Consider the following 57,671-nt stretch of genomic DNA (forward strand, 5'->3'; position numbering starts at 1 on the left):
AGAAGTTTTAAATCTTGGTGAAGAATTAGGTATAAAAAATGGAGATGTTTCCGAAGAAAACGGTGTGCTAAAAATTAAAGGTGAAGCCAACACCCAATATGAAAAGAATTTGCTTTGGGACAAGATAAAGCAATTGGGCGGCGAAAACCCTTCTGATCTTAAGGCCAATATTACGGTAGGTGATTCTTCTGTGTATCACAGACATACGGTAAAGAGCGGTGAGTCTTTGAGCAAAATTGCAAAACAATATTACGGGGACCCAATGAAATACAAGCAGATTTTTGCTGCCAACACAGGTGTATTGACTAACCCGGATGTTATTCACCCTGATCAAGTTCTTGTTATCCCTAATATCTAAGAGGAACCGAAAACAAATAAAAAACGTGCCAGATTAATTTCTGGCACGTTTTTTTATACTTTCTCAATACAGCGATCGGCTATACTGAGTAGCCGTTCAAATTGTTCCTTGAGTCCCATATCACTATTATCGAACTCTATGGCATTATCCGCTTTACGCAATGGAGAAAATTCGCGGTGGGAATCTATAAAATCTCGCTTCTGCACATTTTCCAGCACATCTTCATAAGAGACTTCCTCCCCCCTATCCAACAACTCTTTATATCTGCGCGTAGCCCTTGCTTGTGGAGATGCAGTCATAAAAATCTTAAGCTCGGCATCGGGAAAAACCACGGTACCGATATCCCTGCCGTCCATAACAATTCCCTTTTCCTTGCCCATAGCCTTTTGCATTTCTACCAACATGTAACGTACTTGCTCAAGTTCAGCAATTCTACTCACATGTTTAGAAACCTGCATAGTGCGTATTTCTTTCTCCACGTTCTCATTGTTGAGATACATTTCGGCAAAACCAAGATCAGGATTGGGAACGAACTTTAACCTGATTTTTGGTAACAATTTCACCAAATCTTCAAGTCGTTCTTCCTTTCCACCAATAAATCCGTTACGCATAGCAAACAACGTTATGGCACGATACATTGCGCCCGTATCTACATATACATAACCTAATTCTTTGGCCAATTGCTTGGCCAAAGTACTTTTCCCGGTAGAAGAAAATCCGTCTATGGCAATTGTAATCTTAGACATTAGAGTTTTTTAGCGTTCTTAACTTTTTGGGCCGTAATAGCAATATCTACCACTTCGTGCATATCTGTAACGTAGTGGAATTTTAAGCCCTTAAGATACTCTTTTTTTATCTCTAAAATATCTCTTTCATTGTCTTTACAAAGAATTAACTCTTTGATTCTTGCTCTTTTAGCCGCTAAGATTTTTTCCTTTATACCACCAACAGGCAACACTTTTCCTCTTAGCGTTATTTCTCCTGTCATGGCCAAACTTTTCTTTACTTTTTTTTGCGTAAACAAAGAAACCAATGAGGTTAACATGGTTATACCAGCACTAGGACCATCTTTAGGAGTAGCGCCTTCCGGAACGTGAATGTGAACATTATACTTATCAAACACTTCTGAATTTATCCCAAATCTATCCGCATTGGATTTAATGTACTCCATAGCAATAGTGGCGGACTCTTTCATTACCTTTCCTAGATTTCCGGTAATATTTAAAGCTCCTTTACCCTTGGACAAGATTGATTCTATAAAAAGAATATCTCCACCAACACTTGTCCATGCAAGACCGGTTACAACCCCTGCTACATCATTATTTTCATACTTATCGCGCTCCAGACGTGCAGGACCCAAAACCTTTTCAATAATTTCATTGGTCACCTTTACATCGTACTCTTCTTCAATTGCAATATTTTTGGCCGCATAACGTACCATTTTAGCAATCTGTTTTTCCAAAGAACGAACTCCGGACTCACGCGTATATCCTTCTACTATTTTTTCTAATTGTGGTTTTCCAACGGAAAGGTCTTTTGGTTTAAGACCATGCTCCGTTAGTTGCTTTGGAAGCAAATGCCGTTTTGCAATTTCAACCTTCTCCTCAATGGTATACCCCGTTACGTTTATGATTTCCATACGGTCACGTAGCGCCGGCTGAATGGTTGACAAGTTATTTGCCGTTGCTATGAACATCACTTTAGAAAGGTCATAACCCATCTCTAAGAAATTATCATAAAACTCACCATTTTGCTCAGGATCCAGAACCTCCAACATTGCGGACGATGGATCACCTTGATGACTACTGGATAGCTTATCTATTTCATCTAAAATAAAAACGGGATTGGACGTTCCTGCCTTTTTCAAGCTTTGAACAATCCTACCTGGCATTGCCCCAATGTAGGTTTTACGATGCCCACGTATTTCGGCCTCATCTCTTAAACCTCCCAAAGATATTCTTACATATTCCCTTCCTAGGGCTTCCGCTACGGATTTACCCAACGAGGTTTTACCAACGCCCGGAGGTCCGTATAGACATAAAATAGGAGACTTCATATCGTTTCTAAGCTTTAGAACCGCTAAATATTCAATGATTCTTCGCTTTACGTCCTCTAGTCCGTAATGATCCCTATCCAATATTCTCTGAGCCCTTTTCAAATCGAACTTATCCTTTGAAAACTCGTTCCATGGTAAATCTAGAAATAGGTCCAAATAGTTTCTTTGGATGGAATACTCGGCCACTTGTGGATTCATACGCTGCATTTTTGACAATTCCTTATCAAAATGCTCCTTTACCTTTGCGTCCCACTTTTTCTTTTTGGCTTTCTTGCGCATTTCAACAATTTCATCGTCATGCGAAACTCCGCCCAACTCCTCTTGAATGGTCTTCATTTGTTGGTGCAAGAAATACTCACGCTGCTGTTGGTCCATGTCATTGCGTACTTTGGACTGTATATCATTCTTCAACTCCAATTTCTGAAGCTCAAGGTTCATATGTTTTAATGTGGCAAGTGCACGCTCCTGAAGATTGTTAATTTCTAACAATTCCTGTTTCTCCTTTACGCCAAGGTTAAGATTGGACGAAACAAAGTTGATTAAAAATGAATTGCTCTGAATGTTCTTAATTGCAAAAGAGGCTTCACTTGGTATGTTCGGGTTGTCTCTAATAATCTTTAGAGCCAAGTCCTTAATAGACTCTATAATGGCCAAAAATTCCGGCTCGGTCTGGTTAGGTCTTTGCTCGTTGGTATCCCTCACGGTAGCAGTCATATAAGGCTCTTCGGTAAGTATTTCAGCTACTTCAAAACGCTTTTTACCTTGTAGGATTACCGTAGTATTTCCATCGGGCATCTTCAACACCCTTAATATACGGGCTACCGTTCCCAGAACGTTTATATCTTTTACCGTAGGGTTTTCAGTATCCTTGTCTTTTTGAGATACCACACCTATTACCTTGGACCCATTGTTGGCGTCCTTGATCAAATTAATAGACGAATCCCTGCCGGCTGTAATAGGAATTACCACACCAGGAAACAAAACGGTATTGCGTAAAGGCAATATTGGTAGTGTTTCTGGCAAGGCTTCATTACTCATCTCTTCCTCGTCTTCTGCGGTCAAAAGGGGTATCAGCTCAGCATCTTCATCAATGGACTGTAGCGACATATTGTCAAAATTCGTGAATTTAGGATCTCCCATAGTATCAATTGCGGTCATTCTGTCATTTTAATGACAGAAACCCTTAGTTATCTGTTATCTTCATATTCCTCTAAGACACCGTAAACATTGCTAGAATGTAGAATAGTGCCTTTTCTATCGGTGCAATATTGACAATTCTTATGCCATACCCAAAGAAATGCCGTTCATTTATTTTTCCCTCCAAACTGTAACAATCCATATCTTAGGTCATCTTTAAGAAAACCTTTCACTTTTTGAGCCAAGAAAGAGAACATATTGACACTTTATTACAAATGTGTCTGGACGGAAAGCAAAGTGCCCAGCTCGAAGTTTACAATCGTTATTACAAAGCCATGTACAACACGGCCGTACGTATTGTAAAAAAGAGCGATGAAGCCGAAGATGTCATGCAAGAATCGTTTCTGAACGCGTTTACGAAACTGCATACGTTTAAAGGCGAGGTAACTTTTGGCTCTTGGTTAAAACGCATTGTAATAAACAATAGTATCTATCACTACCGAAAGCAACAGAAAAAAAACGAAGTTGCCATACAAGATGTATTGTACAAGGTTGAAGATAATGATATAGGTGTCGCAGACCCTCATGCGTTTACTGAAACGAAGGCTCAAAAAGTGATGGAGACCATGAAGTGTTTAAAGGACAACTACAGAATTTCTTTGACCTTACATCTTATTGAAGGTTACGATTATGAAGAAATCGGTGAAATTATGAATATGAGTTATGCCAATTGTAGAACTACTATTTCTAGGGCCAAGGAGAGCCTAAGAAATAAATTGATGGAAGTTTAAGATGAAAGAAGACAATATAGATAATCTATTCAAAAACCTAGAAGGTTCTTTTGACCATGAGGTACCCGCCCATGGGCACGAGCAACGGTTTTTAGAAAAATTGAACACCCAACAAGGCATTAAGACCTTAACCGGAAAGAACAAATCGTGGTGGAAACCTTTGTCCATTGCAGCCTCTATTGCAATTCTATGCACAATTGTCTTTAATGTGTATAAATCAAAGCCGTCTTTGGAACAGCAGGTTGCCCAGATATCACCGGAAGTACCACGTACTGAATTTTATTTTGCGAGCCTTATTGAACAACAGGTCAACACACTTAAAAGCGAAAGCACGCCCGAAACCAAAAAAATAATTGATGACACCATGATACAACTTAAGAAACTGGAAACCAATTACACCCAATTGGAGCAAGACTTGGTTAATGGAGGCAACAGCAAACTCATTTTAAGTGCAATGATTACAAACTTTCAAACGCGTATTGACCTATTACAGGACGTTCTCAATACAATTGAAACCATAAAAAATTTAAAAAATTACGATAATGCAAAAACTACAATATAAATCCATTGCCCTGTTTTTTCTGATGGTTCCCATGTTACTCATGGCAAACACCAGAGAACCAAAAGGCAAACACAGCAAAGAAAAAACCATAAAAAAGGAGTTTTACGTCAATGCCGATGCTCTTTTAAAAGTTAACAACAGCTATGGCAATGTGAACATTATTTCTTGGAACGAAAACCGCATTCTTATTGAAGTTCATATTAAGACCAACAGCAATAACGAAGAAAAAGCTCAGGAAAAATTAGATGGGATTTCTGTAGATTTTGAAGCCTCAAAAAGCATAGTTTCCGCTAGAACCAACATTGATAACAATAATAGTAGATGGGGGTGGAACTGGGGAAAAAGCAATAATGTAAACATGCAAATCAACTATACCATAAAGTTGCCGGTAAAGAACAATGTTGATCTGAACAATGATTATGGCAGTATTAGTATTGACCGAGTAGACGGGCATGCAAAAATAAACTGCGATTATGGCAGATTGGATATTGGAGAACTGCGCGGCAGGAACAATCAATTGAATTTTGATTACACTACAAAATCTACCATTTCCTTTATTAACAGCGGTAAAATTTCAGCTGATTATTCCGGTTTTCACATTGAAAAAGCAGGTGATTTGATTATTAGTGCAGACTACACCAACGGTTCCGTAGCCCAAATGAAAAACTTGCAATATAATAGTGATTATGGTAAAATTGAAATTGCCGAAGTCAACAACATACAAGGAACAGGAGATTATATTAATGTTCAATTGGGTACGGTTCACGGCAATGTAGATATCGTAGCGGATTACGGTTCCCTAAAAATAGCGAACATGGCCCAAGATGCTGGAAATATGCAACTAAGGACAGACTATACCGGGGTTAAAATAGGCTATGATCCTAATTACCATTTCAACTTTGAGATTAAAACATCTTATTCAGGTGTTAGTGGCAAGGATGATTTTGAAATTAATATAAGCGAAGAAAAAAATACAAGTAGGTTTTACAAAGGCTATTACGGTTCTAACAATAGTGGTAATTCCGTTTCTATTTCTAGCGACTACGGGGGCGTAACATTCTATAAAAATTAAATCATCATCATAATCAATTAAAACAAACAGTCATGAAAAATTGGATCGTATTAAGTTTAGCATTAGCAGCCGTTTCTTGTTCCGCACAATGGGGGAAAGGCATAAAAGGCAATGGAAATGTAGTGAGTATAGAGCGTAGCGTTGGCGATTACGATGCCATTGCGGTTTCCGGTTCTTTTGACGTAGACCTTGTAGAAGGCAATGAAGGAGAACTGGTGATTAGCGGAGAACAGAATTTATTGGATTACATCGTTACCGAAGTACAGGGTGAAAAATTGGTCATAAGAGTCAAAAAAGGCATAAGCATAAGGCCTTCTTTACACAAAGGCAGCATCAAAGTAAAAGTACCTGTAGAACGTATTGATGCGCTAAGTCTATCCGGTTCCGGGGATATTGTTGGACACACTACTTTAAAGACCTCTAGATTCAAAACATCTATGTCCGGTTCGGGTGATATTACTTTAGATGTTACAACGGATGCCCTTGTGGCCTCTATGTCCGGCTCCGGAGATATGAACCTAAGTGGTAATACCCATGATTTTGAAGCTACTATTTCGGGTTCTGGAGACATTAGGGCTTACGATTTAAATGCCGATAATGTAGAAGCCACAATCTCCGGTTCTGCGGATATAAAAGTTACGGTAAACGAAAAATTAAAAGCAAGGGTTTCCGGTTCCGGTGATATTAGCTATCGCGGGAACCCCAAAAAAATAGATACAAAAACATCGGGTTCGGGCGATGTTTCTAAAGGATAATACATCAAAAAGCGATCACTACAGTCATCTAACTAAGCCTCTTTTATAGAGGCTTTTTTATTTACCCGCGTCAAAAGAAACATCCCTATTAAGAAAAATAGTCCTAAAAATATAATTGAATACCTAATGCTTCCCGTAATCTGGGCAATGTAGCCATAGCTCAACATTCCTATCACAATTCCTATTTTTTCCGAAACATCGTAAAAACTAAAATAAGAAGTGGTGTCTACCGCATCTTCCGGTAAAAGCTTTGAATATGTTGATCTAGATAAGGATTGTATTCCCCCCATCACGAGGCCCACTGCCCCGGCGGTTATATAAAACTCCATAGGTGTGGTAATCGTATAGGCAAAAATGCAGATGAAAATCCAAATAAGGTTCAAAACAATTAAAACGTTGATGTTGCCAAAACGTGATGAACAACGCGACGTTACAAAAGCCCCTAAAACCGCAACAATCTGAATAAGCAAAATACTAACAATCAGCCCCGTAGTGGAATCCGTGGTACCCCAATCCAATTCTTCAATTCCAAAATAAGTAGCGATCAACATAATGGTCTGTACAGCCATACTGTACACGAAAAACGCACCCAAATATCGCTTTAACGGCACGTTGGTCTTTATTTTTGACCAAATAAGCTTCAATTCCTTAAAACCGTTAAACAGTATATCCTTTGTAAAAGTTTCCTTTTTATTCCCTTTGGGAAGATGATAATAGGTGTATTGACTAAAACCGATCCACCATAAGCCCGTTAGTACAAAAGAAAGCCGGGTAGGTGTTGATTCGTCTTCAAATCCGAACGAATCAAACTTTAAAATCATTGCCAAACAAATAATCAAAAGAACTACACTACCAATGTATCCCAAAGAATATCCTTTTGCGCTTATAGCATCTTGCTGTTCGGGAAAAGCGATATCCGGCAAATACGAATTGTAGAAAACCAAGCTAGACCAAAATCCTATTAAAGCAGTAAAATAGCACAACAGGCCAAACCAGAGGTAATCCATGCTAAACCAATAGAGCCCTATGCACGAGAGAGCCCCCAGATAGCAAAAGAACTTCATAAATATTTTCTTGTTGCCTACGTAATCCGCAATTCCACTTAAAAACGGACTTAAAAACGAGACCACCAAAAAGGCCGCTGCCGTTACGTAACTAATTAAAGTATCATTATTAAAATCTACTCCCAAGAAGCGTACTGTGTCATCTAGAACATTACCTTCCTTATCCTTGACCAGGGTTAAGGCTCCGTAAAAAATAGGAAATACCGCTGAAGAGATGACCAAATTATAAACTGAATTGGCCCAATCATAGAATGTCCAAGCATTTAGTAGTTTTTTACTTCCTTTTGGAAGGTTGGTTTTTGGCATAATGGTATAAAAAAACCGTTCTTTTTGAGAACGGTTTTAAATATACAATAATTGTAAGATTTACTGAAAACTAGTAACCCCAAACTTTTTGGCCTCAGTTTTTGCCGCTGGAGCCCATTCCGTAAGATTATTAATCCTAGTGTCATTGGAAGGGTGCGTACTCATAAACTCCGGCGGAGCTTGACCTCCACTATTGGCCTTCATACGTTTCCACAATTCGGCCGCTTCCGTTGGGTCGTAACCTGCAATAGCCATAATCTGAAGACCTATACGATCCGCTTCTGTCTCATGGCTTCTACTGAAAGGCAACATTACCCCTACTTGAGAACCAACACCATAGGCCTGGTTGAACATTTCCCGTTTCTGTGGATCTTGAATAGCCACATTTCCGGCTACCGCCCCTAATTGTTGTAACGTTCCGGCGCTCATACGTTGTGCGCCATGATCGGCCAATGCGTGCGCTACTTCATGCCCCATTACAACGGCTACACCTCTTTCACCCGCACAAATGGGCAAAATACCTGTATAGAAAACAATTTTCCCTCCTGGCATACACCAAGCGTTTACTGTTTTATCATCTACCAGATTGTACTCCCATTTATAATCTTTAAGATACCCGGAATACCCATTGGCGGTCAACCATCTCTCCGCTGCGGAAGATATACGTTGCCCCACTTTTGTTATCATTTTGGCATCCGCCGAATTTTCAACTACTTTGTTTTCCGTCAAAAATTGGTCATACTGAGCAAATGCAGTTGGAAAAAGCTGACTGTTCGGATAAAAATTCAACACTTTTTTCCCTGTAAACGGATTTGTTTTACAGGAAGCTACCCCTAAGAAAAGGGCGAGAACTAAAATTACTTTTTTCATAACAGTTATGTTTAGACCTGTAAAATACGAAAAAACTTAAATGGCAGTTATGCGCAATTGCGTAAAATCTTTGCTTACATGAACCGTATTATCCCCATTTGGCATAATAGTTTTTAAATCCACATCTTCGTTATCTATCTGTACTTTACCAATTTTAAAGGGAAGACCGTGCAAATTGATTTTAAACGTCTCGTAACTGGTAATAAAAGCCCCGTCTTTAAATTGTTGTATTTTAAGTTCCCCTTCTTTACCCAGAAGTTTAAAATTTCTTAGACTATATTTTCCGTTTTCGTAGGCATAACCATCTTCGGCATCTTCATAGACCGCAGAGTTTTCCTCTCCTTCGGTAAAATATACATCCAATATAAGTTCTTTAATTTCCAACTCTCCTACATATTGCTGTACCGGATATTTTGGAATAATGGCACCTGCCTTTATGAAAAGTGGAATCTTATCAATATCTGCTACAACCCATTTTTCTTTCCCTCCTTCAACAATTTCATCGTTCCAATAATTGTACCAATTCCCTTTAGGAATATACATTCTGCGCCCTTTAGCATTTGGCTCTTGAATTGGACATACCAAAATCTGTTCTCCAAAAATAAACTCATCCGTTCTAAAATGCGTTTGCGTATCTTCTTGGTCATAACAAACTATAGGTAGCAACATTGGAGTTCCTTCTTTTGAATACCTCCAAAACATTGTGTACAGGTACGGCAGCAATTCATAACGTAATTCTATGAACTTTCTAACAATATCCGTAATCTCCGTTCCAAAGGACCAAGGCTCCTGATCGCCATGATCTCCACTGGAATGCACTCTACAGAAAGGGTGAAAAATCCCTAATTGAATCCATCTGGCAAAAAGCTCCCCGTTTGGTTGTTCCGCAAAACCGCCAATATCCGAACCTACAAAAGAATAACCGCTCATACACATCCGTTGCATTTGCACATTGGCTATCCATAGATGTTCCCAAGTAGCTACATTGTCTCCCGTCCAAGTTGAAGCAAAACGTTGCGTACCGGAGTAAGCCGCTCGCGTAATAACCAAGGGTCTCTTAGGGTACACATATCTTTTAACACCTTCATAGGTTGCCCGTACCATTTGCATACCATAAATGTTATGCGCTTTTCTATGGCTACTAGGGTGGCCGTCATAATCATGACGTGTATCCAATGGTGCCGTTTTAGAAGGTACTTCCATTACCGCAGGTTCGTTCATATCGTTCCAAACGGCATGCACCCCTATCTCGGCCATAAATTCCTTATAAAGTTCTGCCCACCATTCCCGCACTTCAGGATTGGTGAAATCGGGAAAATTACATTCCCCAGGCCATACTTTACCCTTCATTCGCGGACCATCTGCCCGCTTACAGAAATAATCGTTTTCTACAGCTTCTTGATATATCCAATAATCTTTGTCCACTTTAATTCCTGGATCGATCATGACTACGGTCTTAAAACCGTCTTCATATAGTTCATCGATCATACGTTTGGGTTCGGGAAATCTCTTTTTATCCCATGTAAAACACCTAAAACCGTCCATATAATCAATATCCAAATAAATGGCATCACATGGTATTTTAAGGTCCCTGAACTGTTTGGCTATATCCTTTACATTACTTTCCGGAAAATAACTCCATTTGGACTGGTGATAGCCCAAAGCCCATAAAGGCGGTAATTCTGGCGCTCCCGTAAGATTGGTATACGCTCTTACCACTTTATGCATTTCCGGTCCGTAGAAAAAGTAATAGTTCATTTCACCACCATCTCCCCAAAAACTTGTGGTTGAACGGCGTTCGTGAGCAAAATCAAAATGGGTTCTAAAACTATTATCAAAAAAAATACCATATGCTTGGCCGCTGTGCAGGCCTATATAAAATGGAATTGCTTTATATAATGGGTCTTGATCTTTACCATATGCGTATTGATCGGTTACCCAATTATTGACCCTTTTTCCCTTAAGGTTACTATGAGTAGCTTTATCCCCCATACCGTAGAAGCTCTCCGTATTCTGGGTTATTTTACTCATCTTCACAGTATTACCACCGTGTTCGTAGTTTTCTTCCCAGTGAAAGCCTAATTCATCTTCACTGATGATATTACCGTTTAAATCGGATATTTGGGTACGTAATGTTTTTTTATCTACAAGGACCTGAAGTTTTGAGGTCTCTATAATGTATTCCGTTTTTGTTTCCAAGCAATCTAGGTGACTATACCCTCGGCTCGCGTTAGGATCAACGGCATATGAAAAATCTGGCTGAAACGCATGCTCCGTAGCATAACGGAACCGTATTGTCCTATCCTGAATTACCGTGACTTCTAAGATTACACCGTTTTCGGTAGTAAAATAGAACTTATCCTTATCCCTTACATAATCTACAATATGATTTGGGTAAAGGTTTCCTTTATATTCTAGTTCTGTATTGGTTATCATTAGTTTGATATTTAAAGACTAACAAAAAAAAGACTTTAAACCTTAAAAACGAAATGATTTCACAACATTTACCAACTATTGTCATTATAGTAGAGCAACCTACTGAAAAATAACAATACCTAAAGGTGGAATAGTCAATTCTACGGATTGTTCGCGACCATGCCAAGGTTTTTTCTTTATCCCCGAAATTTTAGGGTCCATTCCCGCTCCTCCGTACTTTTTATCATCACTGTTTAGAATGATTTTTAGCTTACCTGAAGTCTTGGGTATACCCACTCTATATTTTTCCCTAGGAACAGGTGTAAAGTTGCATGCAATAAAGATATCATCTTCCGTATCATGGCCTCTTCTAATATAGGTGAGTACAGAGTTTTCATGGTCTCCGTAATCTATCCACTGAAACCCATCCGGACTAAATTGCTTCTGATAGAGGGCCGGAAAACTTTTATAAATAGCGTTCAAATCCTTTATAAGTTCTTGTATTCCACTATGAACTTCATACTGCGTAAGGTCCCAATCCAAACTTTTTTGAAAGTTCCATTCAGAAGTCTGTCCAAATTCACCACCCATAAAAATAAGGTTGGTTCCGGGATGGGTAAACATATAACCGAACATCAAACGCAAGTTTGCAAAACGCTGCCACTCATCGCCAGGCATGCGGTACACCAATGATTGCTTACCGTATACCACCTCATCATGCGAAAATGGCAACATAAAATTCTCCGTAAAGGCATAGGTTGCACTAAACGTAAGATCATTCTGATGGTGTTTTCTATAGATAGGTTCTTTCTTAAAGTACTCTAGTGTATCGTGCATCCATCCCATCATCCATTTCATTCCAAAGCCTAAACCTCCGTACATAACAGGCTTAGAGACTCCAGAAAATGCAGTAGATTCTTCCGCAATGGTCTGCACATCCGGGAAACTGCCATAAACGGCCTCATTAAACTCCCTAATAAAGGATAAGGCCTCAAGGTTTTCATTATTTCCGTACATATTAGCCTCCCACTCACCTTCTTCCCTAGAATAATCCAAGTAAAGCATAGAAGCTACCGCGTCTACACGCAAGGCATCTGCATGAAACTGATCTAGCCAGAAAATGGCATTACTGATCAAAAAGGCACGTACCTCGTTTCTTCCGTAGTTAAAAATCAAACTCTTCCAATCTGGGTGATACCCTCTTCTACGGTCTGGATGCTCATAAAGGTGAGAACCATCAAAAAAGCCAAGGCCATGTGCGTCTTCTGGAAAATGTGAAGGCACCCAATCCAAAATAACCCCAACCTCTGCTTGGTGCAGCGCATCTACCAATAGTTTAAAACCTTCAGGGTCTCCAAATCTTGATGTGGGCGCAAAATATCCGGTTAGCTGATATCCCCAAGAAGGATCGTAAGGATACTCCATAATAGGCATGAACTCTACATGGGTAAAGCCCATCTCCTTTACATAAGCCACCAAATCTTTGGCCAGTTGCTTATAGGTTAAAAAGTTTCCGTCTTTATCACGTTTCCAAGAACCCAAATGCACTTCGTAGACAGAAAACGGAGCATCCAATGCATTTTTTTCCTTACGGGTTTCCATCCATTTCGTATCTCCCCATGTGTAATCCGCTTTCCAAACAATAGAAGCTGTTTTTGGGGGATGCTCACAATATCTTGCAAAAGGATCGGCCTTTTCAGTTACCGCTCCATGGTTATTTGAGTATATTTTATACTTGTAAATTTCACCTTCGCCAACCTCGGGAATAAAACCTTCCCATATACCACTACCGTCCCATCTTACATTTAACATATGCTGGCTATCATCCCAACTATTAAAGTTACCGATTACGGATACCGCACGTGCAGATGGAGCCCAGACTGCAAAATAAGTACCCTTAACCCCATTTAATTCCATTGGGTGGGAACCTAGCTTTTCATATAATCTAAAATGTTTACCTGATTTAAAAAGATCAATATCAAATTCGGAGAAAAGACTAAAAACAGTTACTTGTGGCATAGTGTTCGATTAGTTAGGTAATGCTGACAAATCTAAGCAACTTTACAAAAAAGGTTACATATTTGTTAATTAACTTTATGTCAGCATTTCAATGTTACAAAGAAAAGATACGAATAATTCAAAAATGGAACGCTTTTTGAAAAAAGATTCTTAAATATCTTTAAAATTTTCAACTATAAAATGAATACTATGAAAAAATCCCTTCTTTTGCTCGGCACATTCTTTACACTTTTTTTTACTGCCTGTGAAGGTCCAACCGGCCCTCAAGGACCTATTGGACGTCCTGGTGAAAACGGTGAAGATGGCACACAAGCACAAGTTTTTGAAGTAGATGATGTAGACTTCACTTATATATCAGAAGATAATTTGTACGAAAGCGTTTTAGCCTTTGAAGATTTTACAAGTTTTGAGGTATTGCCCAACGATGCCGTATTAGTATACCAGTATGATAGAACAGTAGAATTTCAAGACGGTAGCCAAGATGATGTTTGGAATCTAATACCGCAAGCTTTCTTTACAAACGAGGGAACCATTCAATATACTCCGGGGCACACTACAAAAGATGTAGAAATCCTTATCTCTGGCAACTATGACCTTTCAAATTTAGAAACCCAATTTACACAAGGCCAGCTTTTCAGGTTCGTTATAGTACCCGGTCAAGCTGCAACTGCCAAAATAGACAAAAGCAGCATTTCTGCGGTAATGAGCAGCATGGGGCTTACGGAAGCCGATGTTTTAAAAGCATCGTTCAAATAACATTCACAAATAAATAAAATAGACACCCTGCCCTAATTGGAGCAGGGTGTTCCGTTTTTAGGGGAAACCAAAACCATTTCTAAAAAATATCGTAAATACAGTTAAATTTGAAAGGAAGAAGCTTCTCTTTCGTCTAATTGAAAACCTAAAAAAATTAAAAACGCTATGTACAAAAATATACTTATTACCATTGGTTTTGCCCTTGTAGGGTGTCAAGGTAATTCTCAAAAGAAAGAAACAGCTCAAAAAACAACAGACAAGAAAGAAACAAACTTCAGCGTAGTAAAAACGGATGCGGAGTGGCAAAAAGAACTTACGGATGCCGAATATTATGTACTGCGCAAGGCCGCTACCGAAAACCCTTTTTCATCGGATTTATTGGAAAACAAAAAAGAAGGCACTTATGTCTGCGCGGCCTGTGGTACGGAGTTGTTCAAAAGCAATACCAAATTTGATTCCGGTACGGGATGGCCTAGTTTCTACGAAGAAATAAAAGGAAATGTGGGTTATGATGTGGATTATAAAATTGGTTATAAAAGAACCGAGGAGCACTGCGCTACCTGCGGTGGTCATTTAGGGCACGTTTTTGAAGATGGCCCCAAGCCCACTGGCTTAAGACACTGTATAAATGGAGTTGCGCTAAATTTTGTACCTGCGGAATAGTGCTCTTACTCCTGTAATTCAATAATTTTATAGTATTAATTACAGCATGTATGAACTATCCTGAGAATTTTATTGAAAGTGTCACTTTTGAATTTAATCGATACAAAACGATGGGCGACAGAACTTTTGAACAACTCAGCGATGATGATATTCACTGGAAACTGAACGAAAATGACAATTCTGTTGCCCTAATAGTTAAACATATGTCCGGCAATATGTTAAGCCGTTGGACCAACTTCCTGACCGAGGATGGAGAAAAACCTTGGCGCAACCGCGAGGACGAATTTGAGAACCCCTCCACAACAAAAACAGAAATGCTAGCCGCTTGGGAAAGTGGTTGGCAATGTCTCTTCAACGCTTTAAAATCAGTATCTACAGAAAATTTTGATACGGTAATTAAGATACGAAACGAGAACCACAGCATAGTCCAAGCCGTACACAGACAACTTGCACATTACAGTGGCCATGTGGGCCAAATTGTTCTTTTGGGTAAAATGATCAAGGGTACGGCATGGGTATCACTTTCCATTCCAAAAGGCCACTCGGACCAATATAACAAGAACATGTTTGAGAAGTGAGTTGTTATGTACGCCACAAAATCTTGATTCAAAGCAGTACCAAACTTCCTCTTTTTAGAACTAGACTTTAATTTTGGTATTAATCTTTCCGTTAGGTTTTGTACTTTTGCACCTGCTTAGCTATAGCTGGCTTCTTAAATTTACAACAGCAAAAAAATAAAAAATATGAGCAATTTCGATGTTATTGTTTTGGGTAGCGGACCCGGAGGATATGTTACCGCCATTAGAGCCTCTCAATTGGGCTTTAAAACGGCCATTATCGAGAAAGAAAATCTAGGCGGTGTATGCTTAAACTGGGGTTGTATCCCTACCAAGGCACTTTTGAAATCAGCTCAGGTTTTTAATTACCTAAAGCATGCCGAAGACTATGGTCTATCCGCAGAAAATGTGGATAAGGATTTTGATGCTGTGGTCAAAAGAAGCCGTGGCGTTGCCGATGGTATGAGCAAAGGTGTTCAGTTTTTGATGAAGAAAAATAAAATTGAGGTCATCAAAGGATACGGAACTTTAAAAGCAGGCAAAAAAATATCCGTAAAGGATGACGAAGGCAAAGAAACAGAATACGGTGCAGACCATATTATTATCGCTACCGGAGCTCGTAGCCGAGAGTTACCTAGCTTACCACAAGATGGTAAAAAGATTATTGGCTACCGTGAGGCTATGACCTTAAAAGAGCAACCAAAGAAAATGGTTGTTGTTGGTAGTGGTGCCATTGGTATTGAATTTGCTTATTTCTATAACGCTATGGGCACTGAAGTAACCGTAGTGGAATACCTACCCAATATAGTACCGGTAGAAGATGAGGATATTTCAAAACAATTGGAGCGCAGCTTAAAGAAAGCCGGTATAAAAATCAAGACTTCTGCAGAGGTTACTTCTGTTGACACTTCCGGTGAAGGCATAAAAGCAACCGTAAAGACTGCTAAAGGAGAAGAAATTCTAGAAGCGGACATTGTTCTTTCTGCTGTTGGTATCAAAACCAACATTGAGAACATTGGTCTTGAAAACGTGGGGATTTCTACCGATAGGGATAAAATATTGGTAAACAATTACTACCAGACCAACATACCCGGATACTACGCTATTGGTGATGTAACTCCAGGTCAGGCGCTAGCACATGTTGCTTCTGCCGAAGGTATACTATGTGTTGAAAAAATAGCGGATATGCATGTTGAGCCATTGGACTATGGCAACATTCCAGGATGTACCTATTGTACACCGGAGATTGCATCTGTAGGTCTTACTGAAAAGCAAGCCAAGGAAAAAGGATTGGACATCAAAGTTGGTAAATTTCCTTTCTCTGCCAGCGGTAAAGCAAAAGCAGCCGGTACTCCAGATGGTTTTGTTAAGGTTATTTTTGATGCCAAATATGGCGAGTGGTTAGGATGTCATATGATCGGTGCCGGTGTTACCGATATGATTGCCGAAGCTGTTGTTGCCAGAAAATTAGAGACTACAGGTCACGAAATTTTAAAAGCCGTTCACCCTCACCCAACTATGAGCGAAGCTGTTATGGAAGCCGTAGCAGCCGCTTACGATGAGGTGATACACTTATAATAAATTGCAATTAGATTAGATTAAATTAGAAATGGGCCCGATAAGAATGTTCTCAAATACATCTCACGGGCCCATTATTTTTTATTAGACGAACACAGTAAAAACCCATTCCGTATGCTCAATTTTTTTCGGATTACAGCAATATTAGAAGGTATCTCCTATTTGGCCCTATTTGCCGTAACTATGCCGTTAAAATATTTAGCCGGTCTACCCATGCCCAACAAATATGTGGGTTACGCGCACGGCGTACTCTTTATAACCTATATTATTTTGGCCGTAGTTCTGTGGATGGAAAAGAAATGGAGCATCAAAAAAGGAATTATACTCCTGGTTGCATCCCTCCTGCCCTTTGCCACTTTTTATGTGGAAAAAAAGTACTTGAGCGATAACACCGCACAAGCCTAATACCCTCTTAAGTTAAGCTTATCTAAAGTGTCTAGCGGATAAAAAGGTATAGACAAAGCCCATGGTTATGGTATTCCATGTGCTATCGTTTATTGTGATGCCCGTGTACGAAAAGTTCAGCTCAGATTTTGGCCCTACTTGAAATCCAATTTGTGGGCGATAGTAAAATCCACCATCATTTCCTTCGTTCAGTCCAAAAGCGTTTCCAATATCACCACCTATAGAAAAGGTTTTTGAAGGCCAAAGCCTCACTGAGGCTGCAAGTGGTAAAAATTGAACACTAGGGTAATCTACAGTAACATTTTGACCGGTAAAGGTTTCGGCAAAACCGTGAACTATACCTGCTTTCACCCCTAAATCAAAGGCCTTGTTAGGAGCCCACATATAGCCTACATCGGCACCTATAACTACACTAACAAAATCATTATAATCTCCTATAGGCATACCCGCATGGGCACCAATTTTAAAGCCCTCTTGGGCAAATAACGAAATACACGAAAAAGTCAAGGTCAGAAATAAACAAAAAGATTTGGTCATGGCAATTTTAAATTTGGTTTGTGCTGGTTGTTTGGTAAAACTAAAGGCTAAACGAAGTTCATTGCCTTTTTGTTGTAGCTACAAATCAAAAATTGTTGTGAGACGGTTGACGTTAAACCTTTTAAATAGGTGCCAATACTGCTAAAATGCGACTTAATACAAGAAGATTCTAGCCAATTACTTCACAAAACTCTGTATGGCCAAATCATAACTTTGAAGCCCAAAACCAAGGATTACTCCTTTTGCTACCGGAGAAATATAGGATACATGTCTAAACTCTTCTCGCTTGTGCGTATTTGAAATATGAACCTCAACAACAGGCGTAGATACCGCTTTTATAGCGTCTCCAATACCTACGGAAGTATGTGTGTAGGCTGCAGCATTTAAAACAATACCATCATAGGAAAAGCCCACCTCCTGTATTTTACCAATAAGCTCCCCTTCTATATTAGATTGAAAATATTCTAACTGAACGTCTTTGAACTTAAACTGTAGATCGGCAAAATAATCTTCAAATGTTTTGTTTCCGTATACTTCAGGTTCGCGTTTCCCTAATAGATTCAAATTGGGGCCGTTGATAATGATTACTTTCATACTTCAAAAATAAACTTTTTAATGTGATTTTTAACAAGAGAAAACAAAAACGGCCGCATGTAGCGGCCGTTCAATTTTTATACTTTTCTATTGATTACAAAAAGTAAACCGCACCTACGGATACTGCACCGTTATGTGCTTTTGTAACACTTAAAACTTCAGAAAGCCCTACTCCTATTCTAAACTGAAAATAAAAATTCTCATCCATACGGTAACCGGCACCAATATTAACCCCCAACTCAATGGTTTTGGTATCTTGGAACTGTAAATCCTCTTCCCAGTTGTCCGCCAAAAGAAAACCTACTTGCGGTCCTAGTTCTACCGCTACCTCTTCCGTAATATGATATTTACCCATTACAGGTATCTGCAAATAAGCCAAGTTTACGTTAGAAGGGCCCAAATCTGCACCCTGTAGAGCAAATAGTAACTCTGGTTGCACATAGAAGTCATCCATAACCGGTATCTCTGCAATACCACCAAAATAGGTACCTACTTTAGCTGATACACCGTCAAAATCATTCCCTAGCCAAGTTGTAAAGTTAATCCCAGCCTTACCTCCAAACTTTATGTCTCCCATATTAAACCCGCCAGAAGGGCCTGTGCCCTGTATTACGGTTTGTGCAATACTACTTTGTATGCCAAAAAAAACAAACGTTAGAATAACGCAAAATTTAATTTTCATGATTATGGTTGTTTTAAGAACCGTATTTTAATCCGCTATCGCTCCGTATTTTTCTCAGTCAAGAAATATTTTAGGAGAAGGAAATAACGTACAAAATAAAAATTGGTCCATGGTTATATCATAACCAAAGATAGAAAACTTTACTTAGCGTCAATTCTTTACAGAAAAAATTGCTTTTTATTTTTGCAGCCATTTAAAAAATAAAAAATCATGACCTCACAATGGTTAACTTTACATTATGAATTGGGATCAAGCGCTTCAAGACTACGGGCATTATCTTAGAATAGAACGTGGCCTTTCCGATAACTCCATTAAAAACTACAGTTGGGACATTAGTAAGCTTATTGCATTTTTAAAAAGCAACTCCTTAGAGGACAGCCCTAAGCAAATCAAAAAAGAAACATTACAGCAGTTTATTTACGAGGTAGCAAAGACCATGAACCCCAGGTCTCAGGCACGAATTATTTCCGGACTTAAAAGTTTTTTCAATTATTTAGTTTTTGAAGGGTACAGGGAAGACAACCCCTTGGATTTAATAGAGTCGCCCAAAATTGGAAGGAAGTTACCCGATACCCTATCCGAGGATGAAATCAACAGCATTATTGGTGCGATAGACCTTTCAAAAGCTGAGGGCGAAAGAAACCGTGCCATGCTAGAAACTCTTTATGGATGCGGATTAAGAGTCTCAGAACTTGTAGACCTCAAAATCTCCGATCTATTTTTTGAAGAAGGATTTATAAAAGTGACCGGAAAAGGAGACAAACAGCGTTTTGTACCCATTAGCGAGGTAAACAAAAAGTACATTACCATCTACCGAAACGAAGTACGGGTGCACCAAGACATAAAAAAAGGGTTTGAAGATATCCTTTTTTTAAACCGAAGGGGCCGGCAACTTACCCGCGCCATGATTTTCACCATCATTAAAAATCTGGCCGTAGCAATACACCTGAAAAAGAGTATAAGTCCGCATACTTTTAGGCATTCTTTTGCCACCCATCTACTACAAAACGGAGCAGATTTAAGAGCCATTCAACAGATGCTAGGACACGAAAGTATTACTACAACAGAAGTTTACGTACACGTAGACCGTACCCATCTTACGGACGTCATGAACAAATACCATCCAAGAAAATAGAGAACAAGAGTTAAAATTTGATTTTACTTAGAACCGAAAACATACTTGATTTTCCTGCGGCCTTATTTTTTTCCTTTGTGATGTTCAAATCATGCCTTGCCTCCATCATGAAATTTTTGTTTACATCGTAACCAACCCCATTGGTCATCATAAATTGGGGCTTAGGCACTTCATTATCATACTTGCTCAATGCCCGTTCCATACGTATGCCATTAACCAAATAAAAGTTATCTGTTGGGTAATATTTGAACTCAAGTGCCAACTGATAAAAATCTACATCACGGTAGGTATCGTAGTAATTTCTGAGCTCAACAAGAAATTTTTCATCTAACTCATAGCCTAAAGTTGATTGAGTGTGCATTTCATTGTCCATAAACGCAGGATATGAAAAATTCTTGGTATAAAAATTAGAAGATGGGTCAAATTGAAATTTGCTGAAATCTATATCTACAGTCGAGCTTTGGGCCTTACCTATAGCCATACATAAAAGAAGAAATATGATTCGGACAAGTGTAATCATAGTTTGGTTTTGCTTCGATAAATATAAGAACACCTTCCTAAAAACGAGGTTTTTTCTGACAATTTTAACGATTCACAAGCAAGTATCATAAAGCCGTTTAGGGCCTATTTTTCATCTTAAAAATATATTTATGAACCGAAAACGTTGTAGTTCACCTCTATATACCACTATGCTATTTTGTTCCGTTTACATACTCTATATTTAAATTTAAATAGCTAAGAATGAAACATAATACCGAACGAAAATGGTGGAAAGAAGGTGTAGTCTATCAGATTTATCCTAGAAGTTTTCAAGATACCACCGGCAATGGTATTGGAGATTTACAGGGCATTATTAAAAGACTGGATTACATCCAAAGTCTTGGTGTTGATATTATCTGGCTAAATCCTGTTTATACCTCTCCCAATGATGATAACGGTTACGATATTTCGGACTATAGAAATATTATGGCCGAGTTTGGCACCATGGATGATATGGACGAGCTTATGACCCAAATGAAAAAGAGAGGGCTGCGCTTGGTAATGGACCTAGTAGTGAACCACAGTAGTGACGAACACGAATGGTTTGTAGAATCCAGAAAATCCAGAGACAACGCATATAGGGACTATTACCACTGGTGGCCCGCCGAAAAAGGTACTCCTCCAAAACGATTTAGCTATTTTGATGAAGATAGTAACGCTTGGAAGTATGATGAACCAACAGATTCATATTACCTGCACTATTACTCCGCCAAACAACCTGACCTAAAATGGGAAAACCCTAAGGTAAGGGAAGAGGTGTACGACCTTATGAAATTCTGGTTTGATAAAGGAATAGATGGTTTTAGAATGGATGTGATATCAACCATTTCTAAAGATGTCAATTACCCGGAGCTTCCCGAAAAATACAAAGGCGATTTTATCCCTTATTATGCAGATGGACCACACCTGCACGAGTATCTAAAAGAAATGAACCAAAAGGTACTAAGCAAATATGATGTTATGACCGTTGGTGAAGCACCTGGTGTTAACCAAGAACAGGCCCTTAATTTTGTTGACGAAGACCGCAAGGAACTTAATATGTTCTTTCATTTTGATTTAATGTCCCTTGACCGTGAACTGGGCGAGACCTTTAAAATGAGAAAAGAACAATGGAAGCTTACGGAGTTTAAGAAAGTCTTTTCGGAATGGGACGGGGTTTTTGCACAAAAAGGCTGGGGAAGCCTTTATTTGAACAATCATGATTTTCCAAGAAGCGTTAGCCGTTGGGGGAATGATTCAAAAACACACTGGCAAAACTCGGCTACTCTATTGCAGACTTTTTTGCTTTCCATGAGGGGTACACCCTATTTTCTCTATGGTGAAGAAATAGGTATGACCAATATAAAATTTGATTCTATTTCCGACTATCAGGATATAAATACCCATAGCCGCTACAAAGCCATTAAAAAAGCGGGCGGCGATTTAGAAACTTTCCTAAAAGAAGAGAAACACGCGGGAAGGGACAATGCCCGTACCCCAATGCAATGGAATACACAACATAACTCCGGGTTTTCCGAAGCCAAACCATGGCTCAAAATAAATGAAAATTATAAGGAAGGAATAAATGTTGCCGAACAGGAACCGGAAAAAGACTCGGTTCTTAACTATTTTAGAGCAATGGTACAGGTGCGCAAGGACCATCTTGCTTTGGTATATGGGGCGTACCAATTATTATTGGCGGATAATGAACAAGTGTATGCCTATGTAAGGTCTTGGGAAGACGAGCGTTTTCTAGTTCTGTTGAATTTTTCTACCAAACGAAGCTCGGTTACTATAGACGAGATACGTTTTGATAAAGCGCATCTTATCATTTCCAATGACGATGCGGAAAACAACAAAACCGATAACCATTTTGAGCTTACGCCATATCAAGCATCGATCTATAAGGTTTTTTGATCTTTAAACAGTGAATAGTCGCGTTGGTAGGGACGTATAATCAATCGTGCTTCCCTATCAAAACGCACATAATTATATACCCAATTTACAAAGACAACTACCCTATTTCTAAAGCCAATTAGGAAAAACAGGTGAACGAACATCCACACGAACCAAGCAAAAACACCCTGAAACCTATAATTCTTTAAGTCTACCACAGCCTTGTTACGGCCAACGGTAGCCATGCTACCCTTATCCTTGTAAACAAAAGGCTTCATAGGTTCATTACGCACCAATCGCAATAAATTCTCGCCAAGGTTCCTTCCTTGCTGAATAGCCGGTTGTGCCATCATAGGGTGGCCATGGGGCGTATCTTCGGTTTGCATACAAGCAATATCGCCAACTGCAAAAATACTATCTTGCCCTTGAACTTGGTTAAACTCATTTACTTTAAGACGGTTACCCCTCACCAAGAATTCCTCCGCTTCTAGACCGCCAATAGGCACACCTTTTACTCCCGCTGCCCAAACCAACGTGGCCGCCTCAAACACAAGTTCTGTTTTAGTACGGGCCGTTTTGCCGTCATAGCCCACAACACGTGTATTTTTCCAAACATTTACACCAAGGCTCTCTAGAAAATCTTCCGCTTTTTTTGAAGCGTTCTCACTCATTCCCTTCAATAGACTATCTCCGGACTGTACTAAATTTATCTGTGCCCTACGGGTATCCAGATCGGGGTAATCCTTTGGAAGTATTCCTTTTTTAATCTCTGCCAAGGCACCTGCCAGTTCCACACCCGTAGGACCTCCACCAACAATTACAAAATTCATTAAAGCATCGCGCTCATGAAGATCGTCCGTTAACAAGGCTTGCTCAAAATTCTCAAGAATAAGACTTCTAAGATTCAACGACTGCGGTATACTTTTCATGGCCATACCATTCTGCTCAATTTCTGTGTTACCAAAGAAATTTGTGGTAGACCCCGCGGCTATTACCAAATAATCATAGGAAAGCCTTCCTATATTGGTTACAATTTTTTTGGACTCAGGCTCTACCTTTTGCACTTCCGCTAGACGGAAAAAAAAATTGCTATAATCCTGTAAAATTTTCCGAATGGGATAAGCTATGGAATCCGGTTCCAGCCCCCCTGTAGATACTTGGTATAAAAGTGGCTGAAACGTATGGTAGTTATTCTTATCCAATAAAACTACCTGAACCTCTTTCTTACTTAGTTTTTTTGCTAAGGCTACCCCTCCAAAACCACCACCAACAATTACAATTCGCGGTAAACTAGATTTTGGTAAGTTAAGTGCATTCTGTATCTGACATGTATAAAAAATATGAGCAAAATTAAACATTCATTGTGTACCCCAACCGATAAACTAAAGGTTTTATTATATTTAAATTCTCTAAAATGTAAGAAAATTCATTGAAATCATGGTTTATTCTCATTCTAGAACTTAAAACTCAAAAATAAAACAGAAATACAGGTAGAAAAACACTTTCTCTTTTGTTACATAACCACCTAAAAACCAATACCATCTATTCTTAAAAACATATTACATCTCTTTTTTTATCCATTCAGTAAAATAATCTCTGTAACAATTAATCCTTTTGGGCTACTTATAGTCTAACAACCACCACCTTGCCGTGAACAACGAACTGGAACATCAATTTGTGACGGAACTTGAGAACAATCAAAACATTGTTCACAAGGTCTGTACATTGTACACCAATGATAGGGATTCGCACAATGATCTGTTTCAAGAAATAACGATTCAGCTCTGGAAGGCCTATCCAAAATTTAGGGGCGAATCTAAATTTAGTACATGGATGTACCGCGTGGCTCTGAATACAGCTATTACATTATATAGAAAATCTAAAAGGCGTATTCAGACACAAGACTATGAATCGGTAATTTTTAAAATAAAAGCCGACGAATACGACGCCACCCAAGAAGAGCAGTTAAAGCTCATGTACAAGGCGGTAAAGCAATTGGGCGATATAGACAAGGCCCTAGTATTTTTATATCTAGAGGACAAAGATTATCGCGAAATAAGCGAAACCCTTGGTATTACTGAAGTTAATGCCCGTGTGAAGATGAACCGGATCAAGACCAAACTAAGAACCGTATTGAATCCTTAAGGAGATGATGGACGAACTGGAACTTTTAAAGAAAGATTGGCAGAAGAAGGGAGATGAACTCCCTAAGCTGACCTATAGTGATATACATAAAATGACATGGAGAAAATCATCCTCTATTGTCAAATGGATTCTCATTATTAGCATCCTAGAAATAGTTTTACCCAATCTACTCTACTTAATACCTTCCTTTAGGAAGAGTATGAGCATTTACGAAAACACCGTTGTAGACCATTATTTCTTGGCCATGACCATTATTTATTACGTGGTGGTATTCTACTTTGTATACCTTTTCTATAAGCGCTATAAAGAAATCTCCGTGTTGGATAGCGCCAAGAATCTCATGCGCAAAATTATTAGGACCAGAAGAACTGTTAAATACTACGTTATATTTTCCTTGTCTACCATATTAGTATTCATAGCTATAGTTATAATAGGCATTTACCTGAACGATAGTTTTATGGATAATTTTACGGAAATGGCGGGCAATGCACAAAATGTTTCCCCGGAAAAGTTGAAAACCACTTTAATGGTCTCCATGGCCATATTGGGCGTGGTTATGATTGCATTCTTTGGCGGTATTTATTTCCTCCTCTACGGACTGCTCCTAAGGAAGCTAAAGAAGAATTATAAAGAACTTAGAAAACTGGAAGTCTAAATTTTATGTCGGTTTCTGTACCTACGTAATTCATTTTCTTCTTCGTAGGCAAGTAAGTCTTTTTTAGAGATTACTTTTAAAAATGATGGGTGTTGCTCTATGGCATACTCTAATTTTTCGATAATGGCATCAAACGACTCGTTATCGTAATCTATATCCAAAGGTTCTTTAATTACTATAGATTGAAGAATACCCTTTTTCTTTATCCGAAGTCCCTTTTTATCAAAAGAACGTCTAAAACCATCAATAACCACAGGAACCACTACAGGTTTATATTTCTTGATGATATGGGCGGTACCCTTTCTAAGGGGCTTCCATGGTGTGGTCGTACCTTGGGGAAAAGTTATGACCCAACCATCATTAAGCGCCTTCCCAATACTTGAGATGTCGCTCATTTTCACCTGTCGCTTAATATCCTTTCCTTCCGCTCTCCAAGTGCGTTCTACGCTCACGGAGCCTGCATAGGCAAATATCTTGGTCAGAAGGCTTTTTTTCATGGTTTCCGCAGCCGCAACGTAATACATGTTTAACTTGGGGTTCCAGATATACCCCACGTTCTTTATATTATTGTCCCGCCCTTTAAGACTGGCATTGAACACATGGAACATAGCAACCACATCTGCAAAATAGGTTTGATGGTTACTAACAAAAAGTACATTCTTGTCCGGTAAGGAACGGATAATGTCCGATCCCTCTATCTCCAAACTGTTAAAACGCTTGTACCTTGAATGTGTTACCAATCCTAAAATACGGATAAGCCATTTTTTTAGAAACAGAATATGCCCGAAAGGATTTTCCTTAAATATGCCCATAGGGCACAAAAATACGAATTTACCCCTATAAAACCTGTTGTAACAAGGTCTTGATTTCACTTAGCATCATTCCGGTAGCCCCCCAAACGGTATAACCATTTAATTTAAAGGCAGGTACGGGTACGTTTGAGGCATAAGAAGTAGTCATTTCTTGGGTAAAAATATTGCTCTCGTCCATAAAATCCAGCAGGGGCACCTCTACCAGTTTCTCTACCTCTGTCTCTTGGGGCAAAAATGGTTTGGCCCTATTATACACCCCAATAAAGGGGTGGACATTAAAATTACTTGGAGGTATATAAATTTCGGTGAGTGATTTTATAACCTTTATGTTTCCAGGTTCTACCCCCACCTCTTCATGCGTTTCCCTAAGCGCCGTGGCCATCATATTGGCGTCTTCGGCCTCTACTTGACCTCCTGGAAAGCCTATTTGATTGGAGTGCACATCCTTGGGGTGGCTTTTTCTCAAAATGAGCAACAAACGCGTTAGATTTACTTCATCTGGGTAAAAAAGGGCCATTACTGCCGCTTTTTTCGTCAATTTAGGCTTTTGCCTAGCCGTTTGTAGCTCTTCCAATCTAAACTGAGGGGCCATTTTTAAATGCGAAGCCTCTCCGGGTAAAGGCAGATTCTTTATTTTTGGGATTCGAATAGAGAAATCATCAAAATTCATGACAATCAGAAATTCTTTTAGATTAGCAATATTACCACTAATTTTTCTCGCTTCTTGTGGCGAAAGTCCTAAAGAAAAGCAAAAAACTACCGCACAGGAAGAAGTAAAAGAGGATACGGTTCAAATTGATTCCTCTAAAATCCAAAAAGAAAAAGAAGAAGAGTTTGTATTAACTGAAGAAAATGCAATTGATTTCTTCTTTGAATACCAAAAGGATTTAAAGGTTGATAAAGTAAAGATTACCACCCGGTTCGGGAGTTTTACCGTGCAACTCTTTGACAATGTGCCGTACCACAAGGCCAATTTTATTTACTTAACACGTAAAGGCTACTTTAACGACACCCAATTTCACCGGATAGTGAAGAATTTTATCATTCAAGGGGGCAATTCAGATGATAGAAAAACGGGAAAAAAACGAAGCGAGATTGGACGATACCTTCTTCCTCCCGACACGCGAAAAGGCCATAAACACCACAGAGGGGTAATCTCTATGCCCAGTAGTGAGATTGACAATCCGCATATGCTGGCATCCCCTTACGAGTTTTTTATAGTGGTCACCAAACCAGGATCCTACCATTTAGATGGCGAGTTTACGCCTTTTGGAAAGGTCATAGAAGGAATGGATGTAGTAGATAAAATTAACAGCGTAGAAATTGGCGAGGGAGATTGGCCGCAACAGAATATCTATATTCAAAAAGCGGAGGTCATAGAATGAAAATCAATTATTTATACGTCTACTTTCTTATAAATATTAGGTAGGGCAAGTCCAAATTTGACCGCCAACAATCGGGTAATGATAATAATTAGGATAGCGGCAATATAAGCGTAGGCTCCGTCTATAGGAAGAAGTACGAGTATAAAATAACTTATACCCCCAAGAATACAGGCCGTTGCATAAATCTCCTTGGTTCTGAAGATTACGGGAATTTCATTGCACAGCATATCGCGTATAACACCTCCAAAACAAGCCGTAATAGTGCCTAGTGCCACACACATTACGGGCAGCAAGTCTGCCGTTAATCCTTTTTCTATACCCAACATGGTAAAGAGGCCAATTCCTATAGTATCGAACAGAAATAAAGTTTTTCTCAGATATTTTAAGTGTCTCACAAAAATCACCGAAAAAACAACGGCCCCGGCAATAACCGTAATATACACAGGCTCACGCATCCAAAGTACGGGCGTATTGCCTATGAGCATATCACGTAAGGTGCCCCCCCCTACCGCAGTTACGAACGAGATTATAAAAATCCCAAAAAGGTCCAACTTCTTATCCATCGCCACCAAAACCCCGGAAATGGCAAAGGCAATAGTTCCCAAAATATCGATTAAAAAATAAAACATGTGTGAAAATGTATTTTTGAGCGTTCCTAATATTTTGGGCCACTGTGCAACGTTTGAAAGAATATTTAAACCAGATTACAGTTGTTGCGTGTAGTAACTATAATCCTTGATTATTCTATCCACAAAATCCAAAGGTGTCATATCCGTAGCTATACTCGTTACCTTTTTTATTTGATCGCTCAAAGATACAATTACATTATGATTTCCGTTGCGTTTGGCGGAATCATAAAATTCCTTGATCGTCTGCATCTCACGGTCCTTAAAAATAGTAACCTGTGGAAATTGAGGTTTATAATCTTCTGGCAAATCGCTTAACAAGGTATCTTTTAAAGAAACTCTTTTCTTTTCACTAATTACGGTTGTTCCTGCGGCTATATCTCCTACACGTTGCCCATTGCCCCTAATTAAAATAGTAAGTACCGCAACACCTCCGGAAGTAAGTACTACATCTATAATCCGTAATATCCACCGCACAAAATAACTAGAAAAACCGGGTTTGGAACCATCTAGTTTTACCACTCGTATTTTCATCACGGTCTTACCAACGGTCTGCCCGTTCATAAAGGTTTCTAGAAGCACATAGTACAGGAAGGCCGGCAAACTAATAAGCATATAGAGCGCCCACATATCCCCAAAATCAATATCCAAAGAAAGCAGTGCCATAATCATGATTATGGTATAGGCTAGAATGATAAAGCTATCTATCATATAAGCAAGCATGCGGTCTCCTAGATGTGCCGTATGCTGGTTAATGGTTATATTTTGGGCTGTTTCTATTTGAAATTGTTCCATAGTTTCGTTTCTTTGGTATAAACCAAAAGTTGATGCGCGAAGCCGCCTTTGTAAAGCAAAATAAAGACAAATGGGCTACTTTTGAAAATGCCCTGACCAACAAAACGGCATTGACACCAGATAAATTGTCCGACCTCTACATTGAAATTACGGACCATCTTAGCTACGCCAAAACCTTTTATGCCGGCAGCAATACAGAGTTTTACCTCAACACTTTGGCCTCTCAGGCCCACCAAAAAATTTACAAGACCAAACGTGAACCCAAAAACCGTATTGTGGAATTTTGGAAAACCGAATTCCCTACGATGTTCTATCATCACCAACGTGAATTGTTGATCGCCTTTCTGGTATTTGTTTTTTTTAGTCTGGTAGGTGCATTTTCTGCCGCAAACGAAGGTACGTTTGTTCGTTCAATTTTGGGTGATGGCTATGTTAATATGACCTTGGAAAATATTGATAAGGGAGACCCTATGGCCGTTTATAAGAAAATGGGGGAATTTAATATGTTTCTTGGCATAACCATCAACAATATTCGGGTAGCGCTTATGGCCTTTGCATACGGTATATTATTGGGTATTGGCACCTTGTTTGTTATGATGCAAAACGGAATTATGTTGGGTAGTTTTCAATATTTCTTTTACGAAAAAGGATTACTTTGGGAGTCTGCACGTACCATTTGGATTCATGGCACCATAGAAATATCGGTAATTATAATTGCGGGATGTGCCGGACTGGTGTTGGCCAACGGCATTCTATTCCCAAGTACATATACTAGGCTGGAATCTTTTAAAAGAGGGGTGCAAAACGGATTGAAAATTATGCTCAGTACGGTTCCTTTTTTCATCATTGCCGGTTTTTTAGAAGGCTTTGTCACAAGACATACAGAAATGCCGGATGCTTTGGCCATTTTTATAATTTTATCTTCCTTGGCACTAATTCTCTTTTACTACGTTATATATCCAAAACAACTTCACAAAAAACCAACCGCATGAAACAGTTTATAGAGTTCAAAAAACAACGGGAAATGAGCCAAATTTTATCGGACACCTTTGGCTTTTTGCGAAACGAATTCAAAACGTTTTTTGGTGTCTTCTTTAAGATTATCGCTCCTTTTCTAGTGGTTATGCTTATTAGCTACGGTTTTTATATGTTCCAGATAGGAGATTTCATGAATTTTAGCATAAGCAGCTCCAACTCCGCTGTAAGTGGCTTGGTCGTTTTTGTGGTTGCCCTAGTATTTCTTATCGCCACCGTCACTACCTATGTAATGGCCCAAGCTACTACCTTGTTTTACATCAAATCATATATAAAGCACAACGGAAATATAGACTTTACCGAAATTAAGGAAAACGTTTATAGTTCCTTTTGGAAATTTATCGGACTCGGCTTTTTAGTGGCACTATGTGTTGGGTGCGGTTTTCTCTTCTGTATTATTCCCGGTGTTTTTCTTTATGTACCGCTGGTGCTGTCCTTTAGTATCCTTGCTTTTGAAGGAAAAGGAGTTTCAGATGCTTTTAGCAATAGTTTTACTTTGGTAAAAGAATATTGGTGGGTAACCTTTGCCTCACTTTTTGTTGTGGGTATCATAGTTACGGTTACCGGTTATGCTTTTGCCTTACCGGCAACGATATATACCTACGCCAAGATGGGTATACTTTCCGGTGAAATAGATGCCGAAAATTTTACCGTTGCAGATCCTATTTCTATTGTTTTGGGAATTATAAGTACGCTTGCCCAGTTTCTATTGAACATCATTTCTATTGTGGCCAGTGTCTTAATTTATTTTGATTTGAACGAGAAAAAGAACTTTACGGGTACTTACGAACGCATAAAAAATCTTGGAGGAACGGCTGACGAATAAATATGCGAAAACTGCATTTCCTTTTACTGCTAGGCATATACTGGGCCGGAATTCTTTCCGCTCAGAAAGATTCTCTAAATATTGTCTATGACTCCGCTCCTCTTGAAATCAAGACTATTAGCGACTCCGATCTAAGCAAATTTTATGAGGATAAGGATTTTCAGTATGAAGTTGTCGAAATAGAACCCACTTGGTGGGACGATTTTAAAAGTTGGCTCAACAACCTCATGCTCCGTATTCTTGAGAATATTTTTGGTGTTGAGAAAGCTTCCGGCATTCTTGCCACATTCATACGCCTTGTACCTTATTTGCTTCTGGGTGTACTGATCTATATTCTCATTCGGTTTTTTCTGAATATCAACGCTAGTGCACTTGAACAAGCCTCAAAAAACAAGGCCCTGGTTTCCCTTTCGGAGGAAGAGCATATAATTAAAAATGAAAATATTCAGGACTTGATTAACCAAGCCCTTTCCCAAAAGGACTTCCGGTTGGCGGTACGATACTCCTATTTACAGGTATTAAAATTAATGAGCGAGAAAGAGCTCATTTCATGGGAACTGCAAAAAACCAATGATGACTACTTAAAAGAAATTTCAAAAACCAATCTCCAAAGTCCGTTTACCGCAATTACCCGTTTATACAATTTTACTTGGTACGGAGGTTTTTATATTGATGAAACCGCCTACCAAAAAGCAAAAGGAACATTTGAATCCATTGAAAAAATCATAAGCTCCAATGGATAAAAAAGGTTTAAAATATATTGTGGTAGCCATAGCTACGGTGGCCCTGTTAATGGTTATTCAATATAACAGTCCCAAACAGATCAACTGGACCAACTCCTACGTGGCCAAGCACAAAATACCCTATGGCACTTTTGTGTTGAACGATGTTATGGAACATCTTTTCCCGAATAAAATTAAGCAGGTAAATATTCCTCCTTTTGAATTCCTTAAAACTAACGAAGAAGCTTCCGGAACCTACTTTTTTGTAAACAATAATGTAAGTTTTGGTGATTCGGAACTGTTCTCTCTTTTAGACTGGGTAGAAAAGGGCAATACATTATTTATAGCTTCTGAAGATTACGAAGAAAAACTTTTGGACACTCTTAAGCTAAATACCGCTACCCTTTTTAGCGGATTAGAAAATATCCGATCCTATAAACACAGATTGGTGAACCCTGCGCTAGATTCAGAAGACGGCTACGTTTTTAACAAAGAAGATTACGTTACGTATTTTGTGAAATACGGGACGGATTCCATGACTATCTTAGGAACTGTAACCAATATAGAAAAGACCCAAAAGAAAGATGAAGAAGTAAACAACGTAATCAAAAGGTCATTTGGAAAGGGAGAGATTATTCTAAGTACTTTTCCTAAAGCTTTTACAAACTACTTTATTCTAAAGGACAACAACAAAACATATACGGCGGGGCTTCTATCCTATATAGACGGTTCCCGAACAATTTATATGGATAACCATTATAAAAGCGGAAAAGCGGTTTACACATCACCTATGCACGTTTTTCTCAATACCAAAGAATTTAGGTGGGCCTACTATCTTGCCCTGATTGGTGTTGTTATTTATGTATTTTTTGAAGGGAAACGTAAGCAAAGGGCCATACCGGTAATTAACCCGCTTAAAAACCAAACTCTGGCCTTTACCCGTACCATTGCCGATATGTACTTTGAAAAAGGGGAACGAAAACAAATTGCGGAACATAAAGTGGTTCATTTTCTGGAATACATCCGCTCCCGTTTCTATTTGAATACATTGAATAAGGACGATGAGTTTTACATCAATTTAGCATCGCGAAGCCATCATACCAAGGAAGAAATTAAAGCACTTTTCTCACTTATAGCACAATTGGAAGCAAAGGATAACCTAACCGATAATGAGTTACAAAAACTGAATTCGGCCATAGAAAATTTTAAAAAGAAATCACATGGAAAATAATGAGATTCAAAATGAAGACCTCAACTTTAACAATCGCGTTCCTCTAGAAGATTTGAAGAACGCCGTTGGCGAAATCAAAAAAGAGCTTTCCAAGGTTATTATTGGCCAAGAAAACTTTGTTGAACTTCTCATTGTGTCCCTTTTAGTAGACGGGCATGTGCTTATTGAAGGGGTCCCGGGCATTGCCAAGACCATTACCGCAAAGCTTTTTGCCAAAACTTTAAAAACCGATTTTAGCAGGATTCAATTTACACCGGATCTTATGCCAAGCGATATTCTAGGTACCTCAATTTTTAATATAAAAACTTCCGAGTTCGAATATAAGAAAGGACCTATTTTCTCCAATATCGTGCTTATTGATGAGATAAACAGGGCTCCGGCAAAAACCCAGGCCGCCATGTTCGAAACCATGGAAGAACGTCAAATAACCATGGATGGTACCACTTACAAAATGGAAGCGCCATTTATGGTATTGGCCACACAAAACCCAATAGAACAGGAAGGTACATATGCCCTACCCGAAGCCCAACTAGACCGTTTTCTTTTTAAAATAAAAGTAGTTTACCCCTCTCTTGATGAGGAAATCTTAATTATAAAGACCCATCATGAACGTAAAGGAGCCATTGTAAAAGAAATGATAAATGGCGTGCTTACACCCGAAAAATTAGCCGGTTTTAAGGCGAATATCCAAGAGGTTGTGGTAGAGGAAAAAATTATACGTTATATAGCCGAAATTATTTCCAAAACAAGAAACCATCCACATCTGTATTTAGGTGGTTCTCCTAGAGCTTCCATTGCCACATTAAATGCCGCCAAAGCCTTTGCCGCAATAAGCGGAAGGGATTTTGTAACTCCGGAAGACATAAAAAAATCTTTGGTTCCGGTCCTTAACCACAGAGTAATCTTAACTCCAGAACGAGAAATGGAAGGCATAACCACAGAAAGTGTAATTCAAATGATAACGGAGTCTGTAGAAATTCCGAGATAAGGATGCAATTTTTAAAATCGTTCTACATACACAACGTTTTTTTTAGGTATATAGCTATACTTTCCGCCAGCTTTATACTCAGTTATTGGCTGCCGGTGCTATACCCTATTGCTTGGCTTTTAAGCTTGCTTTTAATTGCCCTCTTTTTATTTGACACTTACCTACTCTATGGGCCAACGACAGGCATAAAAGCATCCAGAACATTACCTAAAAAATTATCTAACAGCGATTTAAACCCAATTTTAATTCAGTTTAAAAGTCAATATGCATTTCCTACCCATGTATCCATTATAGACGAACTTCCCGCTCAATTTCAAAAACGCGATTTTGAATATAAAACAAGCTTATCTAAAGGGGATAAAAAAGAATATAGCTACACCGTAAGGCCTGTTGACCGTGGCGAGTATGTTTTTGGAAATTTAAACGTATTTGCGTCATCGCCTTTAAAAATAGTAAAGCGCAAGTTTGTCTTTCAAAAGAATCAAATGGTACCCGTATACCCAAGTATCATTCAGATGCAGCAATATGACTTTTTGGCCATCAATAACCGACTGACCGAGGTTGGCCTAAAAAAAATACGCCGCATTGGGCATACGCAAGAATTTGAACAGATAAAGGAGTACGTACAAGGTGACGATTTTAGAACTGTTAACTGGAAGGCTACGGCCAAACAAAATCGGTTGATGGTCAATCAATATCAAGATGAACGTTCCCAGCCAATCTATTCCATAATTGATACGGGCCGAGTAATGAAAATGCCATTTAACGAGCTTAAACTTTTAGATTATGCTATTAATTCCGCTTTAGCCTTCTCAAACGTTGCCCTAAAGCGAAACGACAAAACGGGAATGATTACATTCTCAAAAAAAATAGAAACCTTTGTTCCGGCCATCCAGAAAATCACACATTTGAATACCATCCTGGAAAAACTTTTTAGTATTGATACTCAATTTTCAGATTCAGATTTTGGCATGCTTTACGCCCATATAAAGCGAAAAGTAAACCAAAGAAGCCTTTTACTGCTCTACACTAACTTTGAACACATATCGGCCTTAAAAAGACAGCTTCCGTTCTTGAGCGCTATTTCCAAAAAACATGTGCTCGTTGTAATCTTTTTTGAGAACACAGAATTGGATACACTAATTTCTACGGATGCAGAAGACCTTCAAGCTATTTACCACAAGACCATTGCCGAAAAATTTGCCTTAGAAAAACGCTTAATGCAAAAGGAACTTCAGAAATATGGCATTCAAACCATTTTGACCAAGCCGGAAAACTTAACTATGAATACCATTAATAAGTATCTGGAAATCAAGGCTCGTGGGCTTCTCTAAAGGTCCCCATAAAAAACAAACAGCTACAACAACGAATAAAGCTCAAAAAAGTTTTCAACAAGTTATCACCAATGTTTATGTTGATAACTTTTAAATGGAATAAAAAGAAATTCCCACCCCTTACTAACACTATTACTGATCGATAAAACGCATTTTTGATAACCTTGTTTTATGCCGCAACATGGTACTAACAGCCAAAAAATATCGTCATTATTCTGTAAATTGCAGTCCCCTCATGGTATGTAGAATACCGCCCTAAAAGCCTAACAACGAACCAAACCTACAGAACAGGAATGAAAAGCACTTCTCCTCTAACTGCAAAACCCGCTGCAAGCCTTTTTAAGTTTTTAAAGCCTAATCCAAAATACAAGTTTCGTCTTGTAGATTTTAAAAACAAGGATTACAAAACGGATTTACTTTTAAGTCAGACAAAGTGCAATCTAGACATTTTACCAATGGGGGTTATGGTTGTTGGTAATTTTGATAATCATGACAGTATCATTCCCATTTTAAAGGAAGAGATAGAATCCATTAGTTTGGTTCGGGGCAAAGAAACTATAGATACCTTTTATCTATCGCCAATGCATATTTTAACAAAATTGGGCGTGCCTAGCCGTATATCAAGATATTTTAAGGTTTACCCTTCCGAGTATAAAATTTCCGAGACCCAGATTATTATTAAATGCGCAGAGTACCAATTAAAACTGATTACCAACGGCTCTAACTTTGAGGCGCTGTTACGTAGTTTTAAAAAATCCGGGTACTCAAAGGAACTAGACCTCTTGCGCAAACCTACACTAAACCACCTCAATTACAGCGTTTACTAAAATTGAGTACAAATCCTGTGGTTCGTAAATTGGGGTAGAGTTTATTAAATTTAAACTAGTTTCGCTCACCTCCTTACCAAAAACCATAGAAATGAGACCAAAACCATTCGTACTCCTAGCCTGTTGTGTATTCCTATTTGTAAAGGCTCAGGCTCAAGACCTTCACGATATTGCCCAAACTTTTTTGTACACTTTAGATTCAGACCTTCTAGAGAAGGCCCAATTTAAAATTAACGACGAAGAGCGTTTCAATTTTAACTATGTACCTATAGCCAGAAAAGGACTAACCTTTCACGACTTTAATGAAGAACAAAAAGAGGCTGCCACCCATCTATTAAAAGCTTCTTTGAGCCAAGAAGGGTTTAGAAAGACCTCAGAAATAATGGCGCTGGAAAATATTTTAGCCGTGCTAGAAAACAACGAACGTACCATGCCGGACGGCACTCCAATGCGAGACGCCCTGAACTATCACTTTTCAATATTTGGAAAACCTGCGGAAGGAGCATATTGGGGTTGGCGCTTTGAAGGTCATCATGTATCCTTGAACTTTGTAGCCTCCAAAGGAGCTATTGTATCCGCTACACCCTCTTTTATGGGTTCCAATCCAGGTGTTGTGCCAAGCGGAAATTTAAAAGGGAAAGAAGTACTCAAAGAAGAGACCAAACTAGGTTTTGAACTGCTCAACTCCCTATCTAAGGAACAATTGGCACAAGCCGTATTTTCTAATGAAGCACCTTTCGAAATATTTACCCGCAATAACAGGAACACATCTAGGTTAGAGCCCAATGGCGTATGGTATTCCAATCTGTCACAAGAACAAAAAACAATCTTTCAAAAACTTCTACACCTCTACTTGAACAACTATGAACCGGAATTTTCTAAATCTATGTCATCAAAAATAGACAAAGCGGATATAAACAAGCTTTCTTTTGCTTGGGCAGGTAGTTTAGAACCTGGTAAAGGCCACTATTACCGTTTACAAGGCCCTACCATTTTAATTGAATATGACAATACCCAAAACAACGCCAACCATGTACACACTGTTGTTCGTGATCTGACCAATGATTTTGGAAACGATATTTTAAAACAACATTACCACGAAGACCATTAAAAATTAAAACCTATAACTCATGCAAAATTCACAGCCCGAAGTTTGGCTACGAGGTCCGGTTCCAGGAATTCCCTCGCTTTTGCAGCCCGCTGCTCATGCCCTCTTACAATCTTCAGAAGAAATAGAACGTTATTTACAGGATTTTCCCGAAGACCAACTCTGGACTAAAATTGCCGGAAGGGCTTCTGTAGGATTTCACCTAAAACATATTACCGGAGTTCTGGACCGTATGATTACCTATGCCAATTCTAAGGGTTTAACGGATTCACAATTTTCCTACCTTGCCAATGAAGGAAAACCGACTGCAGAACTACACGCCGCCGATTTAGTTCTCAACTTTCAAAATAAAACTAAGGAAGCATTATTGTTTTTCGAGACATTGAACGAGGCTACCTTAAAAGAACCGCGTACCGTGGGTCGCAAAAAATTACCGTCAACCACTTTAGGGCTTCTTTTTCATGCCGCTGAACATAGCCAACGCCATGTGGGACAACTTTTGGTGACCATAAGTTTTCTAACGAAATCATAAAACAAATAACATTTTCATCAATAGAAGCCATAGCATCAAAAATTAACTTTTTATGAGGTCATAATTTTACTATAACACACTAACTTCATATTGTTATAAAAATAAAGTTATGAAATCTAAAGAAGTAAAAATTTACTCGGGAAACCGTTTTACCGCCCAACGTATTGAAGAGAAGTTAAACGAAGTAGACATTAACCCTATCATTAAAGATGCTACTGAATCTGCCCGTTTAGCAGGTTTTGCCGCTAACATTAATGGCGAATTGGACATTTATGTGCGAGATGATGAAAAAGACAAGGCTATGATCATCGTAAGGGCCATACATGCGCAGCAAAAAGATTAAAAGCTAGTTGTTTACTGTATTCATAATTGCCTATTTTTATCAGCTACTTACCAATGAATACAAAACAGTAATGACAAACAAAACCAAACTCACCCAATTAGTTGCAACATCGCTTCTAATCACCCTGTTCTGCGCTTGTGAATCCAAGCCAAAAAAACCAAAGGAAACCCCTCTGGTTATTGTAGAAGATTCCCTTACCGAAGTCAGTAGGGCAAAAGAAATGCGAGAAGGCATTAGTCCTAAAATCGCAGACGGACTAGAACTAACGCTTTGGGCGTCAGACTCTTTGGCTCCAGACCCAATTGCCATGCAAATTGACGATAAAGGCAAAGTGTACCTTACACGTACCAATCGTCAGAAAAACTCGGAATTTGACATTAGAGGGCATCAAGATTGGATGACCGCTTCTATTTCCCTGCAATCCGTAGAGGACCGTCGCAAATTCCTTCACGAAACATTTGCCCCGGAAAAGAGCGAAGAAAATGAATGGTTCCCGGACCTTAATGAAGATGGTAGCCATGACTGGAAAGACCTTACCGTAGAAAAGGATGAAATCTGGATGCTAGAAGATACCAACAACAATGGCATTGCGGATAGGTCTACCCGAATACTGGAAGATTTTAATGATGAAATTACAGACGTTGCTGGAGCTCTTTTAGTAAGAGAAGATGACGTTTTTGTTGGTGTAGGCCCGGATATGTGGCGTTTAACGGATACCAATGACGATTTAATCCTAGATGAAAAAACATCACTAGCACACGGTTTTGCCGTGCACATTGGTTTTGCCGCCCACGGAATGTCCGGTGCCATAGAAGGCCCAGACGGCAAGATTTACTGGGGTATTGGCGATATTGGGGCTAACCTTACCACTGCAGACGGCCAAACCCTGAAATACCCTAACCAAGGGGTTATTGTACGCTCCAATCCTGACGGAAGCAGCTTTGAAGTTTTTGCCAGAGGATTACGAAACACCCATGAATTTGTTTTTGATGCCTATGGAAACATCATCTCTTCCGATAACGATGGCGACCATGCCGGAGAAAGCGAAAGACTGGTGCACCTTGTTGAAGGTTCTGATTCCGGTTGGCGCTCCAATTGGCAGTACGGTAAATACACAGACCCTAAAAACAATGGCTACAAGGTTTGGATGGATGAAAAACTGTTTACCCCACGTTGGGAAGGGCAGGCCGCATATATTGTACCGCCCATTAAAAACTTCCATAACGGCCCTACCGGTATGACCTTTAACCCGGGTACGGCTTTAGGTAAGGACTGGATCAACAAATTCTTTTTAGTAGAGTTCGTGGGTAACCCTGACCGATCCAATATTTGGGCCTTTGACTTAAAACCAAAAGGTGCTTCGTTTGAACTGAATACGGACAGAAGTATCTTGAGTGGCGTTCTACCAACGGGGATTCAATTTGGTCCGGATGGTGCCATGTACGTGGCCGACTGGGTAAACGGATGGAAAACTAAAAACTACGGACGCGTTTGGAAACTTGATGTTAGCGATGCCAAAAACGATTTATCCGCAGAGCGAAAAGAAACAGAACGTCTTATGACCTTGGACTATGAAGAGCAATCTACGGACGAGTTGGTTCAATTGCTTTCTTATGGTGATATGCGTATTAGAAAAAAAGCACAGTTTCAATTGGTGAAAAATGGCTCAAAAGGCTACAAGGCCCTTAAAGAAGCGGCCGCTAAAAACTCCAACCAGTTTGCACGTATTCATGCGATTTGGGGAATAGGCCAATTGGCCGATAAAAAGGCATCGGAGGCCGAGCCACTTGTTGCCTTGTTAGCCGACAATGACCCTGAGATCATTGCCCAGGCCGCTAAGGTTTTAGGCGATGTAAAATATACTGAAGCAGGCTCAAAATTAATACCGCTCTTAAAGCATAACAATCCAAGAGTGAAGTTCTTTGCGGCACAAGCTTTGGGTAGAATTAAAACCGAAGCCGCCATTCAACCGCTATTGGACCTTATTGTAGCCAACAATGACGAGGATGTGTATCTGAGACATGCGGCCGTCTTGGCATTGTCTAGAATTGGTAAAACCGAATCCATTACTACTCTGGCACACAATCCAAACCGAAGCTTGAGAATAGCAGCCGTACTCGTTTTACGAAGACTTCAAGACCCTGCTGTTGCTGAATTTTTAAATGACGAAGACGAATACATTGTTACTGAGGCTGCAAGGGCAATCAATGATGATTTTTCCATTGAAGCCGCACTTCCCGCACTTGCGAATATGTTAACAGTGCAAAAATTCAACTCGGAGCCCTTGTTGAGAAGAGCAATTAATGCAGCACTTCGTGTAGGAGACGATAAAGCCCTTGAGAACCTCATTACTTTTGCCAAGGACAAAAACAGGTCTAATGTTCTAAGAGGTGAAGCTCTCGCTACAATTGGCACTTGGGCAGAACCTTCCGTCCTGGATAGAGTTGATGGCCGCTACCGTGGTGAAATTAAGAGAGACCCTAAGGTTGTAAAGCAAAAAATTGAAAAGGATATTCCAGATTTTATCGAGGACACCAATACAGATATTTTAATCGGTATTACCAACACACTGGCCAATTTGGGAATCGACTCTCATAACGATGCTCTTTTTTCCATTATGAAAAAACATAAGTCGCCAATGGTTAGGTCCGAAATTCTAAATGCCTTAGGAAAACTAGGTTTTGACAAAATTGAAACAGCCATGCAATATGGTATGAAGGATGCTGACAAGGATGTTCGTACTACTGCTATAGGACTGATGTCCAAAATGGAAATTTCAAAAGAGAATCTACCGAGTATCATAGGCCCTATTTTCAAAAAAGGTTCGGTTCGGGAGCAACAACAATTATTGAGTGTTCTAGGTGAACTTCCCGTTGAGAAAAGTGGAGAAGTTTTAGAAGGGTTGATAAAACAAGCTAGCGCAGACCGCCTAAAACAAAGTGTTATTCTAGACCTTATTGAGGCTGTGGAAGCCACAGAAGACGAAAACTTAGTTGCACAGTTGAAACCCCTTAAAGAAAATGGAAATTCAATGGACGCGTTTAAGGAAACTCTAGTAGGTGGTAATTACCGCAATGGGCGAAACGTTTTCAACAAAAACCCAACAGCACAATGTACCCGCTGCCATGCCATAGGTAGCGCAGGAGGCGATGTTGGACCTTCTCTAGAGAACATTGGTAATATTTTAACCAGAGAACAACTCTTGGAAGCACTTATAGAACCGAGCGTACGATTGGCGCCCGGATATGGTAGTGTTTCGCTGACTTTAAAAGACGGTCAAAAAGTAAACGGAATCCTTGAAGCCGAAAACCATGAAGAACTAACACTTAGAACTTCTGAGGCAGAGCCTTTGGACATTCCTATATCCCGAATAGAGAAACGAGAAAATATGCCATCAGCGATGCCGCCAATGGGACGTTTAATTTCTAAAAGGGAATTACGAGACCTAATAGAATACTTGGCCAATTTAAAAGAAGGCTAATTAGAAAAAAAATCCCTCCATAACCGGAGGGATTTTTTTTATCATGGGGTTTCCATTTATTCCATTCTTATTATAAAGATGCCACACCCTTTTTTGCCATTTTAAATTCGGCCATCATATCCTCTACAATTCTTGCTGCAGGTTTAATATCATGGATCAGTGATGCTACTTGCCCAATTTCGAGTTCGCCCTCTTCCATATCACCTTCAAAAATACCTCGCTTGGCACGGGCCCTGCCCAATAAAGAAATCAAATCTTCTTTAGAAGCTCCGTTAGCATAGGCATTCTGAACATCGTTATAAAATTTGTTTTTTATCAACCTGACGGGAGCCAATTCTTTTAAGGTAAGCTGTGTACCACCTTCACCTGTTTCTACTACTTTTTGCTTGAACAATAGGTGTGATGATGCCTCATCACTCGCCACAAAGCGACTCCCCACTTGTACTGCATCCGCACCCAATACCATTGTAGCAAGCATTGCGGCTCCGGTTGCAATTCCGCCTGCGGCAATTATGGGGATATCTAATTTTTCCTTTACAGCGGGAATCAAAGTAAGGGTTGTAGTTTCATCCCGGCCATTGTGCCCGCCAGCCTCAAAACCTTCGGCAACTACGGCATCTACCCCAGCTTCTTGAGATTTTAGCGCAAATTTTAAACTGCTAACCACATGAACTACGGTGATTCCTTTGTCCTGTAAATATGAGGTCCACGTTTTGGGGTTCCCTGCGGAAGTAAATACAATTTTTACACCTAGGTCTACTATAATTTCCATGAGCTTATCCAAATCAGGATAAAGCATGGGCACATTTACCCCAAAAGGCTTATTGGTTGCTTGTTGACATTTTTGAATATGCTCCCTTAATACTTGCGGATACATACTACCAGCTCCTATTAGCCCCAAACCACCGGCGTTGGAAACCGCAGAAGCTAATCGCCAACCACTGGTCCAAACCATACCCGCTTGAACAATAGGATATTCAATACCAAAAAGTTCCGTAATCCTGTTCCCCATGGAAAATATATTAAAGTCTGTCTATGAAATTACGCCCGACCCAATAAGCTCGTCATCTAAGTACCAGGCAACAAATTGTCCTTCGGTAATAGCGGACTGTTTTTCTTCAAAATCTACGTATAGACCACCATCAATTTTATACAAAACAGCCTTTTGTAAAGGTTGACGATATCTAATGCGTGCCATTACCTCCATAGTTTCGTCTTCCTTGAGCGCTAAATCTGTTCGTACCCAATGAAGTTCATCATCCGTTACAAAAAGTGTTCTTCTATATAGACCAGGATGCGATTTGCCCTGTCCTGTGTAAATTACGTTTTCGTTTACGTCTGTCTCAATTACAAACAGGGGCTCTTTAGTCCCCCCAACATCAAGACCTTTTCTTTGCCCTTTGGTAAAGTAATGTGCCCCTTGATGCTCGCCCACAATTTTTCCGTCTTGAACCTGATAAACCGGTTTCTCAGAGAAAAAAGACAGCTCTGCATATTTGTTCTTGAACTGAGGCAATTCTTTTTGATACTGGATAACATCTGAAGGCACCTCTACAATAACCCCTTTTTTAGGTTTCAGTTTTTGCTGAAGAAACTCTGGCAAACGCACTTTTCCTATAAAACAAAGACCTTGGGAGTCTTTCTTATCGGCAGTAATCAAATTGTTATCTGCGGCAATTTGTCTTACTTCAGGTTTATTCAAATGCCCTATTGGAAATAAGGTTTTAGATAATTGTTCTTGCGAAAGCTGACATAGAAAATAGGACTGATCTTTGTTGCCGTCTACACCTGCCAAAAGCTGATATGTTTCGGACCCATCATCATTTGTAATAGTTCCTTTTCTGCAATAATGGCCCGTAGCTACGTAGTCTGCTCCCAATCCCAAGGCGATATCCATAAAGACATCAAACTTAATTTCTCGATTACAGAGCACGTCTGGATTAGGCGTACGTCCTTTTTCATATTCCGCAAACATATAATCTACAATACGTTCTTTGTATTGCACACTTAAATCTACCGTTTGGAAAGGTATGCCCAGTTTTTCAGCAACGATCAAGGCATCGTTACTATCTTCTAACCATGGACATTCTTCCGAAATAGTTACCGAGTCATCATGCCAATTCTTCATAAACAAGCCTATTACCTCATACCCTTGTTCTTTTAAAAGGTATGCGGTTACGCTTGAATCCACACCTCCTGAGAGGCCTACAACTACTTTTTTCATGAATATAAATAAGGCTACAAATTTAATCAATAAACACGGATACCACCTTTTCTAATTCAATTTTAGCATTTCATTAAATTTAAAAGTGTTCAACTTTTTATCAAAAGAGTTAAACAAAATAATATTTTTGTCATAGATTGCCGCAGATTTAACGTAGAAAGCAGATTAGATTTTGAGTCCATCTTTAATTCTATTCGCTTTAATATAAACCATTAACATTTTTATTATGATTCTCAACAACTTTAAGGGTCTTTTACCCCTTGCCCTAGCATCTATCTTATTTGTTTCGTGTAGTGATGATGACAACGCTCCCGAAATTCCACAAGAAATGCCTGAAACTACAATTGTAGATGTCGCCATTTCCGATTCCAATTTGTCCATTTTGGTAGAAGCCCTTGACGAAGCCGATTTAGTAACTACCCTTAAAGGTAACGGTCCTTTTACCGTATTTGCTCCTACGAATTCGGCTTTTCAAGCCTTTTTAGCAGATAACAATTTTTCATCTTTGGATGATATTCCCGAAGAAACCTTAAAGCAAGTACTTTTGAACCATGTGGTTTCAGGTAACGTTAAGGCCGCAGATTTAGAAACTGCTTATTATAGTTCATCTTCTACAGCCGGTGTAGATGGAAAAAACCTAAGTCTATACGTGAATACTATGGATGGGGTAACTATTAACGGTTCTTCTGTAGCTACGGCAGATATTGAAGCTTCCAATGGAACTATTCATGTTGTGGACAAGGTTATAGGTTTACCAAATATTGTAAATCACGCTACCTACAATAGTGCTTTTACGGAATTGGTAGGTGCTTTAACCGCAGATGGAAATACCGTATTTACGGATTTATTAAGTGGTACCGAGCAAAAATTTACTGTTTTTGCTCCTACCAATGATGCTTTTAACGCATTTGAAAATCCTAACGGAAACGAATTAAATTCTATCCTATCTAACCACGTGATAGCCGGAGCAGCTTTGGCCGCAGGTGATTTGAGCAATAGCTATGCGAATACTGCCGCTACCAATGAAGATGGTGATAATTTAAGTATCTATGTTAATACAGATGATGGCGTAACCTTAAATGGTTCCAGCAAGGTAATTATAGCTGATGTAGTTACTACAAACGGGATTATACATGCCGTAGATACCGTTATAGATTTACCAACTGTAGTAACATTTGCTACTGCTGACAGTGAAAACTTTTCATCTTTAGTGGGTGCACTTACTTCTGAAGGACAACCTGACTTTGTTTCTATCCTAAGCTCTACTACCGAGAATAATCCATTTACGATTTTTGCACCGGTGAACAGTGCTTTTGCTGCTCTTACCGCAGTTCCTGAAGGTGAAGATTTAACCGCTGTACTCACGCATCATGTAATTGCTGAAGCAAACATTGTTTCCTCCGATTTATCGGACGGTTTGGTTTCTCCTGCAACATTACAAGGTGATGCTTTGACTTTTTCCGCGTCTGGAGACTCTTTTGAAATTACCGATGGAGCCGGAAATATGGGAATTGCTATAGTAAAAGCAGATGTTCAGGCCATAAATGGTGTCATTCACGCAGTTGATATGGTACTTATTCCTAGCGCATCGGAAGACTAATACAAACCACTACAACTATTGAAAAAGGTCGCTAAGTTAGCGACCTTTTTTTTATTGATATTTTCTACAACGTACTGATTTAATATAAGATATGTAATATTTAACAGAGCGTTAAAATGGCATATGACCCGTACATTTTTTGAAGACGATACTGAGTTAAACAACAATTAATTCAAGCGCCGAAATTACAAACAACACCGCTGCCTGTGTTAGCATACAAAAAAGGGCTCTTTACAACTCTCTTTTTTTAAAAGCTTGATTAAGCTGCATCTTTACAGTCCCAAATCTTATCAAACCAACCTAACTTTATGCTAAAAACCCCGACTTAACGTCAGGGTTTTTTTATTATAATAAAGAGGGTAAGTAAATTTTAGAACTACCTCTTGCCAGTTTTCTTTTGCTCTTCGGCCTGCTCCATCATCTCACGCATTCTTCTTTGGAACTTGTTCTCTTTCTTAGGTTTTTTCTTGTTCTCTTGAATCTGGGCATGAATTTTCTCATCATCAAGAATGAAGTTTTTAATAACCAACATAATACCAATAGTAATCATGTTAGATACAAAATAGTACAAACTCAATCCACTCGCGTAGTTATTGAAGAAAAACAACATCATAAGCGGCATTAAGTACATGATAAACTTCATGTTAGGCATACCTGGCTGTTGTGGCATATTCTGACCGGTTGTCATGGTCATATAAAAGAATATGGCAATAGAAGCCAATATTGGGAACAAGCTAACGTGATCCCCATAAAATGGAATATCAAAAGGTAGATTGGCCACAACATCATAGGATGATAAATCATCTGCCCATAAAAATGATTTCTGGCGCAAAGCGAAGGATGTGGGGAAAAACATAAACAATGCATAGAAAATAGGCATTTGTAATAGCGCCGGTATACATCCGCTCATTGGGCTAACCCCAGCTTTTCCGTACAGCTTCATTGTTTCTTGCTGCTTCTTCATGGCATTATCCTTGTACTTCTCCCCCAATTCGGCTAATTCAGGTTTTAGCACCTTCATTTTAGCTTGGGATAAATAGGATTTATACGTTACGGGAGACATTGCCAATCTTACCAAAATGGTCATCACAACAATGGCCACACCAAACGGTAAGAAAGAACTTAAGAAAGAATAGAATGGTGTAAACAAATATCTATTTAACCAACCAAAAATTCCCCATCCAAATGGTATGGAATCATCCAACCCTAATTCTTTGTATTGACTCAACACTTTTACATCTGTTGGCCCATAGTACCAATGCATACTCTGTGCTAGCTCACCTCCTGTTAATTCCAAAGGCACTTTTGCACCAAACAGTTTAGTAAACTTCGTTTCCTTACTTTCTTCTTCCACCAAGTTTTTAGAAGTAAGTACGGCATTCTTAAAGTTGGTCTTACCGGCCAAAATAGAACTAAAGAAATGTTGTCTATAGGATAGCCATTTTACATCTTCTTCCGTTTCCTCATCATCATTAGTAAGAGACAGGTAGCTTATTTTACCATCATCATGATTGTACGTAAGTTCCGTATATCTATTCTCGTACTCTACGCTTTTATTATGACGAATACCCTTTAAGTTCCATTCTAAATCTATAGGTCTGCTACTGTCTATAATACCGTTAAGTCCTTGAGAACGTATAGTAAAATCTACAAGGTAATCTCCTTCTTTCATCTCATAGCGGTACTCTAAAAAGTTATTAGGACCCGCTTTGGCTTTCATAGAAAGCACTTTGTTACCGTTGCTCTCTGTTAAGGATGGCTCAAAATAAAGGTCTTGGGTATTCAGCACACGGTTGTCCGAGGTTGTGAAGTTCAGACCAAACGAAGCATTACCCTCGTGTATTAAATATACAGGAATAGAATCGTACGTATGGTATTGTTTCATACGCGCCTCTACAATCTGCCCGCCTTTGTTGCTTATTTCCAAAGAGACCAAATCATTCTCTAACTTGGTAATTTTATCGGTTGGTTGCGTGTACCCAAAGGCGCCTATTTTACCTTGATAATTAGCTACAGCCGTAGAATCCTGAAGGTTTATTGCAGGAGACTGTGCTAAATTTTCAGATGGTAAAGCCTCACTGCCTTCCTCTTTAACAACTTGTTCCTGTTGTGCTTTTTCTGCCTCTAGCTCTTCGGGAGTGGGCTGATTCTGATAAAACATAAATATCAATATCCCGAAAATCAGCACAAAACCGATTATGGAATTTATATCTACTTTCTTTTCTTCCATCTAAATAATTGTTAAAAGACCGCTTTCAATTTTAGAAAGCAATCATGTACAGGGGTTTGGTTCAGTCAATTAGCAAATATATGCCCAATTGCTCAAATTATGCCAGAATGGCATTAGTTTATTGTTTTTTATGTTTTAATGCCGCTTTTACAAACCCTACGAACAACGGATGCGGGCTAGCTACCGTACTTTTGTATTCCGGGTGGTATTGAACGCCAATAAACCAAGGATGCTCAGGTATTTCCACAATCTCTACAAGACCTGTTTCTTTGTTTATACCTGTAGCTTTTAACCCACTTGCCTCCAGTTGCTCTTTAAAATCACTATTGAACTCGTAACGGTGACGGTGTCTTTCCGATATATTATCGGCTCCTTTATAAATTTCTTTTACCAGACTACCATCCAAAAGCTCACAGTCCCATGCACCCAATCTCATGGTCCCCCCTTTATTGGTGATGGTTTTCTGTTCTTCCATTAAATTAATTACCGGATAAGGTGTTTTCTCATCCATTTCGGTTGAATTGGCATCTTCAAGCTCCAAAACATTGCGGGAATATTCAATAACAGACATTTGCATGCCCAAACAAATACCTAAAAACGGAATGTTGTTCTCTCGTGCATACTGTACGGCCTGTATTTTTCCTTCAATTCCACGTTCACCAAAACCTGGCGCAACGAGTATACCGTTTAAGTCACTAAGTTTTTTCTCAAGCTCTTTACCCAATAAATGCTCGGAATGAATGGACTTCACATTTACACGAACTTCATTTACCGCTCCAGCATGGATAAACGCCTCCAAAATAGATTTGTAAGAATCCTGAAGTTCAACATATTTACCGATCAAGCCAATATTTACCTCGTTCTGTGGATTCTTGTGCTGATCTAAGAAATCTTTCCATTGGTTTAAATCCGGCTCTACATCATCGGCCAAAGCCAATTTCTTTAGAACCACGGTATCCAAACCTTCTTCCTGCATTAACAGGGGAACATCATAAATTGTAGAAGCATCAATAGACTGAATGACCGCTTCACGCTTTACGTTACAGAAAAGCGCCAATTTATTTTTTATCTCGTCAGAAATCTCATGCTCTGTACGGCACACCAAAACATCGGCCTTAATTCCACTTTCCATTAACGTTTTAACGGAATGTTGAGTAGGCTTTGTCTTCAACTCTCCGGCTGCGGATAAAAACGGAACAAGAGTTAAATGTATTACAATGGCATTATTCTCACCAAGCTCCCAAAGTAATTGTCTAACGGACTCTATATAAGGTAAGGATTCAATATCACCTACGGTACCTCCTATTTCGGTAATTACAATATCATATTCGCCACTATTGCCCAATAACTGAACACGTCGTTTAATTTCGTTGGTAATATGAGGTACCACCTGAACGGTCTTACCTAAAAATTCGCCGCGGCGTTCCTTTTCTATTACACTTTGGTAGATACGACCTGTAGTTACGTTATTGGCCTGTGAGGTACGAACGTTCAAAAAACGCTCGTAATGCCCTAAATCCAAATCGGTCTCCGCTCCATCATCAGTTACATAGCATTCGCCATGTTCGTACGGATTTAGCGTACCTGGATCTACGTTGATATACGGGTCTAATTTTTGTATCGTTGTCTTATAGCCACGTGCCTGTAGCAATTTGGCGAGCGATGCGGCTATAATACCTTTCCCTAGAGAAGAAGTAACACCTCCCGTAACGAAAATATACTTTGTCTGCGACATATTGGTGTTCTTTGTTACGGGGCACAAAGATATAAATCCCCTAGTGAAATCATAGGTATTACCTAGGAAAATCTTTTTGAATCTTATGAATTAACGGCTCTAATCCATTTATCTTAATTTCCAACATAGATTTAAGTAGTATTCCTAATTTTCCGTCAGGAAACCCCTTTTGTTGATACCAAACCAAATAGGGTTCCGGAAGTTGCACCAGATACCTACCTTTGAATTTTCCAAATGGCATTCTATAGTGTGCCAATTCTATTAACTTTTCTTTATCCGGAGCTATATTCATTTTTAAATCTAAAAATTTTATCTTTATTTTCGCCTAATAGCCAAAATTATGAAACGAAGAAAATTTATTGGTACATTTGCAGCCGCATCGGTTGGATTGGTGGCCTGCAAAACTACAAATGCCATGGCATCTCCAACTGCTGAAAGTGTAAAGTTAAAAGAAAATATTCACCATAGCGTTTGCCGTTGGTGCTACAAGGATATTCCTATGGAAGATTTCCTGAAAAGCTTAAACGAACTTGGCATTAAGGCAATGGACCTTACTGGTCCTGAAGATTGGCCTTTAATGAAAAAATACGGAATTCATGCTTCTATGTGCTGGGGCGCCGGTTTTGGCATTGAAAAAGGTTGGAACGACCCTTCTTTGCACGAAGAACTTATTGCAGATTACTCACAACACATTCCAAAAGTAGCTGAAGCAGGCTATACCAACCTTATTTGCTTTAGCGGTAACAGAAACGGAATGGATGATGCTGAAGGACTTAAAAACTGTGCTGAAGGACTTAAAAAAATAATGCCTATTGCAGAGAAACATGGCGTAGTTCTTCAAATGGAGCTTTTGAACTCTAAAGTAAACCACCCGGATTACATGTGCGATACCAGTGCTTGGGGCGTAGAACTTTGCAAAGCTATAGGTTCAGAGCATTTTAAACTATTATATGACATCTACCACATGCAAATTATGGAAGGTGACATTATTAGAAATATTCAAGATTACCATCAATATTTTGGACACTACCACACCGGAGGAAATCCAGGAAGAAACGAAATAAACGATACTCAAGAGCTTTTTTACCCTGCAATCATGAAAGCAATTCTTGCTACAGGTTTTAAAGGCTACGTGGCCCAAGAATTCATACCCACATGGGACGATCAAATTGCAGCCTTAAAAGAAGGCGTTACCATTTGTGATGTATAAAATTACCAGCCTCCCTTCGGGGAGGTTTTTTTTTAGCCCATTAATTTCTTTAAAAAATCTTCTTTTCTCCGCACCGCCACTTCTATATGCGAACCATCGTTCATAAGTGCGTAGCCACCTTTACCCTTTACATACTTATCCACACAAGTTAAATTAATCAAATGCGATTGATGTGTCCTGTAAAAATGATGCTTATCCAACAATGCCTCAAAATACTTTAATGTTTTGGCTACGGTAAGTTTCTTATCATCCTTTAAATACAGATGTGTATAATTAATATCCGATTGGCAGCGAACAATATCTTTTATGGCAATCATGGAAAGGCCATCTACGGTAGGTACCGCTATTTTCTGAAAATCACTGGTCTTTTGCCCCTCAAGATTTTGGAACAAGACTTCCATTTTCTGCGATATCTCTTGGAGCGAAATTTTCTTTTTTAGCTTTTCCAAGGCTGTATGCAAGTCATCCTCCGCAATTGGTTTTAAGAGATAGTCCAATGCCGAAAACTTAAAAGCCTCTAGAGCATAATTATCATAACCCGTTGTAAAAATAACCTCAAAATTAATGCTCGGCACCGCCTGTAGCAATTCAAACCCGGTTTTATTGTGTAACTGTATATCCAAAAAAACTACTTGTGGGCTATATCTTTTTATAGCGTCCAGACCTTCTTCAAATGAGGAGGCCACTTCCTGTACTTCTACCGTACCGTAGGTTTTCAATAATAAAAGTAACCTATCCTGACAATGCTTTTCGTCATCAACTATAATCGCTTTCAACATAAATTCTTTAAAATTGAAGTTCCAATGGCAGTTTTAACTCCACGCGAAGCCCTTCTTCCTTATCGAACATTTGGATGCTTCCTTTTTCTTTTTTCAACTGGTTTATAATATCAAGCCTGTTCTTGGTTATTTTAAGTCCCATTGAAGTCTTTCCTTTTTTTGCTGCACCATTCATTTTTCGCCCTACCCCATCATCATCTACCGTACAGACTAAAAACTGCCCCTCGGTTTTCACCGAAATATCTATATGCCCCATAGCCTCTTTTTTTGATATCCCATGCCAGATACTATTTTCTATAAAAGGCTGCAAGATTAGTGGTGGCACCATGGTATTCTCAACATCTACATCTTCGCCCACCTTAAAGGAATGCACGAATTTGTCCTTTAAACGTAATCCTTCAATTTGCATATAGAGTTCCGTAAGTTCAAGGTCTTCTTCCAGCGGAATCCATTTTTTCTCGGAACTCTCCAAAATGGCCCTAATGAGTTTAGAAAACTTCACCAAAAATGTATTGGCGGTCTGCAAATCGTTCTTGGCCATATAATCACTAATGGAGTTCATGGCGTTAAAAATAAAATGGGGATTCATCTGTGAGCGAAGTGCCTTTAGTTCGGTTTCCGCTACCTTGGTCTTGAATTCGGAAATTTTCTTTTCGGACAAGACCCGTTCTCTTTTTTTATACAGTTGAAAGGCAATAATCGAAAAAACAACAATCAAAAGTGCCCCGAGGGACAAACCCGTTATCATTAGTTTTTGACGTTCCATTTCTGCATTAGATACAGCTTGTTCCTTTTCATGTGTAGCCAAAAGGGCAGATTTTTCTTTTTCGTACTCGTAATCTGCCTCAAGAAGTGCTATTTCTTCTTTTTTCTCTACGGAAGCAAAACTATCTCGCAACACTACGGCATCGCTTTTATTCTTAAATGCCTGTTTATAATTTCCTGTTGCACTTTGCAAACTTGCCAGCTGTTCAAGAGCATTGAACTGTAAGTTTATACTACCTGCTTCTTTGGCATATCTATACGAAGTCTTGTAATTTTCTTCGGCAAGCGCCATTTTTTTATCCGCTCCTAAAAAATAACAATCGCCCAAAGAACGATGTACTATTGCCAGGTTATTGGTATTCTTTAACTTCTCGTATATTTTCTGTGTCTGTTTAAAATAGGGCACTGCCTTAGCGTATTTTCCCATTTCAGTATATGCGATTCCCATATTGGTCAACGCACTGGCCATACCTCTTTCATTGGTATTACTTTCCATGATATCATAGGCCTTCCTATAACTCTCAATGGCCTTTTCCGAGTTTCCGGTGTCATTATAAACCCGCCCAAGATTGGTTAGCGCATTGGCCACACCTTCCTGAAAATCACTCTTTTCAAAAAACAAGAGGGCTTGCTTTTGGTATTTTTCCGACTCTTTAAACTTTTCCAATCTAGCATACAACAGTCCTATATTGCTAAGAATAGATGCATATTGACGATTCTCAGTAAGCCCCAAATCCTCATAAATACGCTTAGCATCCAAGTAGCTTTTGATGGCCTCAGGATATTTAGAGAGGTACATATAATTAATACCGATGCTATTTAACATTTTAGCCATTAAAAAGCTATCCTTAGCTTGCTCAAAAACCTCGTACGCCTTACGGTTGTTATCGTTGGCCCTGGCATAGTCCGATTCATTAAAATACACCAAACCCTTATTATAAATTAACCTAGCAACACCCTTTAGGTCATTGTTCTCCTCTCGTATTTTCATAGCTAAGTCATACGATTCCAAAGCCAGCGAGTCCATACCCAATGCGCTATAGTTATGGCCCCTGTAGGCGTACGCAGTAGCCGTGCCTTCATCATTTTGCAATTGAAGCCCCAAATCTATAGCCTCTTGAGACGTATCTACCCCAGATTTGGGATCAACGGAATAATAGGTATACGCTAGCTCGTTTAAAGTTTTTAACCTAACCGAATCCTGATTCTTGGTTTTACGTAAAAGGAGAGTTAAACTATCAATTTTGGACCGCTGCGCTTCTACTGTATACACTGATAACAGAAGGAATATGACAAGGCTGGTTTTTCTAAAAAAATGCATTGGATCGGTTGGTATATGGTTCTCCAAATTTAACAGTTTAGCAGAAGTGAGCACTACACAGGCAAAAGAAATATTGTGATAAATTGTTCTTTTTGAGGTTTGTACATATAAAAATGCAGGAATTACGATTATATCAAAAAAACCAACACATACCCCAACGATCATCACGGTTAATAAATGCCCATGGTACAGTAGGCCGCTTCTTCTTACATTCATCGCACCAAACCAAACATCCAACTCCCATGATGAAGAACCACTCCCATCACAAATTTCTAATTATCTTCATCGCACTCACCCTATGCTTTGCCGTTGGATGTGACAACCATCCCATAAACGAATTAGCCGAAGACCTTTCAGATGAATTTGAAGAAATAGACAAAGAACAAGAAGAACAGAAAGAAGAGGAAGAAGAAGAAGAAGAAGAAGAAGAAGAAGAAGCCTTATATACTGGCTCCATGACTGCTATTGCTAACAGCAATGAATTTCAATCATTTGAATATTTAAAACAATTCAATACCATTTATGCAAGCATTACAAAGAGCGATGAGCTATATATGGTATACATCGCAGGTTACGACATAAGCTTAGGGCTGGTAAATGCTAAAACAATTGTTTTATGGGCCGTAGGAGAAGACTTTTCCACTCTCAAAGCAGGCAAAACCTGGGATTCCCCTCTAGTAGATTTTCTTCACGAAGGAGTGATTGCAAATTATTACGAAAGTGAAGTGACAGATGACAATGAGAACGAAGACGATGACGAGGACCCTAACCTTGAAGAAGTAGATAATATATATCTAAAAATTACCGCAATTGATTTCGAAAATCAAAAATTTTCTGGTGAGTTCAATTTTGCGGGAAAAACTGAAGACGGCACATCCATTACCGTAACCGATGGCAAGTTTACCGATTACTATTTTGAATATAACGAACAATAACAACCTCACCCACAAACCTCTAAAAACCATGAAAAAATCCATAATCTATTTTTCAGCTTTTCTTTTAGCCTTGTCTACTTTTATTAATTGCTCCGTAAAAGATGTTGTAGACGACCTTAGCGACACACAAAAAGCACTTGATTGCGCCCGTTTAATTGAAGACATTGATGAAAAATGGGACGACGACAACAGAGATTGTGATGATATAAAGTCTGATGTAGCAAAAATTCTGGACACTTGTAAAGATTTTATAAGCGAAGAACAAAAATCTCAACTGGAATTCTATGCCGCAAATTGCGACACAGCCAATTAATGATATTACAGTAAACTTAACCTCACTTTGTTTTTCTAAATGAATGCAATAAACCTGAACCATTACCGCACTAATCTGCTGCTACTGGGTCTAAATCTATCGGTCCCAAAAAGCAAGTGCTTAAGCAAGAGAAAAAACAAAAAGGACACCTGCAGTATTTCAGGAGTGATACGATTGTTCGGAAAAGAGACCCCAAATTTGGGAACGTCCTTAAAAATCGGAAACCTTGCCGTAGGCAGCTCCGCTATTGGAAAAACCATCTTACTTACAGATGTCCACACCAAAATAAATGAATACGGCCCTAAGCCCAAAGATTGTCAAAACTATTTTCTAATCACTGGCCTAGACCTAAGAACAACATCTGTCAACAGTTCTTTCAGCTCCTTGTCCGTAAATATCACAATGGAGGGGGTAGCGTACAAATACACCACTCCTCCACCCATTTCCAACAACAAGTTACAGCAAACGACCAGTTACCTCATCGACTTGAAAAAAAAGGAAATTCAATTTTTAGAAACAAAAGTTGTCAATACTAAAACAAATTCGGTCTTGACCATGAATGGCACAGTAACCTGGACATAGCTCTAAAACTAAAAACGCAAATATCTAAACATCGCGAACAATGAATTTACCGAAAATAATATCCATATACACACTTATACTCCTACTGAGCAACACCATATCCTGTTCCGAAGATAATTCAACCATAGACCCTCCCGTTCCAAAAGAGCAAAGCGAAGAAGACCCGGTTACAGAAGAAGAGAACGAGAACACCACCGAAGAGGAACAAGAAGAGGAAACCAACGAAGAAGTGGAAGTGGAAGAAAGTCCGCAAGAAGAAGAAGAAGAAGAAGAAGAAGAAGAAACAACTAACAATTTTGGTACTATAGAATTGTCCGGTGATGAAACCTCTGATGTTGGCACTGAGCTCGTTGTTGGACACATTGCCGTTGGTCGTGCAGATTTGACAGGCACGGAAAAATCAGTGATTTTAACGGACGAAAACACTCCAATTACAGAAGAAGGACCAGAACCTAAAAACCTTGACAAAGGCTTTGTTCTTATAGGTGGAGACGACCTTAATGCCGGTGGAACTACTTCCGCAGAAAAAGATATCTCTATGGTCATATTTATTGACGGTGGAGAATACCGCTTTGGATGTTCCGTACCTAGCAGCGGAAACTTTATTGATTGCGGCGCCGACTACAATATAGATTTTGATAAAAAGGAAATGGTTTTTAATGAAACCACAGTTGTTAATACCGAAACGAAAGTAACTTTGACCATGAACGGCACTATTACATGGGAATAGCTCCTATACAAAGAAAAAACATGCTTTCGCAACCTCTAAATAAAATGGTGTTCTATACCGAATTCACAAGCCAAAAGAAACCAATTAAAAAATATGTACGTAATTTTACCGAGAATTTTATTCTAAATAACAACATTACACTAAACACTATTACAATGAAAAAAACACTTACACTATTAGCTGCCTTTACGTTTGTAGTGCAGCTTGCATCCGCCCAGGAATTTGAAGTAGGCTCAAACGTAATTAACGTAGGTCTTGGCTTAGGAGGATATTACGGCGGATACGACACTTCTACACAAAGTCCCGTGTTCAGTGCTAGCTACGAAAGAGGCGTTTGGGATGTTCCTGGCCCCGGTGTTGTTAGTCTTGGTGGATACCTTGGTTACAAAAAGTTTACCTATGACAGTAACTTCAACAATGCGGATTATAGCTGGTCCTATACGGTCATAGGAGCTCGTGGCGCCTATCACTATACCGGTTTTGATATTGATAACTTGGATGTATACGGTGGAGCTATGATATCTATGCGTATTTATAACGGAGATGATTTTAACGACCTAAACAGCAGACCTGGCGCAACCGCTTTTGTTGGTGGTCGTTGGTACTTTACAGACAGTATTGCCGGTTTTGCAGAAGCGGGTTATGGTGCTGCCTTCCTAACACTAGGAGCTTCTTTTAGGTTCTAACAGCCTAGAAATAAAATATTAAAAGCCTTCTTAGAATTTAATTCTGAGAAGGCTTTTCTTCTTTAAGTGCAGCTTTAATTTCTTGGTTCCAGAGCAACTGCTTTTGCAAGTCTCTGGAAAAATTGGTCTCCCTATCGTATTTGTTCTGAAAGTTGCTTAGCTCTTTTAAAATAGATTTATATATAGCCCTCACTTCCGCCTTGGCATCCATTGTAAATTGAGTCTTGGCCAACCGCTCCCGCATTTTCCTAGCATAGAGCTCGGATATATCAAAATGTAACTGCTCATGGCTTAAAATAATTGAATCGCATAATTCCGGGCGATACCATGATTTATTGGGGTAAAATTCGCTCTGCACTACAAAATCCAAATAGAGCTGCCCATCTTTCTTAAAAGATGAAAACGAGTAGCTAATACCGCTGGCCGTTGTTGCTGCGGCCCATTCGGTTTTAAAATAACTGCCCTTAAAATCGGACCATTGCAGTTTTCTGTCCGCATCCCAAACCATGATTTCTTCCTCTTGGGAAAAAACCATACCGGTCACCAACAAGCAAAAGGCCCAAAGGCTGTTTTTTAGAGCTCCCAATGAAATGTGATTACCTTTTCTATATCCGGATGCAAACTGTAGTGCACGGGGCACGTCATTGCCGTATGCTCCAAGATTTTTCTATCCTTCTCCGAAACATCCGAAGGTAAAATGAGTTTGGCTTCAATTTTAGAGATACGTCTTGGTCCGGCAGCCATGTGCTTCTTGATTTCCACCGTAGAACCATCCAACTTTACTCCTAGTCCTTTGGCCTTTATCCCCATCATAGTAACCATGCAGCTCCCTAACCCGGTAGCTACTGTATCAGTTGGTGAAAAAGCCTGTCCCAGACCATTATTATCTACGGGAGCGTCCGTAATGAAAGTGTTACCGGAGCGCACATGTTCACAAGTGGTTCTTAATTCTCCGTTGTAGGTTACTTTTGAAGTCATACTAAATTGGG

General features: G+C 39.2%; 57 protein-coding genes (1 of these 57 running past the window's edge). 33 read left to right on the forward strand and 24 right to left on the reverse strand.

The window, feature by feature from the left end; translation table 11 throughout:
• Window positions 1-358, forward strand: the 3' portion of a protein-coding gene (locus SJY45_RS07600) for a LysM peptidoglycan-binding domain-containing protein (protein ID WP_215440886.1). Its footprint begins 23 nt before the window's first position; the window shows 358 of its 381 coding nt (coding positions 24-381); its start codon lies off the left edge, out of view; the stop codon is at window positions 356-358.
• A 53-nt stretch (window positions 359-411) separates the two neighbouring features.
• On the opposite strand, the gene cmk is transcribed toward SJY45_RS07600, so the two are convergent.
• Both cmk and lon read right to left on the reverse strand, forming a co-directional pair.
• Complete coding sequence (gene cmk / locus SJY45_RS07605) at window positions 412-1,104, reverse strand: (d)CMP kinase (RefSeq protein WP_289040809.1); 693 nt, start codon at window positions 1,102-1,104, stop codon at window positions 412-414.
• Entirely contained in the window at window positions 1,104-3,554 is a 2,451-nt protein-coding gene (lon, locus tag SJY45_RS07610) for an endopeptidase La (RefSeq protein ID WP_400074311.1), read from the reverse strand. Before lon ends, cmk begins: the two co-directional genes overlap by 1 nt.
• Window positions 3,555-3,787: 233 nt before the next feature.
• Here lon and SJY45_RS07615 point away from each other — a divergent pair, with 233 nt between their 5' ends.
• The 4 genes from SJY45_RS07615 to SJY45_RS07630 are packed head-to-tail and all read left to right on the forward strand — an operon-like array spanning window position 3,788 to window position 6,731.
• Window positions 3,788-4,342, forward strand: a complete 555-nt coding sequence (locus SJY45_RS07615; protein WP_400073878.1) for an RNA polymerase sigma factor — start codon at window positions 3,788-3,790, stop codon at window positions 4,340-4,342.
• 1 nt (window position 4,343) lies between these two features.
• Window positions 4,344-4,904: a hypothetical protein gene (locus tag SJY45_RS07620; protein ID WP_400073879.1), complete on the forward strand. Its 561-nt coding sequence runs from the start codon at window positions 4,344-4,346 to the stop codon at window positions 4,902-4,904.
• Entirely contained in the window at window positions 4,885-5,976 is a 1,092-nt protein-coding gene (locus tag SJY45_RS07625) for a hypothetical protein (RefSeq protein ID WP_400073880.1), read from the forward strand. Before SJY45_RS07620 ends, SJY45_RS07625 begins: the two co-directional genes overlap by 20 nt.
• A gap of 32 nt (window positions 5,977-6,008) precedes the next feature.
• On the forward strand, window positions 6,009-6,731 hold the full coding sequence (locus SJY45_RS07630; RefSeq protein WP_215440892.1) for a head GIN domain-containing protein: 723 nt from the start codon (window positions 6,009-6,011) through the stop codon (window positions 6,729-6,731).
• 32 nt (window positions 6,732-6,763) lie between these two features.
• On the opposite strand, the gene SJY45_RS07635 is transcribed toward SJY45_RS07630, so the two are convergent.
• From SJY45_RS07635 to glgB, 4 genes are all read right to left on the reverse strand, one after another.
• The gene (locus tag SJY45_RS07635) at window positions 6,764-8,101 is read right to left on the reverse strand and encodes an MFS transporter (RefSeq protein ID WP_400073881.1); all 1,338 of its coding nucleotides are present in this window, start codon (window positions 8,099-8,101) and stop codon (window positions 6,764-6,766) included.
• Between the two features lie 60 nt (window positions 8,102-8,161).
• On the reverse strand, window positions 8,162-8,971 hold the full coding sequence (locus tag SJY45_RS07640; protein WP_400073882.1) for a M48 family metallopeptidase: 810 nt from the start codon (window positions 8,969-8,971) through the stop codon (window positions 8,162-8,164).
• A gap of 36 nt (window positions 8,972-9,007) precedes the next feature.
• A complete protein-coding gene (locus tag SJY45_RS07645) occupies window positions 9,008-11,407 on the reverse strand; it encodes a glycoside hydrolase family 31 protein (protein ID WP_215912393.1) in 2,400 nt (799 codons plus the stop codon).
• 99 nt (window positions 11,408-11,506) lie between these two features.
• Window positions 11,507-13,405 (reverse strand): 1,4-alpha-glucan branching protein GlgB, encoded by a 1,899-nt coding sequence (glgB, locus tag SJY45_RS07650; RefSeq protein WP_303406852.1) that lies wholly within the window; start codon window positions 13,403-13,405, stop codon window positions 11,507-11,509.
• 189 nt (window positions 13,406-13,594) lie between these two features.
• Between glgB and SJY45_RS07655 the strand changes: the two genes are divergently transcribed.
• The 5 genes from SJY45_RS07655 (at window position 13,595) to SJY45_RS07675 (ending at window position 17,364) form a co-directional block, all read left to right on the forward strand.
• Window positions 13,595-14,161: a collagen-like protein gene (locus SJY45_RS07655; protein WP_303406853.1), complete on the forward strand. Its 567-nt coding sequence runs from the start codon at window positions 13,595-13,597 to the stop codon at window positions 14,159-14,161.
• A gap of 165 nt (window positions 14,162-14,326) precedes the next feature.
• Window positions 14,327-14,824, forward strand: a complete 498-nt coding sequence (gene msrB / locus SJY45_RS07660) for a peptide-methionine (R)-S-oxide reductase MsrB (protein ID WP_400073883.1) — start codon at window positions 14,327-14,329, stop codon at window positions 14,822-14,824.
• Between the two features lie 50 nt (window positions 14,825-14,874).
• Window positions 14,875-15,402: a DUF1572 family protein gene (locus SJY45_RS07665; RefSeq protein WP_400073884.1), complete on the forward strand. Its 528-nt coding sequence runs from the start codon at window positions 14,875-14,877 to the stop codon at window positions 15,400-15,402.
• A 165-nt stretch (window positions 15,403-15,567) separates the two neighbouring features.
• A complete protein-coding gene (lpdA, locus tag SJY45_RS07670; protein ID WP_400073885.1) occupies window positions 15,568-16,959 on the forward strand; it encodes a dihydrolipoyl dehydrogenase in 1,392 nt (463 codons plus the stop codon).
• Window positions 16,960-17,073: 114 nt separating this feature from the next.
• Entirely contained in the window at window positions 17,074-17,364 is a 291-nt protein-coding gene (locus SJY45_RS07675) for a DUF3817 domain-containing protein (protein ID WP_215912398.1), read from the forward strand.
• 18 nt (window positions 17,365-17,382) lie between these two features.
• On the opposite strand, the gene SJY45_RS07680 is transcribed toward SJY45_RS07675, so the two are convergent.
• The 3 genes from SJY45_RS07680 to SJY45_RS07690 form a co-directional block, all read right to left on the reverse strand.
• Window positions 17,383-17,901 carry an outer membrane beta-barrel protein gene (locus SJY45_RS07680; RefSeq protein WP_289040830.1) on the reverse strand — a complete coding sequence of 173 codons (519 nt, stop codon included), beginning with the start codon at window positions 17,899-17,901 and terminating at the stop codon, window positions 17,383-17,385.
• Between the two features lie 177 nt (window positions 17,902-18,078).
• Complete coding sequence (aroQ, locus tag SJY45_RS07685; protein WP_038234648.1) at window positions 18,079-18,495, reverse strand: type II 3-dehydroquinate dehydratase; 417 nt, start codon at window positions 18,493-18,495, stop codon at window positions 18,079-18,081.
• A 94-nt stretch (window positions 18,496-18,589) separates the two neighbouring features.
• Window positions 18,590-19,177, reverse strand: a complete 588-nt coding sequence (locus SJY45_RS07690) for a porin family protein (RefSeq protein WP_400073886.1) — start codon at window positions 19,175-19,177, stop codon at window positions 18,590-18,592.
• A 238-nt stretch (window positions 19,178-19,415) separates the two neighbouring features.
• On the opposite strand from SJY45_RS07690, the gene xerD reads away from it, so the two are divergent.
• Entirely contained in the window at window positions 19,416-20,312 is an 897-nt protein-coding gene (xerD, locus tag SJY45_RS07695; RefSeq protein WP_400073887.1) for a site-specific tyrosine recombinase XerD, read from the forward strand.
• Window positions 20,313-20,322: 10 nt separating this feature from the next.
• Here the strand turns inward: xerD and SJY45_RS07700 are convergent, their stop codons facing one another.
• Window positions 20,323-20,832 (reverse strand): hypothetical protein, encoded by a 510-nt coding sequence (locus tag SJY45_RS07700; RefSeq protein WP_400073888.1) that lies wholly within the window; start codon window positions 20,830-20,832, stop codon window positions 20,323-20,325.
• A gap of 221 nt (window positions 20,833-21,053) precedes the next feature.
• On the opposite strand from SJY45_RS07700, the gene SJY45_RS07705 reads away from it, so the two are divergent.
• On the forward strand, window positions 21,054-22,748 hold the full coding sequence (locus SJY45_RS07705; protein ID WP_400073889.1) for an alpha-glucosidase: 1,695 nt from the start codon (window positions 21,054-21,056) through the stop codon (window positions 22,746-22,748).
• Here SJY45_RS07705 and SJY45_RS07710 read toward each other — a convergent pair.
• Window positions 22,733-24,085, reverse strand: a complete 1,353-nt coding sequence (locus SJY45_RS07710; RefSeq protein ID WP_400073890.1) for an NAD(P)/FAD-dependent oxidoreductase — start codon at window positions 24,083-24,085, stop codon at window positions 22,733-22,735. The genes SJY45_RS07705 and SJY45_RS07710 overlap by 16 nt on opposite strands.
• A 292-nt stretch (window positions 24,086-24,377) precedes the next feature.
• On the opposite strand from SJY45_RS07710, the gene SJY45_RS07715 reads away from it, so the two are divergent.
• Both SJY45_RS07715 and SJY45_RS07720 read left to right on the forward strand, forming a co-directional pair.
• The gene (locus SJY45_RS07715; protein WP_215912405.1) at window positions 24,378-24,872 is read left to right on the forward strand and encodes an RNA polymerase sigma factor; all 495 of its coding nucleotides are present in this window, start codon (window positions 24,378-24,380) and stop codon (window positions 24,870-24,872) included.
• 4 nt (window positions 24,873-24,876) lie between these two features.
• The gene (locus SJY45_RS07720; RefSeq protein WP_215440915.1) at window positions 24,877-25,527 is read left to right on the forward strand and encodes a hypothetical protein; all 651 of its coding nucleotides are present in this window, start codon (window positions 24,877-24,879) and stop codon (window positions 25,525-25,527) included.
• Here SJY45_RS07720 and SJY45_RS07725 read toward each other — a convergent pair.
• Together SJY45_RS07725 and SJY45_RS07730 are read right to left on the reverse strand one after the other, a co-directional pair.
• Window positions 25,524-26,339 carry a 1-acyl-sn-glycerol-3-phosphate acyltransferase gene (locus tag SJY45_RS07725; protein ID WP_215440918.1) on the reverse strand — a complete coding sequence of 272 codons (816 nt, stop codon included), beginning with the start codon at window positions 26,337-26,339 and terminating at the stop codon, window positions 25,524-25,526. The two genes, SJY45_RS07720 and SJY45_RS07725, sit on opposite strands and share 4 nt — an antisense overlap.
• Before the next feature lie 25 nt (window positions 26,340-26,364).
• Complete coding sequence (locus SJY45_RS07730; RefSeq protein WP_400073891.1) at window positions 26,365-27,009, reverse strand: NUDIX hydrolase; 645 nt, start codon at window positions 27,007-27,009, stop codon at window positions 26,365-26,367.
• Between SJY45_RS07730 and SJY45_RS07735 the strand changes: the two genes are divergently transcribed.
• Window positions 27,008-27,724: a peptidylprolyl isomerase gene (locus tag SJY45_RS07735; RefSeq protein WP_400073892.1), complete on the forward strand. Its 717-nt coding sequence runs from the start codon at window positions 27,008-27,010 to the stop codon at window positions 27,722-27,724. The two genes, SJY45_RS07730 and SJY45_RS07735, sit on opposite strands and share 2 nt — an antisense overlap.
• Window positions 27,725-27,735: 11 nt before the next feature.
• On the opposite strand, the gene SJY45_RS07740 is transcribed toward SJY45_RS07735, so the two are convergent.
• Both SJY45_RS07740 and SJY45_RS07745 read right to left on the reverse strand, forming a co-directional pair.
• A complete protein-coding gene (locus SJY45_RS07740) occupies window positions 27,736-28,353 on the reverse strand; it encodes a trimeric intracellular cation channel family protein (protein WP_215912408.1) in 618 nt (205 codons plus the stop codon).
• 75 nt (window positions 28,354-28,428) lie between these two features.
• Window positions 28,429-29,145 (reverse strand): RDD family protein, encoded by a 717-nt coding sequence (locus tag SJY45_RS07745; protein ID WP_400073893.1) that lies wholly within the window; start codon window positions 29,143-29,145, stop codon window positions 28,429-28,431.
• 32 nt (window positions 29,146-29,177) lie between these two features.
• On the opposite strand from SJY45_RS07745, the gene SJY45_RS07750 reads away from it, so the two are divergent.
• The 11 genes from SJY45_RS07750 to SJY45_RS07800 all read left to right on the forward strand — a co-directional run bounded on the left by SJY45_RS07750 (window position 29,178) and on the right by SJY45_RS07800 (window position 41,572).
• On the forward strand, window positions 29,178-30,137 hold the full coding sequence (locus SJY45_RS07750; RefSeq protein ID WP_400073894.1) for a stage II sporulation protein M: 960 nt from the start codon (window positions 29,178-29,180) through the stop codon (window positions 30,135-30,137).
• Window positions 30,134-31,006 carry a hypothetical protein gene (locus SJY45_RS07755; RefSeq protein ID WP_303406865.1) on the forward strand — a complete coding sequence of 291 codons (873 nt, stop codon included), beginning with the start codon at window positions 30,134-30,136 and terminating at the stop codon, window positions 31,004-31,006. Before SJY45_RS07750 ends, SJY45_RS07755 begins: the two co-directional genes overlap by 4 nt.
• Before the next feature lie 2 nt (window positions 31,007-31,008).
• Entirely contained in the window at window positions 31,009-31,749 is a 741-nt protein-coding gene (locus tag SJY45_RS07760) for a DUF4129 domain-containing protein (RefSeq protein WP_400073895.1), read from the forward strand.
• Complete coding sequence (locus SJY45_RS07765) at window positions 31,742-32,959, forward strand: DUF4350 domain-containing protein (RefSeq protein ID WP_400073896.1); 1,218 nt, start codon at window positions 31,742-31,744, stop codon at window positions 32,957-32,959. The genes SJY45_RS07760 and SJY45_RS07765 overlap by 8 nt, the downstream gene beginning before the upstream one ends.
• Window positions 32,949-33,947: an AAA family ATPase gene (locus SJY45_RS07770; RefSeq protein ID WP_400073897.1), complete on the forward strand. Its 999-nt coding sequence runs from the start codon at window positions 32,949-32,951 to the stop codon at window positions 33,945-33,947. The genes SJY45_RS07765 and SJY45_RS07770 overlap by 11 nt, the downstream gene beginning before the upstream one ends.
• A 2-nt stretch (window positions 33,948-33,949) precedes the next feature.
• On the forward strand, window positions 33,950-35,281 hold the full coding sequence (locus tag SJY45_RS07775; protein WP_400073899.1) for a DUF58 domain-containing protein: 1,332 nt from the start codon (window positions 33,950-33,952) through the stop codon (window positions 35,279-35,281).
• Window positions 35,282-35,574: 293 nt separating this feature from the next.
• Window positions 35,575-36,108 (forward strand): hypothetical protein, encoded by a 534-nt coding sequence (locus tag SJY45_RS07780; RefSeq protein WP_215440936.1) that lies wholly within the window; start codon window positions 35,575-35,577, stop codon window positions 36,106-36,108.
• A 91-nt stretch (window positions 36,109-36,199) separates the two neighbouring features.
• Window positions 36,200-37,219 (forward strand): DUF3500 domain-containing protein, encoded by a 1,020-nt coding sequence (locus SJY45_RS07785; RefSeq protein WP_400073901.1) that lies wholly within the window; start codon window positions 36,200-36,202, stop codon window positions 37,217-37,219.
• A gap of 19 nt (window positions 37,220-37,238) precedes the next feature.
• Entirely contained in the window at window positions 37,239-37,748 is a 510-nt protein-coding gene (locus SJY45_RS07790; RefSeq protein WP_400073903.1) for a DinB family protein, read from the forward strand.
• A gap of 109 nt (window positions 37,749-37,857) precedes the next feature.
• The gene (locus SJY45_RS07795; RefSeq protein ID WP_215440941.1) at window positions 37,858-38,091 is read left to right on the forward strand and encodes a putative signal transducing protein; all 234 of its coding nucleotides are present in this window, start codon (window positions 37,858-37,860) and stop codon (window positions 38,089-38,091) included.
• 70 nt (window positions 38,092-38,161) lie between these two features.
• A complete protein-coding gene (locus SJY45_RS07800; protein WP_400073905.1) occupies window positions 38,162-41,572 on the forward strand; it encodes a HEAT repeat domain-containing protein in 3,411 nt (1,136 codons plus the stop codon).
• Window positions 41,573-41,642: 70 nt separating this feature from the next.
• Here SJY45_RS07800 and SJY45_RS07805 read toward each other — a convergent pair whose 3' ends face one another.
• Together SJY45_RS07805 and mnmA are read right to left on the reverse strand one after the other, a co-directional pair.
• Window positions 41,643-42,584: an NAD(P)H-dependent flavin oxidoreductase gene (locus tag SJY45_RS07805; protein WP_400073907.1), complete on the reverse strand. Its 942-nt coding sequence runs from the start codon at window positions 42,582-42,584 to the stop codon at window positions 41,643-41,645.
• A gap of 21 nt (window positions 42,585-42,605) precedes the next feature.
• Complete coding sequence (mnmA, locus tag SJY45_RS07810; RefSeq protein ID WP_215440946.1) at window positions 42,606-43,796, reverse strand: tRNA 2-thiouridine(34) synthase MnmA; 1,191 nt, start codon at window positions 43,794-43,796, stop codon at window positions 42,606-42,608.
• A gap of 226 nt (window positions 43,797-44,022) precedes the next feature.
• Here mnmA and SJY45_RS07815 point away from each other — a divergent pair, with 226 nt between their 5' ends.
• On the forward strand, window positions 44,023-45,396 hold the full coding sequence (locus tag SJY45_RS07815) for a fasciclin domain-containing protein (protein ID WP_400073909.1): 1,374 nt from the start codon (window positions 44,023-44,025) through the stop codon (window positions 45,394-45,396).
• A 376-nt stretch (window positions 45,397-45,772) separates the two neighbouring features.
• On the opposite strand, the gene yidC is transcribed toward SJY45_RS07815, so the two are convergent.
• The 3 genes from yidC to SJY45_RS07830 all read right to left on the reverse strand — a co-directional run bounded on the left by yidC (window position 45,773) and on the right by SJY45_RS07830 (window position 49,653).
• Window positions 45,773-47,626, reverse strand: a complete 1,854-nt coding sequence (gene yidC, locus SJY45_RS07820) for a membrane protein insertase YidC (protein WP_400073910.1) — start codon at window positions 47,624-47,626, stop codon at window positions 45,773-45,775.
• A 118-nt stretch (window positions 47,627-47,744) separates the two neighbouring features.
• Entirely contained in the window at window positions 47,745-49,361 is a 1,617-nt protein-coding gene (locus tag SJY45_RS07825; protein ID WP_400073911.1) for a CTP synthase, read from the reverse strand.
• 58 nt (window positions 49,362-49,419) lie between these two features.
• Window positions 49,420-49,653: a DUF3820 family protein gene (locus tag SJY45_RS07830; RefSeq protein WP_215440954.1), complete on the reverse strand. Its 234-nt coding sequence runs from the start codon at window positions 49,651-49,653 to the stop codon at window positions 49,420-49,422.
• A gap of 48 nt (window positions 49,654-49,701) precedes the next feature.
• Between SJY45_RS07830 and SJY45_RS07835 the strand changes: the two genes are divergently transcribed.
• Entirely contained in the window at window positions 49,702-50,571 is an 870-nt protein-coding gene (locus SJY45_RS07835) for a hydroxypyruvate isomerase family protein (RefSeq protein WP_400073914.1), read from the forward strand.
• Window positions 50,572-50,603: 32 nt separating this feature from the next.
• On the opposite strand, the gene SJY45_RS07840 is transcribed toward SJY45_RS07835, so the two are convergent.
• Complete coding sequence (locus SJY45_RS07840) at window positions 50,604-51,350, reverse strand: LytR/AlgR family response regulator transcription factor (protein WP_400073916.1); 747 nt, start codon at window positions 51,348-51,350, stop codon at window positions 50,604-50,606.
• A gap of 7 nt (window positions 51,351-51,357) precedes the next feature.
• Window positions 51,358-53,652, reverse strand: a complete 2,295-nt coding sequence (locus SJY45_RS07845; protein WP_400073918.1) for a tetratricopeptide repeat protein — start codon at window positions 53,650-53,652, stop codon at window positions 51,358-51,360.
• Between the two features lie 26 nt (window positions 53,653-53,678).
• Between SJY45_RS07845 and SJY45_RS07850 the strand changes: the two genes are divergently transcribed.
• The 5 genes from SJY45_RS07850 to SJY45_RS07870 all read left to right on the forward strand — a co-directional run bounded on the left by SJY45_RS07850 (window position 53,679) and on the right by SJY45_RS07870 (window position 56,682).
• Window positions 53,679-54,371 carry a hypothetical protein gene (locus tag SJY45_RS07850; protein ID WP_400073919.1) on the forward strand — a complete coding sequence of 231 codons (693 nt, stop codon included), beginning with the start codon at window positions 53,679-53,681 and terminating at the stop codon, window positions 54,369-54,371.
• Between the two features lie 28 nt (window positions 54,372-54,399).
• A complete protein-coding gene (locus tag SJY45_RS07855) occupies window positions 54,400-54,684 on the forward strand; it encodes a hypothetical protein (protein WP_400073921.1) in 285 nt (94 codons plus the stop codon).
• 39 nt (window positions 54,685-54,723) lie between these two features.
• Window positions 54,724-55,266 (forward strand): hypothetical protein, encoded by a 543-nt coding sequence (locus SJY45_RS07860; protein ID WP_400073923.1) that lies wholly within the window; start codon window positions 54,724-54,726, stop codon window positions 55,264-55,266.
• A 40-nt stretch (window positions 55,267-55,306) separates the two neighbouring features.
• Window positions 55,307-55,996 (forward strand): hypothetical protein, encoded by a 690-nt coding sequence (locus SJY45_RS07865; protein ID WP_400073925.1) that lies wholly within the window; start codon window positions 55,307-55,309, stop codon window positions 55,994-55,996.
• Between the two features lie 155 nt (window positions 55,997-56,151).
• Window positions 56,152-56,682 (forward strand): hypothetical protein, encoded by a 531-nt coding sequence (locus SJY45_RS07870; RefSeq protein ID WP_215440970.1) that lies wholly within the window; start codon window positions 56,152-56,154, stop codon window positions 56,680-56,682.
• Window positions 56,683-56,719: 37 nt separating this feature from the next.
• On the opposite strand, the gene SJY45_RS07875 is transcribed toward SJY45_RS07870, so the two are convergent.
• Window positions 56,720-57,268, reverse strand: coding sequence for a DUF922 domain-containing protein (locus SJY45_RS07875; protein WP_400073927.1), 549 nt, complete (start codon window positions 57,266-57,268; stop codon window positions 56,720-56,722).
• Window positions 57,256-57,660, reverse strand: a complete 405-nt coding sequence (locus SJY45_RS07880) for an OsmC family protein (protein WP_215440972.1) — start codon at window positions 57,658-57,660, stop codon at window positions 57,256-57,258. Before SJY45_RS07880 ends, SJY45_RS07875 begins: the two co-directional genes overlap by 13 nt.
• Window positions 57,661-57,671: the final 11 nt, after the last annotated feature.

This window comes from Zobellia russellii, from assembly GCF_044597075.1.
GTDB classification, from domain to species: Bacteria; Bacteroidota; Bacteroidia; order Flavobacteriales; family Flavobacteriaceae; genus Zobellia; species Zobellia russellii.

Excerpts from the sequence above, each read along its gene's own strand:
- SJY45_RS07680 (WP_289040830.1), bottom strand. The coding sequence starts at position 17,901 with ATGACCAAATCTTTTTGTTTATTTCTGACCTTGACTTTTTCGTGTATT.
- SJY45_RS07865 (WP_400073925.1), top strand. The coding sequence starts at position 55,307 with ATGAATTTACCGAAAATAATATCCATATACACACTTATACTCCTACTG.
- SJY45_RS07795 (WP_215440941.1), top strand. The coding sequence starts at position 37,858 with ATGAAATCTAAAGAAGTAAAAATTTACTCGGGAAACCGTTTTACCGCC.
- SJY45_RS07760 (WP_400073895.1), top strand. The coding sequence starts at position 31,009 with ATGCGAAAACTGCATTTCCTTTTACTGCTAGGCATATACTGGGCCGGA.
- cmk (WP_289040809.1), bottom strand. The coding sequence starts at position 1,104 with ATGTCTAAGATTACAATTGCCATAGACGGATTTTCTTCTACCGGGAAA.
- SJY45_RS07870 (WP_215440970.1), top strand. The coding sequence starts at position 56,152 with ATGAAAAAAACACTTACACTATTAGCTGCCTTTACGTTTGTAGTGCAG.
- SJY45_RS07880 (WP_215440972.1), bottom strand. The coding sequence starts at position 57,660 with ATGACTTCAAAAGTAACCTACAACGGAGAATTAAGAACCACTTGTGAA.
- xerD (WP_400073887.1), top strand. The coding sequence starts at position 19,416 with ATGAATTGGGATCAAGCGCTTCAAGACTACGGGCATTATCTTAGAATA.
- SJY45_RS07720 (WP_215440915.1), top strand. The coding sequence starts at position 24,877 with ATGATGGACGAACTGGAACTTTTAAAGAAAGATTGGCAGAAGAAGGGA.
- SJY45_RS07775 (WP_400073899.1), top strand. The coding sequence starts at position 33,950 with ATGCAATTTTTAAAATCGTTCTACATACACAACGTTTTTTTTAGGTAT.
- SJY45_RS07845 (WP_400073918.1), bottom strand. The coding sequence starts at position 53,652 with ATGAATGTAAGAAGAAGCGGCCTACTGTACCATGGGCATTTATTAACC.
- SJY45_RS07835 (WP_400073914.1), top strand. The coding sequence starts at position 49,702 with ATGAAACGAAGAAAATTTATTGGTACATTTGCAGCCGCATCGGTTGGA.
- SJY45_RS07690 (WP_400073886.1), bottom strand. The coding sequence starts at position 19,177 with ATGAAAATTAAATTTTGCGTTATTCTAACGTTTGTTTTTTTTGGCATA.
- SJY45_RS07740 (WP_215912408.1), bottom strand. The coding sequence starts at position 28,353 with ATGTTTTATTTTTTAATCGATATTTTGGGAACTATTGCCTTTGCCATT.
- SJY45_RS07790 (WP_400073903.1), top strand. The coding sequence starts at position 37,239 with ATGCAAAATTCACAGCCCGAAGTTTGGCTACGAGGTCCGGTTCCAGGA.
- glgB (WP_303406852.1), bottom strand. The coding sequence starts at position 13,405 with ATGCCACAAGTAACTGTTTTTAGTCTTTTCTCCGAATTTGATATTGAT.
- SJY45_RS07855 (WP_400073921.1), top strand. The coding sequence starts at position 54,400 with ATGAAAAAATCCATAATCTATTTTTCAGCTTTTCTTTTAGCCTTGTCT.
- SJY45_RS07750 (WP_400073894.1), top strand. The coding sequence starts at position 29,178 with ATGCGCGAAGCCGCCTTTGTAAAGCAAAATAAAGACAAATGGGCTACT.
- SJY45_RS07635 (WP_400073881.1), bottom strand. The coding sequence starts at position 8,101 with ATGCCAAAAACCAACCTTCCAAAAGGAAGTAAAAAACTACTAAATGCT.
- SJY45_RS07755 (WP_303406865.1), top strand. The coding sequence starts at position 30,134 with ATGAAACAGTTTATAGAGTTCAAAAAACAACGGGAAATGAGCCAAATT.
- SJY45_RS07830 (WP_215440954.1), bottom strand. The coding sequence starts at position 49,653 with ATGAATATAGCTCCGGATAAAGAAAAGTTAATAGAATTGGCACACTAT.
- SJY45_RS07710 (WP_400073890.1), bottom strand. The coding sequence starts at position 24,085 with ATGTTTAATTTTGCTCATATTTTTTATACATGTCAGATACAGAATGCA.
- lon (WP_400074311.1), bottom strand. The coding sequence starts at position 3,554 with ATGGGAGATCCTAAATTCACGAATTTTGACAATATGTCGCTACAGTCC.
- SJY45_RS07780 (WP_215440936.1), top strand. The coding sequence starts at position 35,575 with ATGAAAAGCACTTCTCCTCTAACTGCAAAACCCGCTGCAAGCCTTTTT.
- SJY45_RS07700 (WP_400073888.1), bottom strand. The coding sequence starts at position 20,832 with ATGATTACACTTGTCCGAATCATATTTCTTCTTTTATGTATGGCTATA.
- SJY45_RS07860 (WP_400073923.1), top strand. The coding sequence starts at position 54,724 with ATGAATGCAATAAACCTGAACCATTACCGCACTAATCTGCTGCTACTG.
- SJY45_RS07705 (WP_400073889.1), top strand. The coding sequence starts at position 21,054 with ATGAAACATAATACCGAACGAAAATGGTGGAAAGAAGGTGTAGTCTAT.
- SJY45_RS07725 (WP_215440918.1), bottom strand. The coding sequence starts at position 26,339 with ATGGGCATATTTAAGGAAAATCCTTTCGGGCATATTCTGTTTCTAAAA.
- SJY45_RS07850 (WP_400073919.1), top strand. The coding sequence starts at position 53,679 with ATGATGAAGAACCACTCCCATCACAAATTTCTAATTATCTTCATCGCA.
- yidC (WP_400073910.1), bottom strand. The coding sequence starts at position 47,626 with ATGGAAGAAAAGAAAGTAGATATAAATTCCATAATCGGTTTTGTGCTG.
- SJY45_RS07765 (WP_400073896.1), top strand. The coding sequence starts at position 31,742 with ATGGATAAAAAAGGTTTAAAATATATTGTGGTAGCCATAGCTACGGTG.
- SJY45_RS07630 (WP_215440892.1), top strand. The coding sequence starts at position 6,009 with ATGAAAAATTGGATCGTATTAAGTTTAGCATTAGCAGCCGTTTCTTGT.
- SJY45_RS07770 (WP_400073897.1), top strand. The coding sequence starts at position 32,949 with ATGGAAAATAATGAGATTCAAAATGAAGACCTCAACTTTAACAATCGC.
- SJY45_RS07640 (WP_400073882.1), bottom strand. The coding sequence starts at position 8,971 with ATGAAAAAAGTAATTTTAGTTCTCGCCCTTTTCTTAGGGGTAGCTTCC.
- SJY45_RS07625 (WP_400073880.1), top strand. The coding sequence starts at position 4,885 with ATGCAAAAACTACAATATAAATCCATTGCCCTGTTTTTTCTGATGGTT.
- SJY45_RS07675 (WP_215912398.1), top strand. The coding sequence starts at position 17,074 with ATGCTCAATTTTTTTCGGATTACAGCAATATTAGAAGGTATCTCCTAT.
- SJY45_RS07655 (WP_303406853.1), top strand. The coding sequence starts at position 13,595 with ATGAAAAAATCCCTTCTTTTGCTCGGCACATTCTTTACACTTTTTTTT.
- SJY45_RS07785 (WP_400073901.1), top strand. The coding sequence starts at position 36,200 with ATGAGACCAAAACCATTCGTACTCCTAGCCTGTTGTGTATTCCTATTT.
- SJY45_RS07665 (WP_400073884.1), top strand. The coding sequence starts at position 14,875 with ATGAACTATCCTGAGAATTTTATTGAAAGTGTCACTTTTGAATTTAAT.
- msrB (WP_400073883.1), top strand. The coding sequence starts at position 14,327 with ATGTACAAAAATATACTTATTACCATTGGTTTTGCCCTTGTAGGGTGT.
- SJY45_RS07800 (WP_400073905.1), top strand. The coding sequence starts at position 38,162 with ATGACAAACAAAACCAAACTCACCCAATTAGTTGCAACATCGCTTCTA.
- SJY45_RS07840 (WP_400073916.1), bottom strand. The coding sequence starts at position 51,350 with ATGTTGAAAGCGATTATAGTTGATGACGAAAAGCATTGTCAGGATAGG.
- SJY45_RS07745 (WP_400073893.1), bottom strand. The coding sequence starts at position 29,145 with ATGGAACAATTTCAAATAGAAACAGCCCAAAATATAACCATTAACCAG.
- mnmA (WP_215440946.1), bottom strand. The coding sequence starts at position 43,796 with ATGAAAAAAGTAGTTGTAGGCCTCTCAGGAGGTGTGGATTCAAGCGTA.
- lpdA (WP_400073885.1), top strand. The coding sequence starts at position 15,568 with ATGAGCAATTTCGATGTTATTGTTTTGGGTAGCGGACCCGGAGGATAT.
- SJY45_RS07730 (WP_400073891.1), bottom strand. The coding sequence starts at position 27,009 with ATGAATTTTGATGATTTCTCTATTCGAATCCCAAAAATAAAGAATCTG.
- SJY45_RS07735 (WP_400073892.1), top strand. The coding sequence starts at position 27,008 with ATGACAATCAGAAATTCTTTTAGATTAGCAATATTACCACTAATTTTT.
- SJY45_RS07825 (WP_400073911.1), bottom strand. The coding sequence starts at position 49,361 with ATGTCGCAGACAAAGTATATTTTCGTTACGGGAGGTGTTACTTCTTCT.
- SJY45_RS07620 (WP_400073879.1), top strand. The coding sequence starts at position 4,344 with ATGAAAGAAGACAATATAGATAATCTATTCAAAAACCTAGAAGGTTCT.
- SJY45_RS07645 (WP_215912393.1), bottom strand. The coding sequence starts at position 11,407 with ATGATAACCAATACAGAACTAGAATATAAAGGAAACCTTTACCCAAAT.
- SJY45_RS07805 (WP_400073907.1), bottom strand. The coding sequence starts at position 42,584 with ATGGGGAACAGGATTACGGAACTTTTTGGTATTGAATATCCTATTGTT.
- aroQ (WP_038234648.1), bottom strand. The coding sequence starts at position 18,495 with ATGAAAGTAATCATTATCAACGGCCCCAATTTGAATCTATTAGGGAAA.
- SJY45_RS07815 (WP_400073909.1), top strand. The coding sequence starts at position 44,023 with ATGATTCTCAACAACTTTAAGGGTCTTTTACCCCTTGCCCTAGCATCT.